The 42730-nt window shown below is 48.4% G+C and carries 27 protein-coding genes; 18 read left to right on the forward strand and 9 right to left on the reverse strand.

The features are described from left to right. Window positions 1-170: 170 nt before the first annotated feature. Window positions 171-752, reverse strand: a complete 582-nt coding sequence (locus NG833_RS13730; RefSeq protein WP_254565852.1) for a YraN family protein — start codon at window positions 750-752, stop codon at window positions 171-173. 121 nt (window positions 753-873) lie between these two features. On the opposite strand from NG833_RS13730, the gene NG833_RS13735 reads away from it, so the two are divergent. Further along, window positions 874-1404 carry a pentapeptide repeat-containing protein gene (locus tag NG833_RS13735; RefSeq protein WP_254565853.1) on the forward strand — a complete coding sequence of 177 codons (531 nt, stop codon included), beginning with the start codon at window positions 874-876 and terminating at the stop codon, window positions 1402-1404. 467 nt (window positions 1405-1871) lie between these two features. Here the strand turns inward: NG833_RS13735 and NG833_RS13740 are convergent, their stop codons facing one another. Continuing rightward, a complete protein-coding gene (locus tag NG833_RS13740; RefSeq protein WP_254565854.1) occupies window positions 1872-2354 on the reverse strand; it encodes a 2Fe-2S iron-sulfur cluster-binding protein in 483 nt (160 codons plus the stop codon). A gap of 365 nt (window positions 2355-2719) precedes the next feature. Between NG833_RS13740 and NG833_RS13745 the strand changes: the two genes are divergently transcribed. From NG833_RS13745 to NG833_RS13785, 10 genes are all read left to right on the forward strand, one after another. After that, window positions 2720-4603: a protein kinase gene (locus NG833_RS13745; protein ID WP_254565855.1), complete on the forward strand. Its 1884-nt coding sequence runs from the start codon at window positions 2720-2722 to the stop codon at window positions 4601-4603. Continuing rightward, window positions 4596-6191: a hypothetical protein gene (locus NG833_RS13750; protein ID WP_254565856.1), complete on the forward strand. Its 1596-nt coding sequence runs from the start codon at window positions 4596-4598 to the stop codon at window positions 6189-6191. Before NG833_RS13745 ends, NG833_RS13750 begins: the two co-directional genes overlap by 8 nt. Before the next feature lie 3 nt (window positions 6192-6194). Beyond that, window positions 6195-6869: a GvpL/GvpF family gas vesicle protein gene (locus NG833_RS13755; RefSeq protein ID WP_254565857.1), complete on the forward strand. Its 675-nt coding sequence runs from the start codon at window positions 6195-6197 to the stop codon at window positions 6867-6869. A gap of 199 nt (window positions 6870-7068) precedes the next feature. After that, window positions 7069-7581, forward strand: a complete 513-nt coding sequence (locus NG833_RS13760) for a phycobilisome protein (protein WP_254565858.1) — start codon at window positions 7069-7071, stop codon at window positions 7579-7581. Window positions 7582-7800: 219 nt separating this feature from the next. Further along, window positions 7801-8394, forward strand: a complete 594-nt coding sequence (locus NG833_RS13765) for a phycobilisome rod-core linker polypeptide (protein WP_254565859.1) — start codon at window positions 7801-7803, stop codon at window positions 8392-8394. A 943-nt stretch (window positions 8395-9337) separates the two neighbouring features. Beyond that, the gene (locus NG833_RS13770; RefSeq protein ID WP_254565860.1) at window positions 9338-16126 is read left to right on the forward strand and encodes an AAA family ATPase; all 6789 of its coding nucleotides are present in this window, start codon (window positions 9338-9340) and stop codon (window positions 16124-16126) included. A 509-nt stretch (window positions 16127-16635) separates the two neighbouring features. Further along, complete coding sequence (locus tag NG833_RS30425) at window positions 16636-16770, forward strand: hypothetical protein (RefSeq protein WP_256555965.1); 135 nt, start codon at window positions 16636-16638, stop codon at window positions 16768-16770. A 381-nt stretch (window positions 16771-17151) separates the two neighbouring features. Then, window positions 17152-17397 carry a hypothetical protein gene (locus NG833_RS13775; RefSeq protein WP_254565861.1) on the forward strand — a complete coding sequence of 82 codons (246 nt, stop codon included), beginning with the start codon at window positions 17152-17154 and terminating at the stop codon, window positions 17395-17397. Between the two features lie 773 nt (window positions 17398-18170). Then, a complete protein-coding gene (locus NG833_RS13780) occupies window positions 18171-19550 on the forward strand; it encodes a P-loop NTPase fold protein (RefSeq protein ID WP_254565862.1) in 1380 nt (459 codons plus the stop codon). Between the two features lie 3 nt (window positions 19551-19553). Next, entirely contained in the window at window positions 19554-24569 is a 5016-nt protein-coding gene (locus tag NG833_RS13785) for an AAA family ATPase (protein ID WP_254565863.1), read from the forward strand. Window positions 24570-24772: 203 nt separating this feature from the next. On the opposite strand, the gene NG833_RS13790 is transcribed toward NG833_RS13785, so the two are convergent. Next, on the reverse strand, window positions 24773-25759 hold the full coding sequence (locus tag NG833_RS13790) for a M48 family metalloprotease (RefSeq protein WP_375293911.1): 987 nt from the start codon (window positions 25757-25759) through the stop codon (window positions 24773-24775). Window positions 25760-25810: 51 nt separating this feature from the next. Next, on the reverse strand, window positions 25811-26461 hold the full coding sequence (locus tag NG833_RS13795; RefSeq protein ID WP_254565864.1) for an OmpA family protein: 651 nt from the start codon (window positions 26459-26461) through the stop codon (window positions 25811-25813). A gap of 336 nt (window positions 26462-26797) precedes the next feature. On the opposite strand from NG833_RS13795, the gene NG833_RS13800 reads away from it, so the two are divergent. After that, complete coding sequence (locus tag NG833_RS13800) at window positions 26798-27934, forward strand: acyltransferase (RefSeq protein ID WP_254565865.1); 1137 nt, start codon at window positions 26798-26800, stop codon at window positions 27932-27934. 13 nt (window positions 27935-27947) lie between these two features. Here the strand turns inward: NG833_RS13800 and NG833_RS13805 are convergent, their stop codons facing one another. Continuing rightward, complete coding sequence (locus tag NG833_RS13805) at window positions 27948-29315, reverse strand: hypothetical protein (protein ID WP_254565866.1); 1368 nt, start codon at window positions 29313-29315, stop codon at window positions 27948-27950. Window positions 29316-29525: 210 nt separating this feature from the next. Here NG833_RS13805 and NG833_RS13810 point away from each other — a divergent pair, with 210 nt between their 5' ends. The 6 genes from NG833_RS13810 to NG833_RS13835 all read left to right on the forward strand — a co-directional run bounded on the left by NG833_RS13810 (window position 29526) and on the right by NG833_RS13835 (window position 38529). Further along, window positions 29526-32093 (forward strand): PAS domain S-box protein, encoded by a 2568-nt coding sequence (locus NG833_RS13810; RefSeq protein ID WP_254565867.1) that lies wholly within the window; start codon window positions 29526-29528, stop codon window positions 32091-32093. 724 nt (window positions 32094-32817) lie between these two features. Continuing rightward, a complete protein-coding gene (locus NG833_RS13815) occupies window positions 32818-33960 on the forward strand; it encodes a HAMP domain-containing sensor histidine kinase (RefSeq protein ID WP_254565868.1) in 1143 nt (380 codons plus the stop codon). Between the two features lie 181 nt (window positions 33961-34141). Then, the gene (locus NG833_RS13820) at window positions 34142-35899 is read left to right on the forward strand and encodes an ATP-binding protein (RefSeq protein ID WP_254565869.1); all 1758 of its coding nucleotides are present in this window, start codon (window positions 34142-34144) and stop codon (window positions 35897-35899) included. A 138-nt stretch (window positions 35900-36037) separates the two neighbouring features. Beyond that, entirely contained in the window at window positions 36038-37675 is a 1638-nt protein-coding gene (locus tag NG833_RS13825; protein WP_254565870.1) for an AAA family ATPase, read from the forward strand. Window positions 37676-37722: 47 nt separating this feature from the next. Next, window positions 37723-38097 carry a DUF1257 domain-containing protein gene (locus NG833_RS13830; protein ID WP_254565871.1) on the forward strand — a complete coding sequence of 125 codons (375 nt, stop codon included), beginning with the start codon at window positions 37723-37725 and terminating at the stop codon, window positions 38095-38097. 24 nt (window positions 38098-38121) lie between these two features. Next, on the forward strand, window positions 38122-38529 hold the full coding sequence (locus tag NG833_RS13835; RefSeq protein WP_254565872.1) for a DUF1257 domain-containing protein: 408 nt from the start codon (window positions 38122-38124) through the stop codon (window positions 38527-38529). Between the two features lie 99 nt (window positions 38530-38628). Here NG833_RS13835 and NG833_RS13840 read toward each other — a convergent pair whose 3' ends face one another. From NG833_RS13840 to NG833_RS13855, 4 genes are all read right to left on the reverse strand, one after another. Next, window positions 38629-40206, reverse strand: a complete 1578-nt coding sequence (locus NG833_RS13840) for an Hsp70 family protein (RefSeq protein WP_254565873.1) — start codon at window positions 40204-40206, stop codon at window positions 38629-38631. 113 nt (window positions 40207-40319) lie between these two features. After that, window positions 40320-41096 (reverse strand): nucleotide exchange factor GrpE, encoded by a 777-nt coding sequence (locus NG833_RS13845; RefSeq protein WP_254565874.1) that lies wholly within the window; start codon window positions 41094-41096, stop codon window positions 40320-40322. A 12-nt stretch (window positions 41097-41108) separates the two neighbouring features. Then, the gene (locus tag NG833_RS13850; RefSeq protein WP_254565875.1) at window positions 41109-41321 is read right to left on the reverse strand and encodes a DUF2997 domain-containing protein; all 213 of its coding nucleotides are present in this window, start codon (window positions 41319-41321) and stop codon (window positions 41109-41111) included. Window positions 41322-41532: 211 nt separating this feature from the next. Continuing rightward, window positions 41533-42504 carry a lysylphosphatidylglycerol synthase domain-containing protein gene (locus tag NG833_RS13855; RefSeq protein ID WP_254565877.1) on the reverse strand — a complete coding sequence of 324 codons (972 nt, stop codon included), beginning with the start codon at window positions 42502-42504 and terminating at the stop codon, window positions 41533-41535. Window positions 42505-42730 lie beyond the last annotated feature (226 nt).

Genomic DNA, 42730 nt, shown 5'->3' on the forward strand with positions numbered 1-42730 from the left:
CCCCTACATTGATCGCGCTACTCCGTTGATCTACGAACGAACGTTTTGGAGATTTTATTTTTTGGAGTTCCCTAACAAGACTTCTTCAGCCCGCGCAGGCGGGCTTCGTCCGTATAGCCCCACCCTTCAGGGTGCGGGTTTTTTGGGTATTTTATTTTTTGGAGTTCCCTTTACGCATCGAACGCTCCACAAATATAATCATGCAGGGTAAAGCAATAGTCTCCAATGGGTTGGGGTTGACCGAGGCAGATGGGATTCTGTGGCGGTGAAGGTTGACCTGGGCGATCGCCTGGGAGGTTACCCCTCGACTGGGGCGATCGCCTTTGGCGCTGGTACTGCACCAATGCCACATCAAACCGGCAGGGAAACTCAGTGAACTCCGGATGTTCCGCTAAAAATAACTGGGCGGTTTGGATCAATTTGGCCTGCTTCCCGGACGAAATTGCCAGAAGACCCCCGGCATCCCAACTCCTTGGCGATCGGGTTTTGACCTCCACAAAGGCCAACAGACCCCCCTCACTCTTGACCAAATCAGGGGAGTCACCTCCCTTGACAAATGAGTTACTTTGTGTTGTATAAGAAGACTGTCCAGCAATCAGATCAATTTCCCCCCAGCGACAGCGCCAACGCTGCGCCCAAATCTCCCACCCCGTATCCACTAACCATTGCGCCACCAATGCCTCACCCCACAATCCTGGGTTGGGGCTAGAGTCAGCCCGGATACTAGACCAAAGGGGAGAAGAAGCAGACATCAGACAACTCCAGAGTTACGCTTGCTGGTAAAATAACAATGAATACTTGAATTTTCTTTGGCTTAAAAAAATTATCCCTCCCATCGCGCAGGAGTCTGTTTTGGATCGACGCAACGAACGTATGAAAAATTGGTTTTGTAACTGGGATTGCACTCGGGTCATGAGTCTGGTTGTTTCCGTACTGGTTTGGATCTCAGCCATTGGAACAGTCGCCACCCTCACCACCGCTTATCCTCCCGACGCTCTCGCCCAAAACTATAACAAAGAAAACCTCCTCGGCGCGGATTTTTCCGGTCGGGACCTCACCCAAGCCAGCTTTAACCACGCCAACCTCCGCAAAAGTAACCTGAGTCATGCCAACTTGCAAGGGGCCAGCCTATTCGCCGCGCACCTAGAAGAGGCGAATTTAGAAGGGGCAAACCTGAGTAACACCACCTTAGATACCGCAAGGTTTATCAAAGCGAACCTCAAAAATGCCATTCTCGAAGGCTCTTTTGCCTTTAGTGCTAAATTTAATGGGGCCAACATCGAAGGCGCAGATTTTACCGATGTCTTTCTGCGCGATGATGCTCAGGAAATCCTCTGTGAACTAGCTACCGGGACCAATCCTGTCACGGGACGCAACACCCGCGATACCCTTTATTGCGAGTAAACCCGGTTGGGGTGAGGGATTGAGAATGGGGGGCAATTGCAGGGGGGCGATCGCCCGTTTTTGCTTCTTTTTCCTTCTTCTAGGCGATCGTTACACCAACCTCCTACAATTCTTTCTGCCGCCTCTAACCCCCGACTCAGGCCAGTTCTCTCTTAAGATAGATGTCCGAACTCTCTAGGTTCAGATAAAGTAAAAACATAGAAAATCGAAATAACACAGACCTCAAAGGTCTTTTTAACAAGTCAATATAACAGGCAATCCTGTCAGAATAATTCTGGCAGGATTGTTGCATTAAAATCCCCCCTTTCTCTGAGAGTTTGGGGGGATTACTTTGTAATTATAGCGATTCACGGACTCTCATGATACAGATATTTAGAGGAGTGCGAGCATCTTGCAGATATTTAGAGGAGTGCGAGCATCTTGCTCGCTAGAACTATAGCGAGCAAGATGCTCGCACTCCCAGTGTTTTAAGCTTCGCGAGTGCGGGCTAAATATTGTCCGACTTGGAGGCGAACATCTTTGAGTTCGAGAATGACCGATCGCGTAATTAACTTACCCGATTCCACCACAACTTGACCCGTAATCGGATGTAATAGATCTTGTTCCGTGCGCCGCCCGATCAGGGCCTCGATATCTTCAATCGCATCGAGATACATCCCCGTCGGGACTTCGACGACGACCCCTTCTCCGAGGATTCGCGACTGACAGGCGAGGCGAGAATTAGTTTTAGCGGTGGTGATCACCTCTAGGGTGCGTTGTTCACGGCGTCCCATTGGCGAGACACTTTCCATGCCTTGTTTGATAAACACATGGCAGGTGGCACATAATCCTCGCCCTCCACATTCTTTGAGCACATGGAGATCTTCAGCGAGTAGGGCCGAGAGAATGTTAGCATTGGTCTGAACTTCAGTATCTTGGGCGATTGGTTCTAAGCGAACAATTTTGACCATCTTAATTGAGTGATTGGTGGTGGGTTGTGGGGTTGATTCCGAGTTACGGTAGATCCGGTTTTGACTTTGAGGATAATGGACAAGGGGACTGGCCTTTTTTTGAGATTAACCCTTGACAATTTAAGATAATTATGATGACCCCGACGGATTTAAACGTTGATGCACCCTAAAGGCTGGCTCAATCTTAATTCTTGTGACATTGGCAGTGCAAGTCAGGATATCCCAGGCCCGGTGGGAAACGGTCATTTGCGGGCAAAGGGATTTACGATAGGAAGGGGCAATACACCCGTCGAGTCGGGATGACTGATCAGAGGACAGAGCGATCGCACGATCAAGACATGATCAACAACGGAGAGAGGATTGACGTGACTAACCCATCCGATGAGGGGCCGAATCGCGGCTATCTGAAAGGAAGTCGTCCCTCGGGTTCCGCAACACCCACAGAATTGCGGCAACTCCAAAAGCAACTGCCCAAATACCGAGTTTTAGCATTAGTGGGGCAGGGACAATTTGGCAAAGTCTTTTGTGCGATCGAGCGCAAAACCGGCCAATTGGTGGCCCTCAAAGAACTGACTCACCTGCGTCTCCCCACCCATAAATTTTTGCGGGAACTGTTGTCCTTACTCACCTTGCAACATCCGCATATTGTCACCTGTCGCGCCTTAGAACAAACCCCAAGCGCCCGATACTTGGTGATGGACTACTGTGAAGGGGCAACCCTGCGCGAACTCCTGGAAGCAAAGGCTTCCCTGAGTTTAGGGGAAGGGCTGCAATTAATCCTGGGGATTCTAGCGGGATTAGAATGCGCTCATGATGCCGGAATCATTCACTGTGACATCAAACCGGAGAATATCCTGTTGAGCGTGAAAAAAGGCTCCTGGTTTGCGCGCCTCTCGGATTTTGGGATTGCGCGGCGTTTCAGCGAACTGCAAGGGAGTCGTCGGGGGGAGAGTGATGAACTAGAAGCGTTAGGGGCAACAGCTTATGCAGCCCCCGAAGGCTTTTATGGCTTGTACTCTCGGGGGGCCGATATTTACTCGATGGGGATTTTGCTGTTTGAACTGCTGCTGGGATATCGACCCTTTAAGGGAAAACCTGGGGACCTGATGTGGGCGCATTTGAATCAGCGCTTGCAGGTGCCGGAACAGGTGCCTTTGCCCTTGCGGTTAATCCTGGAAAAAGCCTTAGAGAAACTCCCGGCGCGCAGGTATGCCAGCGCCGCGCAGATGGCACAACAGATTAAAGCGGCGATGAATGAACCCGGGGTGCGACTCTTGAGCGATCGCCCGTTACCCTTGCACCAGTCCCCAATGGCGAAAATGCCGGAATGCCCCAGCAGCCAACAGTCCCGCATTCCCCTGCCCGTCCCCACCACGGCATTAGTCTCCCAGGATGGCTATCTCTACGCGGCCCTTGGGAATCAGGTCAGACTCTGGCATCAACTGGCCCTCCCCCCCAAGGTGGTGGATTTTCCCGATCGCGTCACTGAAGTTCTGCCCGTGAAAGGGGGCTGCTGGGTGAGCACCGGACGTCGGCTGTATTGGCTGGCGATCGCCAAAGGTGAACCCCAACACCAACTCACCTGCGATGGGAAATTTCGGATGGCGATCGACCCAGACAGTCGCTGGTTAGCCATTGCCATTCCCGGACAACTCAACTTTTATTCCCTCGCCACCCTCTCCCCCACCGGATTTAAGGCCCCAGACCATCACTGCAAAATTCCCGGACCGGACCTGCCTAAAATCATCTTTCTCGACTCCAAACATCTCCTGACGATCCGGTATGACTCCACCCCAAACCCGGGGCGGACCCTGTTCCAGGTTTATACCCGTCGGGGAACCCCAATCGGGTCTGAATCATTTAAAGGCATTTTAGACTCGGTGATTTTAACCGAACAACCCTATACCCTGGCGGGAATCAGCCGTCACCCCAGACCCGCCCTGTGGCAAATTCAACTTTGGCCCCTGCGGGTGCGTCGCCTGCCCTTAGCAACCTTGCCGGTTTGTTTATCTGCCGTCCCTGGGGGTGGGGCGACTGCCGATGAGAACGGGCAAATTCTCTGGTTTAATCATGACTTAGAGCCAGTGGCGACAGTTCAAGGACCCGGGTCCCCCATCGCCCTGGCTGCCTCCTTCAATTCCGGAACCCAAATGCCACCGAATCCCCTAAATTTAGCGATCGCCACCCGGACCGAAGTGGGCGGCGCGATCCACTTCTTCCAGATTGATGGAAGGAAACTTTATGAGTGAACCCCAACCATTAAACCCGGAACATCCACCCTTTGACCCCTTAAAGGTCCGGCAGACCATTCTCAAACTGATTCAGCCCAAAACCGGCCCGGAAGTCGGGGAATTTTGCTTAGAACCCGAGGCGATCGCCGCCTGGGAGAAACTAATTGCGAAAGTGGCCGAAATGCGGCAACCCGAAGCCCTCCGCCTCTTCGACTATCCCCCAACTCCGGAAATCCTCACCCCCTATCTCCTCCCGGAAGCTTGTCAGGTCCTCGATGCCTTCAAACAAGCGGCAGTTCTCTCAGAGGACCCCCAAAAAACCCCAAACTCTGCCCCAGAACCCCGATTCATCCCCTTAGAAGACTGGATTCCCGAACTCCTTTGGTACGCCGTCAGCAGTTCCGAAGCGGTGATGCGACTGATTAGCGGGATTCCGGCCAATATGTTCCAACCGGAACAGGGATGGGACGGGGGAATGGTGCGACTGGTGCTGGGATTACGGGGACAGAGTGGGGATTGCCACTGGTTTTTTGACCTCGCCAGCGATCGCCCTTGTCCCTACCCCGGAGAATTAGTCCCCCTCGACCCCGAAACCACTCGAATTCAGTCCGATGCCGTCGCCCCCTTGCGCGAGTCCCTGAAACTGGGTGACTTCCTCTCCCAACTGCGCCAACAACTGCACCTCGCTACCCCAGAACTCGCCCGCTTCCTCCAACCCACCCCAGTAGAATTCCTCCAACCGGGTAGTCCCTGGCAGGTGGGCGAGATGCAACTCACCTTAGAGTTTGAATTTGTCAGGGATCCGGAACTGGAGTTCTTCTCGGAACCCTTTTCAGACCCGGATCACCCCACCTCGGCGAAAATTCGCCCCTGTCAACCCCTGGTAGACTATCCAGATTCCTCCCTGACTCCCGGGACTGCCGATGGCGGGATTGCTGCTGCGGTGCTTCCTCTCCTGTGGGACTGGCAAAACAAGAGTCAAGGGATTCCTAAAAGTAACCACAGCGCGTTGGGGGGGGAAGGGTCAGAATTGATTCCCTTGTTCGTGGCGATCGCCAGTCGCCTCCTGGATGCTCAACCGTCTCATCCCGTTATCCCACCCCCGACCCCAGAGATTTCCATCGACGAATTAGCTTCTCAACTGTTGTGGAAGATGCTAGGGTCAGGATTAGAGGCCATGCAATGGATTGCTGGAGTACAGGCGCGCATCCTGCAACCGGAACGAGACTGGGAAACGGGAATGGCGCGACTGGTGGGAATTTTGACCGTAGAAACCCCGAAGTTCTCCTGTTCAATCGATATTGCCACGGGACAGCCTCCCAGTCCCATGATGCCTTTGGCCCCTGGGACGGTGATTCAATCGGCCCGCAGTGGGTGGTATTCTGAAGCGATCGCCCTAGAACAGTTATCCGCCCGATTCTGGGCCGGGTTTTCAGGGGTCTCGTTGCCTGGGACTGCGGGGAACAGCAGCTTTTACCGGGAAACCCTGGTGACAGCCTTGTTAAATCCGGAGGATACTTTAGCAGTAGAAATCTGCCCCTCCCAGCAATACTGGCAATCGGGTTGGGCGCAGCTAGGCTTGGCGATCGAGTTTATTCCCTGTTAAGCGATGGAAGTTTACGTTTACGCTTTTTTAAAAACGCCCCCAGTTGAGTTAGAACTCCCCCTGGGAATCGGTCAAGCGGTGCAATTGGTTCCCGGGAAGCAAATCTGTGCTGTGGTGGAATTTGACGTGGATATTCAGCGCTTGCAAGGGGATGATGCGCTGTTGGTTCAGGCGATCGTCGCCCACGATCGCACCCTGGGAGAATTGTTTCAGCAACAATGCCTGTTACCTCTGAGATTTGGGACCTTGTTTCGGTCTCTCCAGGCATTACAAGAGCATTTAGTCACGCGGGAAGCGGAATATTTAGAGAAACTCGATCGCTTTGTCGGTCAAGGGGAGTACATTTTAAAATGCATTCCCCGTCCTGAACCGGAGTTCGAGATTTCTACTGAGGTGCGGGGCAAAGCCTATTTACTGGCGAAAAAACAGCGCTATCAAGGGATTCAAGCTTTTCAGAATGAACAAGCGGCCCAGTGGGACTGGATGCGTCGCCAAGTGATGGAAGGGTATCCCGAGGCGATCGCCACGGACCTTGAGGACCAGAGTCATCGGATTTTTCTGTTAGTCCCCATTCAGGAAGAACCTTTACTCTATGAACGATTCCAAGAGTGGCAGCAAACCTGTTCCGCTTGGGAGTTGCAGTTGGGGGAGGCCCTCCCGCCCTATCATTTCGTTTGATCGACGAGTATCGACGAGTACCGGATTTCCTGTCAGAATCTGCTGGCACCTGTCACCTCCTGACAGTTCCCCCCACTCAGGGTATTTACGGAAATATTAAAAATTACATCAATCCCTTGCCGTCCGGGGTGGCGATCGATAACACTAGACATAGAAAAGTCATAAAAATTGGGCTGGGGTTTAGAAAGAGGGGGATGCCATGCAAGCTATCAATTCCAAATTACAAGAACTGATTAACGACAACGAAGGGCAGTATCTGAGTCCCGGGGATTTACAAGGGATGAAACGGTATCTGCAAACCTTTGCCGAACGGGTGAAAACCTACGAAATGTTGCGCGAGAAGGGTGACCTCCTGGTCCGTCATGCCTTGAAAAAGTTTATGTCTCTGCATCCAGACATTATGCAAAAGCATGGACAGCGCTGTTATTACGATATGACTCAAGTGATGCGTTACAGTGCCTTGGCCATTCTCAAAGATGACCCGCGCTTCTTTAATGATTCCTTGGTGTTGTGGCAATCTAATATTTTGACGGCCTATCAGAGACAAAATTCCTGTGGGGTAGCCTATCGTTGTTTGAAAGAAACAACCAATGCTCATTTACCCAGCAGTGCCAATCAGTATCTTGATCCGTATATTAATCGGATGATTGAGGCATTAGATATTCCGCCAAAACTGATGGCTAATGTTCAGAAAGCGGGAATCGCTACCTAGGAGACGGGGACAGCAAGGGTTAGAAACCGGGTTTCTTAATCACAATGCTGTTAATTAGCCACCCATTAGGTGAAGAAACCCGGTTTCTTGTCCTACTTATTTCATCCGGTATCCTATGCCGGGACAAAAGAGGGGATTTCGGTGAGCAAGAAACAGCCTCTGTCCTCAATATCTCGGGATTAATCTCCCAGTCGGTTTATTCAAATCAAGGAGCAGACCATGAGCTTACAAGAACCCGTGACGATGAAGCAGAAAGCCTCGGTTGAAGAACGAGAAGATGTGCTGCGACAAATTTATTGTCAAGTTTTAGAACGGCAACCTTATCAGTTTGAACGGAAAAAATTAGCGGGGTTAGAGAAAGAATTTATCAAGGGAAAAATTGGGATTCGGCATTTTTTGAAGCGGATTGCCGTGTCTTCAATTTATTTGGAAATTTTCTATGAGAAAAGTTCCAATGTCAAGTTTATCGAGAATGCGTTTAAGCATTTTTTAGGCCGATCGCCCCATGATGAAGCGGAAATCCGGGAATCTGATTGGTTACTGGTTGAACATGGTGTGGGGGCAATGGTATCCGCCTTAATTGACTCGGAAGAGTATCGTAAGGTGTATGGGTCCTTGACCGTTCCCTATTGGCATCCCCATCGCTATGAATCGCCGAATGATTATTTAGAAAACCGCTGGTTAGGAAAGGAACACGCAGGCGATCGCGGATGGGCGATTCCCACCCTGTATTGGCATGAACTCCATCTCGATTGCACCGGAGGCACTTGTCGGCCCTCTTGGACCCCCTCCTCACGAGTCCGGGAATCTTGAATTGGGAGTCTGATGCCCGGTATTCTTCAGGGGGTGCGAGTTTTCGCACCCCTTTGCGCGATCTAGGGAGGGTGGCGATCGGTCCGTTTGATCCAGGAACGCCTCAAAATTAGCCCCCTTCTGGCCAAGATTTCACCCCGGTTCTAGCACAGTCACAAAATTACCTTTAAAATCAGTGAGCAGGTGGAGGTGGTAACCGCTACCCTGCGATCGGGGTTGTAACCGAGGCCAAGGATCGGGTGAGTCTACATTCAAAGGGCGATCGGAAAGCGGGTGTGTCAAAATGCTTTCCCTTGCCCCATCGAATCCCTCCCTTACAACCGATAGAAAATTAAATCGGTGCCCAATCAAGGGGACGCCCTCATCCTCCCCCTTGCTCTATTCCGGTAGAGTCAAGCCCCGGGGGACCAAAAGCTCTCGAAGGCGTCTTATCATAACAATAGAGATTCTGATGAATCCGATGGATTAATCCACATTTTGAGGGCAAAGGGGTGCAGTTTCTACAGTGGTTTTCTCCGGGTTCTGTTCCTGAACCCGGTTAAGTGACGCCGGATTGTTTCGCTCAGGTCAAAAGAACCCGTTGGGGTCCGGTTCAGCGGTGAGTCTCCATAACAATGGCCCTGGGGTGGGGTGCGATGATTCAATGAGGAGAGTCAGTCTCAATGGGATGTGATACCAAATCTAGTTGTCAAAGACCTGTTTTCTCTCTTAGCCTGCGTAGGCAGGCTTTGTTAGTATAGCCCCACCCTTGAGGGTGCGGGTTTAGCCGCCCCCCTGTGCAGAAACAAAATCCAGACCGGGCAAATCAAGGGTCTACCTCCGCCGATTGTCTCGATTGTTATTGAGCAGTCAAGGGGGTAAGTCCATGAAAACAAGCCACTGTTGAACTGGGGATCAAACCGGTTTCATTCTAACGCCTACTTATCGACTATTGTTGAGACTCATGACGATCTCGCTTAAAGGCTACACCATCCTTGACAAAATTTACGAAGGTGTCAACACCATTGTTTATCGAGCTCAACGAGAACTCGATGAGCAACGAGTGATCCTCAAGCTGCTCAAAGCCGAGTACCCCACCCCGGAGGAGTTGGCTAAACTTCACCATGAATATGAAATTACCCGGAATTTGAACAGTTCAGGGATCATCAAGGTGTATGCCTTGGAAACTTTTGAATATAATCAGCTTGCCCTTGTCCTCGAAGATATGGGCGGGGTTTCCCTCAAACACTATTTAACGGGCATCCGGTTAAATTTAAAAGAATTTTTACAGATTGCTATCCAACTGGCGGAAATTTTAGGAGAAATTCATAACGCTCATATTATTCATCGCGATCTTCATCCTTTAAATATTATTATTCAGGGAAAAACCCAGCAAGTTAAAATTACAGATTTTAGTATTTCCATCGTCCAAAAGGCCGTCAATACCGGGGCGATCGAGGGGACATTGCCCTATATGTCCCCGGAACAAACCGGGCGAATGAATCGGGACCTGGATTATCGGTCAGATTTTTACTCTCTCGGGGTGACCTTTTATGAAATGCTCCTAGGAGAGCTGCCCTTTCAAGGGACAGACCCGATGGAAATTGTCCATGCCCATTTAGCCAAAAATCCCCGTCCTCTGACCGACGTTAAGCCAGAAATTCCCCGGGCGGTTTCTAATATCGTGATGAAACTATTGGCAAAAAACCCGGAAGACCGCTATCAAAGTGCTTACGGACTTAAAGGGGATCTGTTCACCTGTTTGACTCAACTCAACGAAACGGGGAAAATCACGAAATTCGCCCTAGGGACGGCGGATTTATCTGGGGAATTGCTCGTTTCTGAGAAACTCTATGGGCGCGATCGCGAACTGGCGCTACTCCAAGAAGCCTACTGGAGAATCCGCCGCAAAGCCCCGGTCATTTCCGCTATTTCTGGACCGGAAAAACCCGTTGAGTTCCCCTCTTCCTCCTGTGAAATTGTTCTGATTTCCGGCTATTCCGGGGTGGGGAAATCGGCCCTCCTTCAGGCTATGCACCAACCCCTGAACCGACAAACCGGCTATTTTATTTCGGGAAAATTTGAGCGGTATCGAAGCAATATCCCTTATGGCGGCCTGATTGAAGCCTTCGGGCAATTAATTCGCCTCATTTTAAGCGAAAGTGAAGAGCGAATCACCGCATGGCGAGAGCAAATTTTATTACAACTGGGCAAAAATGGTCAAGTCATTATTGACATGATTCCGGAAGTGGAACTGATTATTGGTAAACAGTCCCCGGTTCCGGTTCTACCGCCTTCCGAATCCCAGAATCGGTTAAGTGTCGTCTTTCAAAAATTCCTGAGCGTTTTTACGACTCAAGAACATCCCCTGGTGCTATTTTTAGATGATTTACATTGGGCGGATGCCGCATCGATGACGCTGTTACAGGCGATCGTCAGCGCCTCCGATCGCCAATGTTTGTTACTGATTGGAGCCTATCCCGAAAACGAAATCGACAGCCCTCGCCATCCGTTACTCCAAATGATCCGCCGGTTTCAACAGTCCGGCGTGCGGATCGCTAAAATCGCCCTCGAACCTTTAAATATCGAATGTCTTAACCAACTGATTGCCGATACCCTCAGCTGTCCCACAGTGCGATCGCGACCCTTAGCAGAACTCGTCCACCAAAAAACTCATGGCAATCCTTTTTTTGTCAGGATGCTGCTCAATTCCCTCATCCAAGAAAATCTGTTAGTTTGTAACCTCAGTGCAGGGCGTTGGGAATGGGATCTTCCCCGAATTGAGCAACTTTCCATCACCGATAATGTGGTGGATTTAATGGTCAACAAAATTCAACAGCTTCCCGAATCCACCCAAAATGCGTTACAAGTTGCCGCTTGTATCGGGAATATCTTTTATATTGATATTCTCGCCCTCGTCAATGAAAAATCCCTCTCTGCCACCGCTACAGACCTCCAGGAAGCCGTCCAGCAAGGATTAATTTTACCCATCGCCAATACTTATAAAATCCCCTTAATTTTTGGCAACGAGGAACCCGTGGCCTTGCCGGTGGATAACTTAGTCGTGGCCTATCAGTTCTTGCACGATCGCGTCGCCCAGGTCGCTTATTCTCTGATTTCTGAGGAACGGAAACAACAAGTTCACCTCAAAGTCGGAAAGCTCTTACTGAAACATTGCAACGCTGAAGAACGAGAAGAGAAGCTATTTGAGATTGTCAATCACTTGAACATCGGCTTGAGTTTAATCGCGTCTCAAGCCGAAAGTAGTAAAATCGCTCATCTCAATTTCCTGGCCGGTCAAAAAGCCAAGACGACAATGGCTTATAAAAATGCGGTTAAATATTTATCCAAAGCCTTTCAGCTACTTCCCGAAGATAGCTGGATATCCCGCTATGAATTTACTTTAAATCTCTACAATGAATTAATTGAAGCAGAATATTTAGTCGCGAATTATGAAAGGGCCAACCACCTGGCCCAGGATGCCCTCAAAAATACCCGAACCTTATTAGAAAGGATTGATATCTATGAAAAGAAAATTCAATCTTATGTCTCCCAAAATCAAATGGAGAAGGCCATCAATACTGGGGTGATGGTTCTCCAACTGTTAGGCATAACCCTGCCGAAACAGCCGAATCAATTTCATCGGATTTGGGGCGCAATCCGCACCAAATGGATTCTCAAAAACAAGAGCCTTGAAGATTTAGCGGCCTTGCCACCGATGAGCAATCCGGAACAGTTGGCCGCCATGAGAATTTTAGTTGCCATGACCCCAGCGGCTTATGTTTCTTCAGTGAATATGCTGCATTTGGTGGTCTATACCATGATAGACCTCTGTGTAAAACATGGAAACTCGGTGCTTTCTGCCTTTGCTTACGGGTTTTATGGGGTGTTGTTGTATGGGTCTTGGTCAGATATTAAGGGAGGCGATCGCAGTGGTGAACTCGCCTTACGACTGTTAGAGCAATTTGACGATAAAACCATGAAAGCGAAGGTGGGGGATTTAGTCTATGCTCATATCAAGCACGTCAAAATGCCCCTTCAGGATACCATCGACCCCTTAAGAAATGCCTTTAATTATGGCCTAGAAACCGGGGATATTGAATGGGCGGGACACGCGGCCCTGCATTATTGCAACCATAATTTATTTCGCGGAGAACCCCTGGATGCTGTGGGAGCAGAGGCTGACCATTATATTGCTTGGATGGTCCAACTCAAGCTGGATTTTCATATCCATTATGCGCGGATTTGGCGGCAATTTATGCTCAACTTACAAGGAGAACTACCCAATCCCTGCCTCTTGAGTGGAGACAAATTTGATGAAGAAACGCTACTCCCGATTTTGCTTGAATCCAACAATACCATGTCGGTATTTGCGGCCTATCTCGCCAAAACCATCTTATGTTATTTATTTGGGGAATATGAACGGGCTGTTTATTATGCAAAATTAGCCGAAAATTATCAACATGGTGTGGTCGGGTTAGTCAGTGTCAATGAACACAATTTTTACCAGTCTTTAGCCTTACTTGCCCTCTATCCCCAAGGGACACCTGCTCAGAAAATCAAAGGGTTGGTGCGGGTCCAACTGGCCCAACGCAAGATGAAGCAATGGGCTTTACACGCCCCGCAAAACTATCGACATAAGTATGAATTGGTTGAGGCGGAAAAAGCCCGGGTTTTAGGCCGAACCGTGGCGGCGATGACCCATTACGATCGCGCCATCAAATCCGCCCGCAAATATGGCTACATTCATGAAGCGGCGATCGCCTGCGAACGCGCCGGAGAATTTTATCAGCAACTCAACCTCGACAAAATCACCTCCACCTATATCACCGAAGCCTATTATGCCTATCTGCGTTGGGGGGCAACTCGCAAAGTCAGCGAACTCGATGCCACCTACTCCCATTCCATCGCCCGAGGAAGTCTGGAGGGACAGGGCAAAGGGGGAGTGATGAGCACCACCACCACCATTTCCACCACCACTGGCTCTCATACCGGGTTACTCGATTTAACCGCATTTGTCAAAGCCTCCGCCGCAATTAGTGGGGAAATTGTCCTAGACAATTTGCTCAAAAAACTCATGAAAATTGTCATGGAAAATGCGGGAGCAGAAACCATCTCCTTAATTTTAGAAACGAACAATAAACTCTATATTGAAGCCACCGGAAGCACTCATGAAACTGAGGTGATGATCGGCCAACATATCCCGGTGGAAAACACCAGTCGCCTGCCCCTCTCTATCATCAACTATGTCGCCCGGACTCAGGAATCCGTGGTGATTAAAGAGGCGATCGCCGAGGAACGCTTCACCCAGGATCAATATATTATCGACTATCAACCCCAGTCTATCCTCTGTGCCCCCATCGTTCATCAGGGCAAACTCATCGGCCTTCTCTACTTAGAAAATAACATCACCACCGGGGCCTTTACTCCGGACCGCTTGGAAGTCCTTAAACTCCTCTCCTCCCAAGCGGCGATTTCCATTGAAAATGCCCGCCTCTATACCAACTTACTCACCTCCTCGGAAGAGTTAGAAACCAAAAATCGGGCCTTGCAAGACCTCGATGAACTCAAAGATGAATTTCTCGCCAGTACCTCCCATGAACTCTGCACTCCCCTAAATGGAATTATCGGAATTACCGAATCGATGTTAGATGGAGCCACCGGAGACCTCAGCGAACTGCAACGCGCCAATCTCTCCCTCGTCGTCTCTAGTGGTCAAACCCTGGCGCAATTGGTCCAGGATTTGCTCGACTTTTCCAAGCTCAAGCATAAAAATATCCAACTCGACCTGAAACCCTTGGGAATGCGGGAAATTACCAATGTCGTCCTCACCATCTGTCAACCCTTAGTGGGAGGGAAAACTCTACAACTGGTGAACGCCGTGGGGAAAGATGTTCCCCTGGTGGATGCCGATGAAAACCGAGTCCAGCAGATTTTACATAATTTAGTCGGGAATGCCATCAAATATACAGATGCCGGGACCGTTGAAGTGTCGGCAACGGTGTTATCGGGACAAGAAGGACTGATGAGTGAAGACGACGAGGGAGAAACCGAGGATGGGGGATGGAGTCGTGTGAGATATCCCCGTTCCATCCTCCAAGGAAAAGTGACTCGTCCAGCAATGACTCTGGAAACCGAACATTTATATTTAGCAATTACCGTCTCCGATACCGGGATTGGGATTACCGAAAGTAAGTTAAGTCAGATTTTTGAACTGTTTGAGCAAAGCGATGGGACCTCACTTCGCGCTTACGGGTCTGTGGGGTTGGGATTGTCCATCGCCAAGCAACTGGTGGAACTGCATGAGGGGAAAATCTGGGTGGAGTCTGGGGTGGGAGAAGGGTCTCGCTTTACCTTTACCCTGCCGATCTCCGCGAACCAGGTTCAGACCCCGGAAATTCCCTTGCCTGAACCCTTGGAACCCGTGGTTACGGAAGAAGAATTCCCCCCAGTCGCCTTACCCCTGGCCGCTGTGGAAGGGTGGCGGACCCGGAGTAATGGCGAGTTCCAAATTTTAATCGTGGATGATGAACCGATTAATTTACAAGTGCTCGTCAATCATTTATCCCTGGAAAATTATGCGATCGCCACGGCGAGTAATGGACCCGAAGCCTTAGCAGAAATGGAAAATGGCTTACGACCGGATTTGATTTTGCTGGATGTGATGATGCCAAAAATGACCGGCTATGAAGTCTGTCAGCGCATTCGCGAAAAGTTCCCCGCTAATGAGTTACCTGTGGTGTTGTTAACCGCCCGAAATCAAGCCTCGGACATGATGGAAGCCTTTGGATCTGGAGCTAATGATTATTTAACGAAACCCATCTCTAAAAATGAGTTATTGGCGCGGATTAAAATGCACATCCAACTGTCCAAGATTAACCTGGCTTATGCCCGGTTTGTGCCGCGAGAGTTTATCCAGTTCCTCGGGTATGACACCATTCTGGATGTGCAATTGGGGGATCAGGTTCAGAAAGATATGACGATTCTGTTCTCGGATATTCGCTCCTTTACCACCCTTTCGGAACGGATGTCGCCTCGGGAGAATTTTAACTTTATTAACTCGTATTTGAGCCGAGTCGGTCCGGTGATTCGGAATCATCATGGGTTTATTGATAAATATATTGGGGATGCGGTGATGGCGCTGTTTCCCGATACCGCAGAAGATGCCATGCGTGCGGCGATCGAGATGCAAAAACAGGTGATGATTTACAATGTCCATCGCCAAAAGAGCGGCTATATGCCGATCGCCATTGGGATTGGCTTACATACGGGGAGCTTGATGCTGGGGACGATTGGGGAAGAACAGCGCATGGAAACCACGGTGATTTCTGATGCCGTGAATTTAGCCTCCCGGATGGAAGGACTGACCAAATTGTATGGCGCTTCTATTGTGATTAGCGGCCAAACTCTAATTCATTTAGATGACCCGACCAAGTACAACTATCGGTTTTTAGGTAAGGTGCAAGTTAAAGGTAAAAAAGACTCGGTGGCGGTGTTTGAAGTGCTGGATTGCTATCCTCAAAGTTTGATTGAAACGAAGCTTGGTTCGCGGACTAAATTTGAGCGAGGGATTGTTTTATATCAAGGGGAAAAATTTGCAGAAGCCCATCAATTATTTAAAAAGGTCTTAGAAAATAATCCCCAAGACCAAGCAGCGCGGTTCTATGTGGAGCGTTGCGAGTATTTCTTGAGACATGGCATCTCGAAAGTCTGGGAAGGGTTAGATCCCCTGAATGTCAATGAGAAATTATAGCGTTTCCCACAGTCATGAGGCACATTTTTTATTCTGTGGGAGTGCGTTATTGAAGCCTGTGGGTGGTGCCCAAACATCTTGCTCCCTGGAATTCTAGCGAGCAAGATGCAAGGCACTCCTGAGAATTCTATCGATCGCACTCCCGATCGCTTCTGTACCCCATGAGTCCGGATTTTTGGGAATGACCTTGTAGAGTGTGCCAGACAGGGGGATGGAAAGGGTCAGTTCCGAGGATGCCAGTGGAAGACGACTCAGTGCCAGGGGCCCAGAAACCGAGTTTCTCGCCCAAATTGACTGCGAATTGCTCCGGATTGTGCCAAGAAAGCCGGTTTCTAACCGTTGGGGTAGGAGTTCGGTCCTGTTGGGGGAAGCAACCGACCCAACTCTAGTGACGGGGAGAATATTCCCTTTGAGTTAGCCGATGGGTGCGAGTGATTTTATCTTGTTAGGGTGAAGGGATTTCCATTTTTGGTACAATAAAGATAGAGTTTTGTAACCGTGGTTAATTTATGGGCGGAGACTGTGCCACATTTCGTCCTGTCCTCACTCGCGAATCGAGGTGCGATCGCCTCAGACGAGATCATCGGGGGGCGAGAGGAACCAATGGATTACCGGCACGGGAGTCAAGGTTATCCCTGGTGTAGGTGGGTCGGAGCGCTCTCCAAGAGGAGTGTGAACGCGACGGGACAATCCATTGTCAAAACTGTCACTCTATTCCTCCTATTTTGGATGTAAACAAGGGCAAAATTAAGGGAGTTGGATTGAGGAGGACTACAAAGCGCGGCGACGGCACCGAAAGGTGTAAAAGCCTGCCCTGAATCAAGTGGCTTCATCCCTAGGAGGAAGCGTAAAAAAATCAGGGAATTTGCCGAGTTTTTCCTAAATTCGAGTATTGCTAGGTCCTAACCCAAGGCAGATGAAAAATCCTGACCTGGGGAGAGATAATCAGAAATAGTAACTTAAGTCACCGTAAAAAAGTCGAGGAATAAAAGAGGGTGTTTAACCTATCCCAGGAGATGATTGAGATGATGAATACCAAACTGATGAATACCAAACTGTTGAGCCTATTATTTGCCCTACCCGTTATCGTGACGACGGGCAGCAATACTTTTGCTAGAGATGAAATGTTAAAGTCTCCTGACCCTCAACTATTTTTAGAGCAGCAACCAAATGCTGTGGTGACGCAGGAGGAGCCTAGGTCGATGGAACTCTTGGTGGCAGCTAGGGGTGAGCAACCGGGAAAATGCGAGTTATTAGGGATTTGTAAATAAGCTGGGATTCACCGAATCACGGGTGATTCACCCAGGAACAATTCATCGCTTCATCAGGAAGGTTAGAACTTGAGCAAGAACCTCGGAAATGGGGATAAACAGGGGCGATCGCAGCCTGAATAAGTGTTCGCAGGACTAGGGCAAAATGGCGGCGGGTTTTCAGAGGCTTTCAACCTGAGAAACAGACAGTGAGGGTTAAGTGTTCCCTCCGGGGTGTAGACAAGAAAAACTCATCCCGTTTAAATTGAATTCAGAGCAATCAAAGCAGGACGGTCTCTTGGGAGCGAAACATTGAAGGGACCTCTATCAAAAGGGTTGCACGACTGCTCTTTTGAGGAAATAGAAGGCGAGTTGTGGCGTGGAAGAAAGCCTAAAAAGCTGGCATCCCCGGGGCAAAGAACTGAACCTGAATACCCGAAACTGGGACTCACCTTGGCCAATGGAGACTGAGCAGAGGGGACACCCCTTCAGCAGGGGTTGAGAATTATAACCCATCCCTTCAGAAACCTGGATGTCTGGTCAAGACGGGTCACGAATGGGTAGAGATTTTATGAGGAAACCCGGTGGTCTTACCGCTGTACCGATACCCTAGGGGGGTTGGTTTCTGCCCGGGAGTACGGCGAGGTAACTAGGGTAGGGACGGACTTCCTTGGCCAAAAACCCTGATGGGAAAAAAAACCATTTGCTGTTAATGTTAGAAGTGTTGACGTTTTCGGTTTTTCTTTCAGGGGATTAGTGGCTTCTACCCAGTTCAAAAACCAAGGGCAAGGGTGATGGAAATTAATTTGAGAAAATTTTATCAAGCGTGTAACCCCAGTAAGACGCTATCCATTGGAAATCCGGAGGATAGACCGTATTATATTGATTTTTCCGGGGTCCGAGGGGGTAAAATAATTGAGGAGTTGGGCCGAACTATTACCCGATTGTCTCCGGATATTCCCACTTGTCAGTTATTTACGGGACATATTGGCTGTGGGAAATCCACGGAGTTGTTGCGGCTAAAGTCGCAATTGGAAGAGGCGGAATTTCATGTGGTGTATTTTGAGTCCTCTCGGGACTTGGAAATGGCCGATGTGGATATTTCTGATATTTTGCTGGCGATCGCCAGACAGGTGACGGAAAATCTCGCGGTTAGTGGAATTCCCCTGACCTCTAGTTATTTTACTAAGCTGTTTAAAGAAATTACCGAGGTCTGGCAAGCGCCCATTGATATTGATCCCACGGCGGATTTAGCCATTTCTATCGCTCAAATTACCAGCCAAGCGAAAGAAAGTCCTAAACTGCGAACCCAGTTACGGCAATATTTAGAACCGCGCACCAGTGGGATTTTACAATCGATTAATGAGGATATTCTCTTGAAGGCAACTCAGGAGTTGCAACGTCGGGACAAACGGGGGTTAGTGGTGATTGTGGATAACCTCGATCGCGTGGATAATCGACCGTTACCCTCCGGGCGATCGCAAACGGAATATTTATTCGTCGATCGCGGTGAACAACTTCGCAAGCTCAAATGTCATTTAGTTTATACGATTCCCCTTTCCTTAATGTTTTCCCATGAATCTGAAGCGCTCAAAAGCCGATTGGGGGCAGGAGTGGCCCCGAAAGTGCTGCCAATGGTTCCCGTGCGATCGCGCGATGGGGAAGACTTTATCGAAGGGTTAGAGTTACTCCGGCAAATGGTCCTAGCGCGGGCCTTTCCTGAACTGACCCCATCAGAACGCCTAAACTTAATTACCCAAGTCTTTGATAGTGCGGAAACCTTAGACCGCTTGTGCCGGATTAGTGGCGGCCATGTGCGAAATTTATTGGGGTTGATCTATCGCTGCTTACAACAAGAAGACCCGCCTTTTGGTCGAGAAACAATTGAAACTGTCATTTCGGAACGGCGGAACGATTTGGTCCTGGCGATCGCCCCGACGGATTGGGAACTGCTCAATCAAGTCCATGAGAGCAAAAATGTTAGAGGCGAGGCGGCGTATCAACATTTATTGCGAAGTATGTTCGTGTTTGAATACCGCGATCGCGACTCCGGTCGGTGGTTTGATATCAACCCTATTTTGGCAGAATCCCAATCCAAAAAGGAAGCCCTCTCTTCGTCTTTTCCCCTGCCTAAAATCCCGAGTCGAGTACCCAAAACCCACGATGACGGTTGAACCATGATGAATCTACAGTATGACGACGCCGAAGTCAGGCGCAATCAACAATCTTTAAAGGTTTTACACCGGGCCATTTCCTTTTCTCAAGGGCAGTTTTCCTTGATTTTGGCGCGGTGTAACTATGCCAGTTTGCGCGATCGCGTGACTGCAGATTTACATGATTCCGTCTCTGTAGAGATTCGCGAACTTCATCTGCCGACTTCTGTGCGGACGCTGTACAAGACCATCCAGGATGAAATTGGCACAGAACAACCGGAAGCTTTAATGGTCTTTGGACTCGAATCGGTCAGTCATTTAGACCCCCTATTTATGGCGGCCAATCAGGTTCGGGAAGAGTTTAGAAAGCACTTTCCCTTTCCGATTGTTTTTTGGGTGGATGACCGGGTTTTAAAAAGCTTTATTCGGGTGGCCCCGGACTTTGAAAGTTGGGCCACCAGTACGGAGTTTTCTCTCTCGACAACGGCGGCGATCGAGACGATCGCCATCAGTGTGGATCGGGTCTTCTCCGAGGTGGTGGAACGGGGTTCCTTTAACTTTATTCCTAACTCGACAATTCTCGGGTCCCGCAACTGCCTGGAATTGGAATTTGCTAAACAAGAATTAAGCAGTCGCCAGGTGCAGTTGGTTCCGGAACTGGAAGCAAGTTTACAGTTTGTGCTAGGTCGCGATGATTATGCCCGCGATCGCCTGGATTTGGCCTTAAAACGCTATCACCAAAGCTTGGCCTTTTGGCAACAACAACTCTCCGGTTCCTCCAGCTACAGCGGTGAGAAAGAGGCTATGGCATCGGGCGATCGCCAGTCCATGCCGTTCATTCCCCTCACCCCCAACCCCTCTCCCCTGATTTGGGAGATGCCACCCCTGCGGTATTACTTGCAACAGGGGGTGGTGTTGTTTCACATCGGACTGTGTTACTGTCGTTTGGCACAACTGGATCAACCCCAGGAACAGCAGCATTTACAAGCGGCCCGGTCTTATTTAGAAGACTGTGTTCGCGTCTTTGAGGAGTCCAAACATCCGGAATTAGTCGCCAAGTTTATTGGACAACTGGGTGAGATTTTGCAGCGGTTACAAGCATGGGATGCCTTATCTATTGTGGCCAAAAAGTCGATTACCTTGCATCAGCATTGCAAACCCCAGGAGTTGGCCCGGGATTATGGATTTTTGGCCGAGGTAGCGTTGCAGCAGTCCCAGTGGGAAAAAGCTCGGAATTTTGCCGAACGCGCCCTAGAGGTCCTGGCTAATGCCCCCAAGGTGCTGATTCCCAGGCCTCATGGGTTATATTTACTGCTGTTGGCCCGGGCGTTTGCTCAAGTGGGTCAGGGGGAAAAGGCAATTTCTCACTTGCACCATGCCGAACAGCAGACCGATCCGCAGTATGACTTACAGTTATATCGCCGGATTTTAGAGGAGTTGCGATCGCTGTATTTTCAACAGTCGGAATATCTCAAAGCCTTTGAAATTAAGCAAAAACTTCGCGCAGTCGAGGCTCAGTTTGGCTTACGGGCGTTTATTGGGGCTGGTCGTTTACAAGCGCGACTACATCCGTTGAATCCCTCGATGATGGGGAGTGTTACCCCCACTCATGTTCCCGTGGAAATTGCTACATCGGGACGGGAAGGGGATGTCAATCGCTTAATCGAACGCTTGGGTCGGAATGACTACCGACTCACAGTGATTCATGGTCATTCGGGAGTAGGAAAAAGTTCCCTGGTTCAAGCGGGATTAGTGCCGGTGCTTAAACAAACGGCGATCGCTGCGAGAAATGCTTTCCCGGTTCTTCTACAAGTGTACACCGATTGGGTCACCGGATTAAAGCAAGGTATCCAACGAGGACTAGAAGAGTCTGGATTTGACCGGGACGACTCGGGCCGCTTAACCGGAAATCGCAACCCCAACCTCGATTTCAATGCCAATCAGTTCTCGAAAAATGTTCAAGAATTACTGGAAGAATTGCATCGCAACAACGAGCGCAATTTACTCACAGTTTTAATTTTTGACCAATTTGAGGAATTCTTTTTTGTTGAAAATGACCCGGGTCAGAGACAGGAATTTTATCAATTTTTAAATGCCTGTGTCAATGTTCCCTTCGTGAAAGTCATTTTTTCTTTACGAGAAGATTACTTACATTATTTGCTGGAATGTGAACGCCTCGGGAATCTGGAGGTGGTGGATCGGGATATCCTAAATAAAAAGTTTCGGTATTACCTGGGAAATCTGTCCCAGGCGAAAGCGCGTCAGGTGATTGAAAGCTTGACCCAACGCGCTCAATTTTATTTAGAACCGGCTTTAATTGAGGAATTGGTTGAGGACCTGGCCGATCGCGTCGGGGAGGTCCGTCCCATTGAGTTACAAGTGGTCGGTGCTCAACTGCAAGCGGAGAACATCACCACCTTAGCCCAATATCGGCAATCCGGGCCGAAAGAGAAGCTGGTGCAACGCTTCTTAGAAGAGGCGATCGCCGACTGCGGCCCGGAAAATGAATATACAGCGCGGTTGCTGCTTTACTTCCTCACGGAAGAAAGCGGCATTCGTCCCCTGAAAAAGCAGGCGGAATTATTAGCAGATTTAACCCCTGAGTTAGCGGTTCATCCTGAGAATTTAGAAGAAATTTTAAAAATCCTGGAAAAGGCGGGGTTAGTGTTTGTGCTGCCGGAACTTCCGGAAAGTCGCTATCAGTTGGTTCATGATTATTTAGTGAAATTTATCCGGGAACAGGAGCGAATTCAAGCGGGCTTAAAAGGGTTGCGCGAAAAAAACAAAGAGTTGCAAGCGACGAATTTACAACTCCATCGAGAGAAAGAAGTTCAGGCGGAATTAACCCAATCCAAAGAAAAAGCCAAGCAAATCCAAACTACATTGAATTTGATTCTGGCAATCATGGTTGCTGGGTTTGGAATTTTGACCTGGCAAGCCTTTTCTAAAAGCCTCAAGGCTGAGATTGCGGAACTGGAAGCCAAAAATCTATCTTCGGAAGCATTGCGCCTGAAAAACAACGAATTTGGGGCATTGGTGAATAGTCTTCAAGTCGGGCAAAAGACCTCCGAAATCATCCAATCGCCCTTCACCATGCGATCGCCCCTGTCGTTGGAAATGCAGACCGCCAGTGTCTTACAACTGGCCTATACCGTTCGAGAAGTCAACCGCTTAGAACAACATAAAAACAGTGTAGTTAGCGTCACCTTCTCCGACGATGGCGAACTGATTGCCACCGCCAGTACCGATAAAACCGCTAAACTGTTTACACCTGATGGCCGTTTAGTGGTGAGCCTGAATGGCCATGACAAGCCCGTTACCCGAGTTGCATTCAGTCCCGATGAACAAACGATCGCCACCACCAGTACCGATGGCACCATCAAACTGTGGCAACGGGATGGCACATTAATCCGCACTCTCACCGGCCACAGTCTCGGCGTCACTAGCGCAAGCTTTTCTCCCGACGGACAAATCTTGGCCTCCAGCAGTCAAGATAGAACCATTAAACTCTGGAACCTCCAGGGACAGTTACTCCGGACCATCAATGCGGAAAATGCACCGATTTTGTTAGTGCGATTTTCCCCTGATGGACAGACGATCGCCGCTGCCAGCTTAGATAACACCGTTAAACTCTGGAACATTAACGGCAATGCGATCGCCACCTTGACCGGCCATGAACAAGGGGTCACCAGTGTGAGTTTCTCACCCGACGGACAAACCCTCGCCTCCGGTAGCATCGATAAAACCGTGAAACTCTGGAGACTCAACGGTACTGAAATCGCCACCCTGCGCGGACATACAGAAGGGGTATTCGGGGTGAATTTTAGTCCCGATGGTACCACCCTTGCCAGCGCCAGTCTGGACCGCACAGCCAAATTGTGGCGTCAAGACCCACAAACCAACCAATGGGTAGAAAGTGATACCCTCCAGGGACATCGCGATGAAGTCTGGAGTGTGAGCTTTTCTCCCGATGGCCAAACCATCGCGACTGCCAGTCTGGACAACACCGTGAAACTCTGGAAAAGTCTTCCCCGACAACTTCCAGGATTTCGGCAACATACCGATGAAGTCTTGGTGGTGGCGTTTTCTCCCAATGGCCGATTGCTCGCCTCTGCCAGCAAAGATAACACGGTCATGCTATGGGAACCCAACGGGAATAAAATTGCCGACTTAATCGGACATAAGGATGCCGTCTGGAACCTGAGTTTTAGTCCCGATGGCGAACTCTTTGCCACGGCAAGCGCTGACAACACGGTGAAACTCTGGAGTAAATCCAAACAGGATTTAGTCGCGACGTTAGAGGGTCATCAGGACCGAGTTTTAGGCATCGATTTCAGTCCCGATGGACAACAGGTGATCTCCGTCAGTGGGGACGGCATGGCAATTCTGTGGAGTAAGAGGGGAGAACGACTTCGCACATTCCGCGCGGATGAAAATTCCCTGAATAGCGTTACCTTTTCCCCAGATGGTAAACGCATTGCCACCGCTGGGGGAGATGGGACGGTGAAACTCTGGGATTTAAACGGGAAACTGGTGCGAACCATCGGGGAACATCAGGGGGAGGTCTATAGTGTGACCTTCTCTCCCGATGGAAAACAGATTGCCACGGCGAGTCAGGATAAAACGGTAAAAATTTGGAGTCAAGACGGCAAGGCGATCGCCACCCTCGAAGGACATATTCGGTCCGTGTACTGGGTGGCTTATAGTCCCAATGGACAACTGATAGCTACGGCGAGTGAGGATAAGACGCTTAAACTTTGGACCAAAGATGGCAAGGCGATCGCCACCCTAGAAGGCCACAATGATGCGGTCCTCAGTCTGAGTTTCAGTCCGGATAGTAAAACCTTGGCCTCTTCCAGTAAGGATAAAACCGTGATTTTATGGAACTTGAACCTGGAAGATTTGTTAAACCGCAGTTGCCTATGGGTGGATGATTATTTGGAGAATAATTCCCGGGTGAAAGAGGGCGATCGGGAGGTATGCGATCAGATTTTGGGGAAGAAGGAGGAGGGGTTTGAATTGTGGGATACAAAGGAGTAAACCACTGATTTCACGGATTTGCACTGAAGGAATGTTTACACGATGGGGGATAAGGATTGCTAAGTTCGAGGATTATATCAAGTCTGCTGGATTAATCTAAAAAATCATCTCCCCCATCCTTACAAAAGTAGTTTTTTACGTTCAGGGTGATTCTCCGGTCCCCTCCCCTTGGCAAGGTCCGGGTTAGGGTGGGGTCAATCTAGTTACGCCAAAACAGGAGTCCGTTGCTTTTGCTGCGCCATTTGCTGCAAACGCGCAATCCGTTCTTCCGTGGGGGGATGGGTGCGAAATAACGCTTGCAATCCTTTGGCATTCAGCGGATTGACAATCAATAACGGTGAAAATGCCGGATTGCCATTCATGGGAATTTGTCGTCCCATTGCTTCCAATTTCTCTAAGGCACTGGCTAAAGCTAAGGGATTTTGGGTGATTTCTGCTGAACCAATATCTGCTGCAAATTCGCGGGTTCGGGAAATTGCCATCTGAATTAATCCAGCAGACAGAGGTGCTAAAACCACCAGGAACAATAATCCCAGGGGGTTTGCGCCTTGGCGATTGTCTCGGGTGACGGGACCGTATAGCGCGCCAAAGGTGAGAATCCGTCCGACAAAGGTAATTGCACCGCCAATGGTTCCCGCGACGGCTTGGGTGAGGGTGTCGCGGTTTTTGACGTGGGTTAGTTCGTGAGCTAATACTCCTTCCAGTTCTTCGGGGGTGAGGAGTTTTCTCAATCCTTGGGTGACGGCAATTGTAGCATTGTTGGGATCGCGACCTGTGGCAAAGGCGTTCGGTGTTTGGGTGGGGACCGTAAATAGTTTTGGCATGGGGATTTCCGCGCGATCGCATAATCGTGCGACCATATCGTACAATTCCGGGTCTTCCTGCCGTTGCATGGGTCGAGCATGATAGGCCATTAATGCGGCGCGATCGGAAAAGTACCAGGAACTCAAACTACTCGCAGCGGCCAAAATTAATCCGAAAATTAACCCCTGCTCGTTACCCATTAACGCATAGCTTCCTAACACCAAAAGACCGCTTAACAGTCCCAGTAATGCTGCTGTTTTAACTTGATTGTTTAACATAAAAGTGATGCCATGATAGCTGTTGCTTTTTATTCCTCCTAGTTTGGCAAGAAAGGAGGCGATCGCAACTCTATCTGCTGTATGAACTGCATCTCTCTCCTCTGGCATAGATTCCCTCTCGGGGTATGCTGTTGGAGATTTCTGGGGGTGAATGCTCCTTTAATCCAGGGTTCCAATTCCCTCCCCTCGGAACTGGAATCGAAACACTACCTTGCGATCGCTGGGGTTATCCTGTTCTGGTTGGGCTTCAATTTCTCCCCGTCCAGCGGCCATGATTTTTTGGGTTAATTCCGGTTTACTCGCAAACAGGAGTTCCTCGGAAAAAATATATTGCGTCACCGCCAACGCTCGCATCAGACTTAATTCCATATTCGCTTCATAAGAGCCTTTAGAACTCGTGTGACCTTCGATAATCACTCGGGAAATTTCTCGTTCAAAATCAGGATTTGAAAAAATTACCTGACTATACAGAGGAATAAATTTATTCAACTCGGCCTTACCCTCGGGTTTCAGTTGGGCGCTCCCTTCATCAAATAAAATCGCCTCTCGCACACTCACTTCCCCGGTTTCTTCGTTCACCTTGACATCGATTTCATTGCCTTTCAAATGCCCCACCAGTTCTCCTACAAAAATGCGCCGCTGTTGGGATAATTGCTCTTTCGCTTCCTGGAGTTGCAGCAGGGTCGTAATAAACAGCAAGGCAAATACCATCAACACTCCTGACATTAAATCCCCAATGGCTAGGTAAAAGCTAGAGTTATCCGTCTCTTCTTCTTCAACATTGAGCGGTACTTGATTAAAATTTAGCATCTATTAAATCGGCAAGAAAACTGCTTAATTTTACCAGTTCTCGACAAGGAGTAGGACTTATTCACCAGACTTAATCAGTAGGGTCGGACAAAGCCCACCGGGCTCACGGTGCGGAAGTCCTGATCTGGATTTGCTGAAGGTCCCCAATTCCAGGGATAATCTGATCGGGAAAAAAGAAAGAAACCTTACCTATGGCCCCTGTTGCAGTTTGAGTGAAGTTTCCCCTAAGTTTCATCACCTCTACAATTTTTCCCTAGGGATAAGAGGGATACAATTGGGTCTTTTCCTGAGAGTTCCCCCTTGACATTTTCGATAATTAGCAGTACCCTTGATAAGGTGTCTAAACAACTCCCTGGCGTCATTGATACTAATCCAAATAGTAATATGCCCAAAAATAAATTTTTTGAACTTGAGTTGCTGCGGGTCACTGCTATTTTTTTTGTTTTTTATGACCACTCAACCCCTTACTTAGGCTGGGATGCTCGCTATGATAGTTTCATTAAGGAACCGGGGGCTATCGGACTGGGGATGTTTTTCGCTCTTTCAGGCTTCTTGCTGCAACGATCTAGAAGCATCCAAGGAGATGATTTTAATTCGGTGAGTTTTCTCAAAAAAAGATTAACTCGAATCTTTCCTTTGTATTGGATTGCCCTGACTCTTTTTGTTATACGTTTTCACTATTTTTCTGTATCGGGCCACTCTTCAAGTTTTGATCCTCTAGCCCCTACTTTTTTGGCTCATTTTTTAGGTCTTCAGCTTTTCTTGATACCCCTAATATCAGAAATTTTCACTCTGTGGTATATTGGGGCCTTGGTCCCGTATTATATTCTGTTTTGTCTAACCACAAAGTTTAAGTTTCCTAAATATTTAAGCTTTAACTTAATGCTTCTAATTTCTTGTTTTATCCTAAAATTGATTTTGCAAAGATGGGGCATTAAGTTAATAGATGTACGATTATTTTTGCATTACCAGACTTTTTTACTCGGCACGGTTGTTGCTTACTTAGACCCGGAACTTGTATGGTTAAAAAATAAATCTTTGGTTTTAACTTCGATTTTAGGATTTGCGGCCATTTTTTATGCGCCAATAATTGGTAACGATAATATCAACATTGGGAATAGAATAACGCTTACCTGGGCAAGTATTGGCTATTATGGCTATTCTTTAATATGGACATTTTTTCTGGTCAGTTTAATCTTTGTGGTTGCCCCATTCTTTTCAAAATTTCCGGTTATTATCCGGTTTTTATCTCAAAATTCTTATGCCATGTATTTATTTCATCGACCCATTTATGCAACTTTTTATGCTTTGGTAATTTCTTTGATTTCCGCTTCAACTCACCTGAGAACTCTTCTATTTCCGGTGGCTACCCTGGTCATGATAGGGCTGTGTTACTATTTGACTCGGTTAGATTCTCAAGTCCTCAGTAAAAAATTTACAAAGTGGGCCGATCGGATATTTTATTCTTCCTAGGAATGGCTCGGCGTCATGATTTTTTCAACCCATTTCGCCACTCTTCTAAGAGAGTTTGTTCAAGTTTCACCCGATGGTCTAGGGCAGTTTCCAAGGCTTCTCGTAACCCATCAAAGGTATCAGCGACATCGGCGGTACTCTGTCGAAATGCACGGCGTTGAGACTCCATCATTTGAACCGTTTGGGAAAACAAGTCTTGCAACTGATTTTGATAGGTTTCGGTACATTGCTGTAAATAAGTTTCCATTGTTTGATTTGCTGTTAACAGGGTGTCATTCATTTCCTGCAATCCTCCGATTAGCTCGGTTTTAGCAGTTTGAATCAGACTGGAGGCTTCTGTTCCCACGGTTTCTAAGGTATGGGATTGTTGCTGAAAACTGGTACTGGCTTGAGTTAAAAGTTCCAAGGTGCGCTCGTGGAGTTGTTCGAGCATTTGCTGTTCGAGTTGCGCCCGATCGCGTAGGGTTTGTTGGAGGTTACTTTGCAAGGTTTCCTGAAGATGGTGGCTCATTTTCTCCAGGCGATCGCCGGTTTCTCGATGTTGGGTTTCTATCACCATCAGCAACCGATGGAAGTCCTGAGATAAGGTGGTTAGGGTTTGGGAGAGTTGCTGGATCACCGCTGAATTTTCCGCTGCTGTGGGGTGGGAATTCTCTTTGGTGGCGATCGCCTCTAATGCGGTGGAAATCTTTTCCAATACAGGGGTGAGTTCCGTGACAATCGGTTGTCCCTGAGTCCCTGTCTGGGGTATTTCTGCTCTTTTGAGGGCGCTAGGATTGGGTTCTAAAATAAATAGGCGATCGATTTGGAAGTGGAGGCGACTGCGCCAGGATTGGCGCAGTCCATTGGTCCCAAACAACACCACGGTAAATAGACTCCCCAACCCCAACCCCAGCAAGGAACTCGAAAAGGCGGTTCTCATCCCCATTAACAGGGTTTGAATTGCTGCTAACAAATCCGACGACTGGGTAACCCCAAAACTCACCCCTTGTAACCCCGCCTGAATGCCATAAAATGTTCCTAAAATTCCGATGGCTGTACATAAACTCGGCACGAATTGCAGAGAACTTCGAGGGGAGCGATGCAAAATAGGGGGATAATGTTGTAAAATAAAGTAGCCTTTCTCCTGAATGGGTTGGTGATATTCATCCATTAAAATATGATCGGATAGCCAAGCTAAACTGAGGGAATTTGCCACAGTTTTTTTATCTCGTCGCCAGGTTTTCAAAAAAATTAAAGCCCTGGTGACAACTTGAGTCTCTTGGCGATAGCGCAGGGTTTGATAAATCTCGACGACAACAGCAGCGAGAAATACCAATAAAGCTAACTGATGAAATACGGTATTATTCCAAATGATGCTCGCAACTACAGGAAGTGGCATAGCGTCCTCTGAGTCTAGTGTCGTCAATGAGTGCGATCGCTCAACAGTCCCACCGGATTTTGCCCCGGCAAGGGAGTCTTACTTAGGTCCCTTGTCTGTATTCCTTAGAAACCCGTAATAACCCTCTTCATGATGGTCTCGCTTACAGGAACCCCTGTCAACCGGGAATGTTAAAATTTAACTGGGGAGATTGGGCAAAAGGGGGTTTTTATGACAAATCAGAATCGGGGACCGATGGATTTTCAGGCGGGCGATCGCCTCACTCAATCCCTTCAAGAACAGCTGGCATTGGCACAGCGTCGTTGTGAAGCATTGGAGTTGGCGTTAGCACAGATGCCAGAGGAATTAACCCATGCTCAGACTCGGGAAGAAACCGCAGTAGACTCTCAAAAAAGTGCTGATTTATACCAAAATATGTTTGAAAAAGCACCAATTGGGATGGTTTTAATGAGTTGGGAGACCCAAGGTTTTGTGCAAGTTAATTCCACCTTTTGTAGTCTGTTGGGCTATTCTAATTCAGAACTAGCAACCCTGACTTTTGGGGAGATTACGGCTCCAGAAGACCGGGAAGAGGAGCGAGAATTTCTCCTGCAAATGGAGGAACTCCCGGAAATTTCCAGCTATCAAACAGAGAAACGATTGATTCGCAAGAATGGGGAGATTTTGTGGGTCCATCTATGCGTCTCGGTCCTGGAGGATAGTCAGGGGAATCCGCTGTATTTGTTGGGGACAATTCAGGATGATAGCGATCGCCTCCGCACTCAATGCGCCCTCCAGGAGAGTCAAGAAAGACTACAAAATGTCTTGGATACCTTGCCGCTTGGGGTCTGGATTACCGATGCCAAGGGGACCATTCTTCAAGGAAATCCGGCAGGTCAAAAAATTTGGGGCGGTGTTCGATATGTGGGAATGGACCGCTATCATGAATATAAAGGATGGTGGCCGGATACAGGAGAGCCACTTTCGAGCGAAGAATGGGCGTTATCCCGCACCTTGCGAACGGGACAAAGTATCTTGAATGAAGAAATAGACATTGAAGATTTTAACGGCAAGCGGAAAACCATTCTTAACTCGACGATGCCGTTAAAAAATCAATCCGGGGTGATGGTGGGTGCAATGTTTGTCAATCAAGATATCACCGAGCAACGGTTGGTGGAAAATGCCCTGTGGGAAAATCAGCGGTTGATTCAACAAATTGCTGATGCGACTCCCACGATTTTATATCTTTATGACTTGGGGGAAAATCGAAATATTTATTCTAACCAACATCTCAATGATATTTTGGGATACCTTCCCGAAGAAGTGCAAAAGATGGGACCGGATTTTTTGCCGAATTCGATTCATCCGGAGGATTGGCCTAGGGTTGTGGAAAACCGCCTAAAATTAATATCGTCTAAGGATGAAGAAATTATTGAAACCGAGTATCGGATGCGGGATGCTCAGGGAGAATGGCACTGGTTAGTGAGTCGAGATACTATCTTTTCTCGCACGCCGGAAGGGGCGGCAAAACAAATTCTGGGGATGGGTTTAGATATTAGTCTTCGCAAGCGAGCCGAGGCAGAATTGGCGGAATATCGTCAACAATTAGAGGCATTAGTTCAGCGTCGCACCGCAGAACTTCAAAACACGAATCAACAATTAGAACGGGAAATTGCCGATCGCATTCGCGCCGAGGTCCAGCTTAGAGAGAGCGAAACTCGCTATCGATTGTTAGCTGAAAATGCCACGGATATGATTTCAACTCATACCCCCGAGGGCGTTTATCAATATGTTTCCCCTTCCTGCTTCACCCTGCTAGGGTATCACGCCTCTGAATTAATCGGGCATTCGGCTTATGAATGGATACATCCCGATGATATCCCCGAAGTGGAAATCTCCCATCGGGCGGTTTTAGAAGCCTTAGTGCCGTTGCAGGTGGTCTACCGGATTCGTCATCAAGACGGACATTATATTTGGTTTGAGACGAATGCTCAGGCTGTCTGTGACCCTCAGACGGGGGAGGTGGTCAAAATTCAGGCAGCTTCGCGGGATATCAGCGATCGCCGACGCATTGAAAAAGAACTCGCCCAACATACTGCTGATTTAGCCCGTTCTAATGCAGATTTAGAGCAATTTGCCTATATGGCCTCTCACGATTTGCAAGAACCCCTCCGCATGGTTGCCAGTTATACTCAATTATTAGCCCTGCGCTACCCGGACAAACTCGATGCTCAAGCAGATAAATACATTGCTTATATTCTGGATGGCGCAACTCGGATGCAGCAACTGATTCATGACCTCTTGCAGTATTCCCGAGTTGGAACTCACGGTAAATCCTTCCAACTCGTGGATTGTAATGAGATTATGAGGCAGGCTATTGCTAATTTAAAACTCGCCATTCGTAAAAGTGAGGCCCGGATCGCGGGGCAGAATTTGCCCCAGGTTTTTGGGGATAAAACTCAATTGCTTCAGTTATTTCAAAACTTGATTGGTAACGCGATTAAATATCGAGGGTTGCAACCTCCCGAGGTGCAGATTGAGGCCCGTTATAGAGAGGGAGAATGGTTATTTTCTGTGCGGGATAATGGCATTGGTATCGACCCCAAACAGGGCGATCGCATCTTTCAAATTTTTCAACGGTTGCATACCAGGCAGGAATATCCCGGGACGGGAATTGGATTAGCCATTTGTAAGCGAATTGTTGAACGACATCGGGGGCATATTTGGGTTGAGTCTGAACCCAGTCGCGGGGCGATTTTTTACTTTACTTTGGCTAATTCTAGCCCAATTGAGGAGTGATTTTTGAGCAGGTTCCATTAACCGGATCTGACTCTTGGTCCTGGATGGTGGCCCCTCACCCAGGGAGAGTCGAACCCGGGGGGCGATCGCGCACCGGATACCGGATCAACAACAGCAGGTTCATCGATGGGGTTTAAATCCGGAACCTGATAGGATCTCCAGGATTGAAATTTACTGTTGCTACAAAGATTGGCATACTATCCTCCTGGTCTGTGACCACAGAACTTTTTCTAAACATACTTGAAACTTTAATCTTTCAATGATATAATTTTAAGGAAAAATTATTTTTATTACGGGAATCAGAACAGAAAAGAAAAAATCTAAGGGTTTAAATCCCGGGAGAAACTTTTAAAAGGGTGGTCACCCCTGACCCGGGGAAAGGTCCCCGATTCATCAGACAGAAACTAGACGAGCCATTAAGCAAATTAATCTCTCCCCAGGAAAAAGAGTCGGGAAATCCGAACGACCGCGATCCCCTCGATCCGAGAGATGAAAATGACCCTTTCCTGGTCGTTAAAACATAATTCTGTTCAGACTGATATCTATCGCGATCGCGCTTAACTTTTTCCTGACTCTAAAATCCCCAGTGCCGAACTGCCAACTTAGTCTCACCCGATCGGGGTTCTGAATTGATGGAGAGGCCCTATTTCCAGGAGAGTTCCGGACTAGACCCGATCGCCACTAAGCCCCTATCAGATTTTACGCCATACCCAGGAGAACCACTATGAATCGAGAATTGATCCGGATCCTATTAGTCGAGGATAATTTGGGCGACGCTGAACTGTTCCAGGACATTTTAGACATGATCCCGGAAAGTCAGACTTGGAACGTGACTCATGTGATGCGATTAACAGAGGCCCTTGTTGAACTGGAGCGCGATCCCGTCCAAGTGATCCTGTTAGACCTCTCACTTCCCGATAGTCAAGGACTCCAGACCCTGGTGACCCTGCGGGAACAAGCTCCCACGCTCCCCATTGTGGTGCTGACGGCGTTGAATGATGAACAACTGGCGATTACAGCGGTGCGCGAAGGTGCTCAAGATTACTTGGTGAAAGGGTTAGTCAGTGGAGGGACGATCGCCCGCTCAATGTTCTATGCGATCGAGCGCAAAAAAAATGAAATCGCCATGCAGTCCTGCTTAGAACAAGAACGGCAACTCCGAGAAATCAAATCTCGATTTATCTCCATGCTCTCTCATGAATTACGCAATCCTCTCACAACCATTCTGGCTTCCGCAGACTTGATGGAAAATTTGGCTGAGGAATTGAGCGATCAGAAAAAACGGGAGATGAATCGAAAAATCAAAGAGTCTGCGGGACGAATGAATAAAATCCTCAATGATCTGGTGGCACTCTGGCATCAGGAATCCCTTGAACTCACTTCATTTAACCCCTGTTGGTTTGATCTGCCCCCATTTTGCCAAAAGTTGGTGGCTGAGTTTCAAATCCAACTGGATCATCAATGTTCCCAACGGGCTAATTCCATTGACTTAATATTTGTGAGTCAGGTTAAGACCTATCCGGTGTACTTGGACCTCAATCTCATTGAACAAATTTTAACCAACCTGATCTCAAATGCGATTAAATATTCTCCCAAGGGCGGCCCGGTTAAATTTGAGCTGACTGCGGACTTCAAGCAGGTGATTTTTCAGATTCAGGATTCCGGGATTGGGATTCCTGCATCGGAGCGCGATCGCCTATTCACCTCATTTTATCGCGCCAGCAATACTAAGGGAATCTCCGGAACTGGTTTGGGTTTATCTATTGTCAAAAATGCCGTGGAGGTACAAGGGGGGACGATTCAGGTTAATAGTGAGATGGAAAAGGGGTCTACGTTTACGGTGACTTTACCCTACGAAGTGTTCTAGTCCTGGTTAATGAGACTCAGCCTGGGCGGATCTCGGGATGAGGTATTGCTCCCCATTTGAAGGGGCTTGAATTTTTTTGAATCTTAACCTATTTTCTCTCAAACTGCATAAAAATTTAAGGTAAAATTAGGAAAGAATTTAGTTAACCTTAAAATCAATTTTCTTGAATGAAGCGTAAAATATGAAAATTTTATTGGTGGAGGACAATCTCGCGGATGCAGAATTTCTACAAGAAATATTATCAGAGTTTGGCGACGAGCAGTTTATCTTTGCTCATGTTTGGCGCGTCAGCGAAGCCCTAAAACAGTTGGCGAAAACTGAGTTTGATGTGGTGTTATTAGATTTATCCTTGCCTGATTCCTGGGGATTAGAAACCCTGATGCAAGTGCAAACCCAAGCCCCCACGATTCCGGTGGTGATTTTGACGGGTTCTCAGGACGAAGAACAGGCGATCGAGGCGGTTCGCAAAGGCGCACAGGATTATCTCCTCAAGGGACAACTGGTGGGGGCATTGTTAGTCCGGGCGATCCACCATGCGATCGAGCGAAATCACACCTTAGAAGCCTTGCGGCGTAGTGAGGAGCGATTTCAAACTCTGGCAGCAGAACTGGATTTGCAAGTCCAAGAACGCACCAGGCAGTTACAACGCGCCTTAGAAAAAGAAGCGATGCTCAATCGGATTACGGAGAAACTGCGCGATAGTTTGGACGAACGGCAAATTTTGCAGACGGCAGTCAGAGAGTTGGCGGTTGCCTTAGAGTCGGATTATTGTAATGCAACGCTCTACCCAACGTCATCCCAGGCAGGAGCTATGTGCTATGAATATGCTCAGGATAGGGAGTCGGATTTAGGGGAGACAATTCGGCAGGTTCTGGAGATTTATGGACCGTTACTGCATCAGGATTGTGTCCAGTTTTGTCCCCTCTTCCTGGATGAGTTGACCGAGGGGATGACCATTCTGGTGACGCCTATTTTCGGCGAACGGGGGGCGATCGGGAACTTATGTTTATGCAAACCCGCCCAGGATCGATTCAGTCTCACAGAAATCGCCCTGGTTGAGCAAGTGGCCTCCCAATGCGCGATCGCCGTCCGTCAAGCGCGATTGTATCAAGCTTCCCTCGCCCAAGTCCAAGAATTAGAGCGTCTCAATCGACTGAAAGATGATTTTCTCAGTACCGTCAGCCATGAATTACGCACCCCGATCGCCAATATTAAAATGGCCGTGCAAATTTTGGAAATGGTGGAACAGAAACGGGAACAGGAGTCCTCCGCGCTGACGACGCCATTGGAGGGGAGAGAGAGCAAACCGCCTCATAGCCTGGATCGCGCTGAGGGATATATTAAGATTTTGCGGGAAGAATGCGATCGGGAAATTCGCCTGATTGATAGCATTCTGGAGTTACAACGCCTGGAAGCTGGCATCGAACCCGTCTCGGTTACCCCCGTTGTGATCCAAGAGTGGGTCGGAAATGTTGTGGCTCCTTTTATCCAAAAAGTGAAAAAAACCCAACAAATCTTGGATGTGGATATCGACCCAGGCCTACCCCCGATTCTCTGCGATTCTGATATTTTACAGCGAATTCTCACGGAACTGCTCGAAAATGCCTGCAAATATACCCCCGCCCAAGGCCGGATTACGATTACAGCCCATTGCGACTGCGCCCGGTTACATCTGCAAGTGAGCAATTCTAGCCTAGAAATCCCCCCGGGCGAATTAACTCACGTTTTTGATAAATTCTACCGCGTTCCCAGTTCCGACCCCTGGAAACATGGGGGAACAGGATTGGGATTAGCCCTAGTTCGTAAACAAACTGAATATATCGGGGGCCAAATTAAAGTGACCAACGCATTTGGGGAAACCTGTTTTACCCTAGAATTGCCCCTTTCCCCCATGCAGTCCGTCAGCGAGCCTTGTGAGAGGGTGAATACCGGGTCCTGAATCCCTCCTGGGATTATCCCATCACCCTTCGATGAATATCTAAGGTTCCGGTCTCAATTTGACTGCTCAAACCCAAACCTGACCCTGTAAAATGGGAATAGGTTATCACCAACAGTTAAGGGCCTCCCTTGGATTATAATGCTGAATCATTCTGACTCTCCCCAAGTTTACGATGCCGTCCTGGGCGGTCAAACTCAGCCCCTTATGGCCTTAATTGCCCAATTGGATTTAATGATTCGGGCACGTTATCCTATTCTTTACCTGGTGGCGGTGGAAGAGGAACCTGTGGAGGAAGTTTTGCACAAAGTGGCTCAATTGTCAATGCCTCATCGGAAACTTTTGTTCTGGGATATCGTGCGCGGGTGGGGAGATAATGGATCGGCAAAAGGATCGGTCATGGCAGCCCTCGATCGCATCGCCAAAGCACCCCCGCAAGATTCCCTCTTTGTCTTACGCGACTTACACCCAATCCTCAAAAATTCCACCTCCGACAAAAATATTCCCGTGATTCGGGAGTTGCGAAATCTCACTCGGGAGTTACAGCGATCGCGCAAAACCCTGATTTTAACCGCCTATACCCCCGCCATTCCCCCAGAATTAAGTGAGGAAATCACCGTCATCGATTTTCCCCTCCCCGATGCCGCCCATATTAATGCCTTAATTACCAAATTTGTTGCCCCCGAACAACTTAAAATCAAAGGATTAGCCCGAGAACAATTAATCAAAGCCTGCCAGGGATTGAGTCGCACCCGCATTCAGCGCGTTTTAGCTAGAGCGTTAGCCGACAAACAACAAGTCAACGAAACCGACATTGAAAGCGTCCTGGATGAGAAAAAACAAGCCATTCGCCAAACCGGAATTTTAGAATTTTTACCCGCCCGAGAATCCCTCAAAAATGTGGGGGGATTGGACAACCTCAAAACCTGGGTGAGAATGCGAAATGAAGTCTTTAGCGAAGAAGCGCGTCGCTATGGAATTCCTAACCCGAAAGGCGTGTTACTCGCCGGGATTCAAGGCACAGGAAAATCCCTGTCTGCTAAAACCATTGCCCATGAGTGGCGCTTACCGTTGTTGCGCTTAGATACCGGGAGATTATTTGGGGGAATTGTCGGCGAAAGCGAGAGTCGGTTGCGCCAAATGATTCAACTAGCAGAAGCGATGTCCCCTTGTGTATTATGGATTGATGAAATTGATAAAGCCTTTGGGAATATTTCCGGAGGAAGTGATGGAGATTCCGGCACCAGTCGCCGGGTTTTTGGGACTTTAATTACCTGGATGCAGGAAAAAACCTCGCCGGTTTTCATTGTAGCCACGGCCAATAACGTGAGAATTTTACCCGCAGAATTGTTGAGAAAAGGACGATTTGATGAGATATTCTTTTTGAATTTGCCTACGGAAACTGAACGGCGGGAAATTTTTAAAGTTCACCTGATGCGACTGCGCCCGAGTCGGTTGCGGGAGTTTGATTTGGGATTACTCGCCCGTCAAACGAACCAGTTTAGTGGGGCGGAAATCGAACAAGTGATTATTGATGGAATGCACCGCGCATTTGGAGGAAAGACCCCCGAACAACGCCGAGATTTTACCACGGAGGATATTTTACGTGCCAGTGAAGAAACGGTCCCCTTAGCGGCGATCGCCCGCTATCAAATCGAAGAATTAAAACAGTGGGCAGCGGAAGCCGGTGCGAGAACCGCTTCCAATGATACTGAATTAACCCAGGAGTTAAAACAGTGGTCCATCCAAAAAGGCATGGGTTCCCTTGACTCCGATTAAACCCTGGAAATCGTCTCCCATACTGAATTGATTTAGGAAAAACTATCATGTCTCATTTTACCACGATTCAAGTCCAAATTAAAAACGGTGAAACTCTCTATCGTTGCTTGCGAGAGTTTGGGTATCAGGTTGAGGAAAATACCACAGTCCGAGGCTATCAAAAGCAAACTACCCAGGCGGATTATGTGATTCGCCAAAAAAATGGCTATGATTTAGGATTTCGTCGGACGGGAGAGACTTATGAGTTAGTGGCAGATTTTTGGGGGGCGCAAATTAATCCGGAGGAATTTGTTCAGGCGGTGACTCAAAAATATGCTTATAAAACGTTGATGGTGTCTGTAGAAGAACAGGGGTTTCAGGTAGAAGAAGAGGAACAATTAGAAGATGGAACCTTGCGGGTTGTGGTGGGTAAATGGATGTAGATGGACCAGTAGGAGTTAAATAGTATGTCCCATTTTACGAGTATTCAGACGGAGATTCGTCAGATAGACTATTTGACGAAAGCCTTAGCTGATATGGGGTTTAATTGCGTTGAAGTCCATGAATTTCCCACCCCTCTCTATGGTTTTGAGGGAGATGTCCGGGAGGAATTGGCGGAGGTGATTGTGCGGCGCAAGTTTATCAGTTCGCGCAGTAATGATATTGGATTTAAACGGCAAGGGGATGGAACGTTTAGGGCGGTGATTTCGGATTATGATTCTCGGGAGTATTCTCTGAGTTGGATTAAGCAGTTGACTCAGCGTTATGCCTATCATACGCTGATAGGAACTGCGCCTGTACAAGGGTTTACGGTTGAGGAGGAGGAGGTGTTAGAAGATGGGACAATTCGGGTTGTTATTGGGCAGTGGGTATAGGGGAAAGATAACGACTGAAGTCGTTACTACGAACATAGAGAAGATAACGACTGAAGTCGTTACTACGAACATGGGAAAGAGACGACTTTAGTCGATCGCCTATTTTAGTTTGGCGATCGCCTCTTTGTCTACTAGGGTTTCTCCGGTGACTAAATCTCGGACGGTTGCCAGTAAAACTCGCCCGGAGTTGACTTCAAATCGGACGGAAATGCGATCGATGCCGATTTGTCCCGGGGGGTTGAGATGGGCGACACAGACGCGATCGCGATCGCGATCTAGGGACCGATATTCTTCCCGTTTGTGCAATGCACCCCCGATCATTCGTCCCGATTCATCAAACATCACCTCAGCTTGGGACATTTCGGCGACTTCCCCGATATCTAGGCGGATTTCTTGTTGTCCCTCGATCGCCGCTTGTAACATCAAGGGTTCCAATCGCTGGCAGGGATATTTTACCCCTTTTTCAAACAAGGGAAAATAGGAGTAGGTTTGACAATGGGGGTCCCATAACCGAATGGCGTAACTGTGGCGCAGATAATCTTCGACGATCGCATAGTCATTTAAGGCTAATGCACCATGCGCCACCGCTTCAAAGGGTTTATCCATTTTGACTCGCGATCGGCCAAAATAGGAGACAATCACCGTTTGAACTGCTGGAATTAAACAACTGCCTCCGACTAACAAAACCTGTTCAATTTCGGCTTTACTAATTCCTTTCATTTGGGCGACTGCCAACACCTCATCCAATGCGCCGCGCAATTGTTCTAAGAGTTGATGATACTCTAGTAGGGCATCAAAGCGATCGCGACTTAATTCGACTTCATAAGACATAAAATTTTCATCATCAAACCATGCCTCTTTCGCCTCCGTTGCCCGAGACAGGCGCATTTTTAACTGTTCAGCAATTTCTAATAACCGTTGCCAGCCCATTTCGCCAATTTGGGACCGGGATAAACCCTGCTGTTGTAGATAATCTTCCACAATCCAGGTATCAATATCAACCCCGCCAATATAGGCATCGGATTTCCCTAAAACCTCCGCTTGTAACGCCGAGTTTCCCGGTTGGGCTGGATTCGTTCTAATTAAGCTCAAATCCAGGGTTCCCCCGCCAAAATCCACCACCAACACCACAGAACCGGGTTTTTGGATGGCATAACCAAGGGCCGCTGCGGTGGATTCATCGATAATATTAATTTCAGGAATTTCCAGGCGAGAACCCAATTCTCTAAACCAATCTAAATAGGACTCAAATGCCCCAACGGGAACCGTAAAAATCAGTTTAGTCGGTTTGATGCCGCCTCGATTTAAACGATGGCAAATTTCTTTTAAAAAAGATTCAGAAATAGTCGATGCCGAGTAGCTAAATCCATCGATTAACCGGGGTGGAGGTTGAAAGTCCGCCGCTAATTCTCGTTTAAATCCTTGAAATAATCGTTCCGGTTGAGCCTGTCCTAACCGGGTAGAAATTACCTGTTGTCCTAAAACTATTTGATTCCCTTCTTTAATAAAAACCACTGTAGGAATGACGGGAATTTCTAAATTTTCTCCGGTTTGTTTTTTACCTTTAAAAATTCTGGAAATTTCCCCAAATCTGAGCGTTTCGGGGGCCTGATTATCGGGTTTAAGAATACTAATAACGGTGTTACTGGTGCCAAAATCAATCGCGACTACGGTCATAATTTTCAAAAGGGAGAGGCAACAACCCGCACCCTAAAGGGTGGGGCTACACAAACGAAGCCTGCCTATGCAGACTAACAGAGAGAATAGGGCTTTGACAACCGGATTTTGTCTTAGGAAGAGGGTTTGATGCCACCGGGAAGGGTGCGGCTGACTTTCGCGGGGGAGAGAATGCGATCGCCTTGACGATAGCCCACAAAGCGAATATAAACCGCCTCTCCCGGTTGCATCTCATCACAGTCCCCTTGATGGAATTGCGGGTTATAGGGCACAGATTCCCAAGGCTGACCAATCGGTTCATAGCCCCAATTTTCTAATAAATTATCCAGGGTGGCAAACAAAGCCGTGAGATTTTTAGCCGGTAAATCCGGTTTAATGCGGGCCATTTCTGTAGCCGTGGGATAGTTGGTCAGTAAGGTTTGGATTTCCTCAAAGGTAGACTGACAAAAATTATCCCAAAGCTGGGATTTTTGGTTCTCCAATTCCTCTCTCAATCCCTGGCATTCTTGGCGCAATTGGGCTTCTAACTCAGGGGGAGAATTGCCGATAACTGACGTGGTTTCTGAGGGAGTAGGTAACAGGTCGAACTGTTGCTCTAATTCTGCCATTGACCAATTTAAAGCCTGGGCCAGTTGGCGCAGTTCACCCCAAGGAATATTGGCGACTGACCCGGACCGAATCTGGCGCAGGCGCAGGGTAGAGATTCCGGCTTTTTGAGCTAACTGTTTCCAGTGCATCAGGCCCAATTGCTTCATGCGATGGCCCAACAGCGCATCATACTTTAAATTTTGATTTTCTATTTCCCCAGACCCTAATACATATAAAATTCCCATGAAAAAGATAAAGCTAAGAACCCAGCCAAACCCGATTAAATTGGGTTCCTCTATCATTAACCCTCCTCCCTAAAATCCTTGAATCGATTGGTTCGATTCTGTGACGATATGTTCGTCACCTTCGTAATAGTCCGGTAACAATTCTTGGGATTCGACTTTGCCGAGAGCTTTCTCAATTTCGGCAGTGGTTTCGGTGCAGTTTTGTCCGTTGCCATTGAGGACGGTTTCCATAATTTTACCATCCTTGCCAATGCGATATTCTACTTTGCGATATTCAGCCATTTCAACCTCCAGTTAGGTTTGAGGGATGGGGAGTCAGGTCCCGAGCCCTGCTTTGTCTTATTTTATTCCGATTGGGTCAGGATTGACTCAAAAGTTGCAACATCCGGCGGGGGTTTAAACCCGAACGGCGACATCCGGCGGGGGTTTAAACCCCCGCCGGTAGGGGCGATTCGCGAATCGCCCCTACAGAGGGATTGATCCACCTGTTGGCTTAAGCGAATTTACCTTTGCCAATTAAGGCAGCGATCGCCGCTGCGGAAGCTTCGGCAACCACGCTAATTAGACGATAGAAAGCAACCGCCCCTAAAATAGCTGCCGGGGAAAATTGTTGATCCAACAGGGCGATCGCCGTTGCTTCAAAGATGCCAATGCCCCCGGGTGCCCCGGGAACCACCAACCCCAACAACCAGGCAAAACTAAAGGCCCCCATCAACGGCGGTATTTGTCCCGGTTGTACCGCCGTCATCGCTTGCACCGTTAAAATAAATCCCGCCCCACGCAACAGCAGAAATCCCATTTCTCCCAAAAGGGGCAGCAGGGGGTAACGAGTAAGCTGGGCAGCCGTTGGCGGGGGAGACTCTGGGGGAACTTCCAACAGTCCCTCGGTTTTGGGGGGTGCTTTTTTAAGTTTGAGTTTGCTCAAAACTTGAATGATAGGGTTTAAAATCCGAGGATGAATCCCTACCAGGACCCCCCCTAATCCCAGTCCCAGCAAAATCGGGGGAACACCGCCCGGGGCGCTTCCCCAGAGGTTACTACTGCCCAATCCGGCGATGATTAAGGCAGAAGCTGCCATTAACAGGGGTTCTAGCAAGACGCTGAGCACGGCAACAGAAAGCGACACATCCCGCTGGGCGATCGCCGCAATTCGACCATAGAAATGCCAGACATTGCCCGGTAAATATTTGGCAATATTGGTAGTGAGATAGACCGATAACCCCCAACCCAAGGGAACCGGGCGATCGAACTCCCGCAGAATCCACAACCACACCCAACCGGACCACAAATGCGCCACAAAGGTCACCCCCAGGGCAGTCGCCAGGGCAATCCAACTAGATCCCGTAATCTGAAGCTGCGCCACGGCACCGGCATTATCTTTGAGGGTTTTGGCTAGAAAAAATAGAGTGGCCCCGAGAATGGCCCACCGTAAAAAAGGTTTTAATTGCGATCGCAAGCGATTCATAACAAATAGGGGATAAGAGTAAGCCAAAGTCAGCTATTAATGCCCACCCTACATCCTAACCCTACAGGTCCAGTTAGAGGCCAAACCCTGGGAAAATCAGGACTCTGACAGCCCCGATCGCGCCACTCAGGGGATTGCAAAATATAAATCCTTCAAACGCTCAACTGAAAGGAAGGTATCTGTAGGGGCGCAATGCTTGCGCCCTCCGGAGGGCGCAAGCATTGCG

This window comes from Oscillatoria sp. HE19RPO, from assembly GCF_024220515.1.
Taxonomy (GTDB): Bacteria; Cyanobacteriota; Cyanobacteriia; order Cyanobacteriales; family Laspinemataceae; genus Laspinema.

Coding starts and splice junctions, on each gene's coding strand:
- NG833_RS13730 (WP_254565852.1), bottom strand. CDS start 752: ATGTCTGCTTCTTCTCCCCTTTGGTCTAGTATCCGGGCTGACTCTAGC.
- NG833_RS13785 (WP_254565863.1), top strand. CDS start 19,554: ATGATGAATCTACAGTATGACGACGCCGAAGTCAGGCGCAATCAACAA.
- NG833_RS13780 (WP_254565862.1), top strand. CDS start 18,171: ATGGAAATTAATTTGAGAAAATTTTATCAAGCGTGTAACCCCAGTAAG.
- NG833_RS13750 (WP_254565856.1), top strand. CDS start 4,596: ATGAGTGAACCCCAACCATTAAACCCGGAACATCCACCCTTTGACCCC.
- NG833_RS13835 (WP_254565872.1), top strand. CDS start 38,122: ATGTCCCATTTTACGAGTATTCAGACGGAGATTCGTCAGATAGACTAT.
- NG833_RS13740 (WP_254565854.1), bottom strand. CDS start 2,354: ATGGTCAAAATTGTTCGCTTAGAACCAATCGCCCAAGATACTGAAGTT.
- NG833_RS13805 (WP_254565866.1), bottom strand. CDS start 29,315: ATGCCACTTCCTGTAGTTGCGAGCATCATTTGGAATAATACCGTATTT.
- NG833_RS13790 (WP_375293911.1), bottom strand. CDS start 25,759: ATGCCAGAGGAGAGAGATGCAGTTCATACAGCAGATAGAGTTGCGATC.
- NG833_RS13810 (WP_254565867.1), top strand. CDS start 29,526: ATGACAAATCAGAATCGGGGACCGATGGATTTTCAGGCGGGCGATCGC.
- NG833_RS13795 (WP_254565864.1), bottom strand. CDS start 26,461: ATGCTAAATTTTAATCAAGTACCGCTCAATGTTGAAGAAGAAGAGACG.
- NG833_RS13765 (WP_254565859.1), top strand. CDS start 7,801: ATGAGCTTACAAGAACCCGTGACGATGAAGCAGAAAGCCTCGGTTGAA.
- NG833_RS13820 (WP_254565869.1), top strand. CDS start 34,142: ATGAAAATTTTATTGGTGGAGGACAATCTCGCGGATGCAGAATTTCTA.
- NG833_RS13845 (WP_254565874.1), bottom strand. CDS start 41,096: ATGATAGAGGAACCCAATTTAATCGGGTTTGGCTGGGTTCTTAGCTTT.
- NG833_RS30425 (WP_256555965.1), top strand. CDS start 16,636: ATGGGCGGAGACTGTGCCACATTTCGTCCTGTCCTCACTCGCGAATCG.
- NG833_RS13755 (WP_254565857.1), top strand. CDS start 6,195: ATGGAAGTTTACGTTTACGCTTTTTTAAAAACGCCCCCAGTTGAGTTA.
- NG833_RS13840 (WP_254565873.1), bottom strand. CDS start 40,206: ATGACCGTAGTCGCGATTGATTTTGGCACCAGTAACACCGTTATTAGT.
- NG833_RS13825 (WP_254565870.1), top strand. CDS start 36,038: ATGCTGAATCATTCTGACTCTCCCCAAGTTTACGATGCCGTCCTGGGC.
- NG833_RS13760 (WP_254565858.1), top strand. CDS start 7,069: ATGCAAGCTATCAATTCCAAATTACAAGAACTGATTAACGACAACGAA.
- NG833_RS13775 (WP_254565861.1), top strand. CDS start 17,152: ATGATGAATACCAAACTGATGAATACCAAACTGTTGAGCCTATTATTT.
- NG833_RS13735 (WP_254565853.1), top strand. CDS start 874: ATGAAAAATTGGTTTTGTAACTGGGATTGCACTCGGGTCATGAGTCTG.
- NG833_RS13855 (WP_254565877.1), bottom strand. CDS start 42,504: ATGAATCGCTTGCGATCGCAATTAAAACCTTTTTTACGGTGGGCCATT.
- NG833_RS13850 (WP_254565875.1), bottom strand. CDS start 41,321: ATGGCTGAATATCGCAAAGTAGAATATCGCATTGGCAAGGATGGTAAA.
- NG833_RS13830 (WP_254565871.1), top strand. CDS start 37,723: ATGTCTCATTTTACCACGATTCAAGTCCAAATTAAAAACGGTGAAACT.
- NG833_RS13770 (WP_254565860.1), top strand. CDS start 9,338: ATGACGATCTCGCTTAAAGGCTACACCATCCTTGACAAAATTTACGAA.
- NG833_RS13815 (WP_254565868.1), top strand. CDS start 32,818: ATGAATCGAGAATTGATCCGGATCCTATTAGTCGAGGATAATTTGGGC.